At 44.8% G+C, this 44,056-nt stretch carries 38 protein-coding genes, 14 tRNA genes and 1 rRNA gene (1 of these 53 only partly in view); 14 read left to right on the forward strand and 39 right to left on the reverse strand.

Annotation, left to right across the window (positions count from 1 at the left end; all coding sequences use genetic code 11):
- The 11 genes from ilvB to C6Y45_RS08485 all read left to right on the forward strand — a co-directional run.
- A protein-coding gene (gene ilvB, locus C6Y45_RS08435; RefSeq protein ID WP_107584797.1) for a biosynthetic-type acetolactate synthase large subunit crosses the window boundary here: on the forward strand, positions 1-1,691 show its 3' portion. Its footprint begins 40 nt before the window's first position; 1,691 of the gene's 1,731 nt are visible here — the last part of the coding sequence; the start codon falls outside the window, past its left edge; it ends in the stop codon at positions 1,689-1,691.
- A complete protein-coding gene (gene ilvN / locus C6Y45_RS08440; RefSeq protein WP_107584798.1) occupies positions 1,688-2,209 on the forward strand; it encodes an acetolactate synthase small subunit in 522 nt (173 codons plus the stop codon). The genes ilvB and ilvN overlap by 4 nt, the downstream gene beginning before the upstream one ends.
- A gap of 47 nt (positions 2,210-2,256) precedes the next feature.
- A complete protein-coding gene (ilvC, locus tag C6Y45_RS08445; RefSeq protein WP_107584799.1) occupies positions 2,257-3,285 on the forward strand; it encodes a ketol-acid reductoisomerase in 1,029 nt (342 codons plus the stop codon).
- Positions 3,272-4,816: a 2-isopropylmalate synthase gene (locus C6Y45_RS08450; RefSeq protein ID WP_107584800.1), complete on the forward strand. Its 1,545-nt coding sequence runs from the start codon at positions 3,272-3,274 to the stop codon at positions 4,814-4,816. The genes ilvC and C6Y45_RS08450 overlap by 14 nt, the downstream gene beginning before the upstream one ends.
- 53 nt (positions 4,817-4,869) lie before the next feature.
- Positions 4,870-5,976, forward strand: coding sequence for a 3-isopropylmalate dehydrogenase (gene leuB / locus C6Y45_RS08455; RefSeq protein ID WP_107584801.1), 1,107 nt, complete (start codon positions 4,870-4,872; stop codon positions 5,974-5,976).
- Between the two features lie 21 nt (positions 5,977-5,997).
- Positions 5,998-7,419 carry a 3-isopropylmalate dehydratase large subunit gene (leuC, locus tag C6Y45_RS08460; RefSeq protein WP_107584802.1) on the forward strand — a complete coding sequence of 474 codons (1,422 nt, stop codon included), beginning with the start codon at positions 5,998-6,000 and terminating at the stop codon, positions 7,417-7,419.
- Positions 7,420-7,553: 134 nt separating this feature from the next.
- Complete coding sequence (gene leuD / locus C6Y45_RS08465; RefSeq protein ID WP_107584834.1) at positions 7,554-8,138, forward strand: 3-isopropylmalate dehydratase small subunit; 585 nt, start codon at positions 7,554-7,556, stop codon at positions 8,136-8,138.
- A 233-nt stretch (positions 8,139-8,371) separates the two neighbouring features.
- Positions 8,372-9,913: a peptide chain release factor 3 gene (locus tag C6Y45_RS08470; RefSeq protein WP_107584803.1), complete on the forward strand. Its 1,542-nt coding sequence runs from the start codon at positions 8,372-8,374 to the stop codon at positions 9,911-9,913.
- A 754-nt stretch (positions 9,914-10,667) separates the two neighbouring features.
- Positions 10,668-11,360 carry a DUF1538 domain-containing protein gene (locus C6Y45_RS08475; RefSeq protein ID WP_107584804.1) on the forward strand — a complete coding sequence of 231 codons (693 nt, stop codon included), beginning with the start codon at positions 10,668-10,670 and terminating at the stop codon, positions 11,358-11,360.
- Positions 11,357-12,088 (forward strand): DUF1538 domain-containing protein, encoded by a 732-nt coding sequence (locus tag C6Y45_RS08480; protein ID WP_107584805.1) that lies wholly within the window; start codon positions 11,357-11,359, stop codon positions 12,086-12,088. Before C6Y45_RS08475 ends, C6Y45_RS08480 begins: the two co-directional genes overlap by 4 nt.
- Positions 12,085-12,792, forward strand: coding sequence for a P-II family nitrogen regulator (locus C6Y45_RS08485; protein ID WP_107584806.1), 708 nt, complete (start codon positions 12,085-12,087; stop codon positions 12,790-12,792). The genes C6Y45_RS08480 and C6Y45_RS08485 overlap by 4 nt, the downstream gene beginning before the upstream one ends.
- 81 nt (positions 12,793-12,873) lie before the next feature.
- Here C6Y45_RS08485 and C6Y45_RS08490 read toward each other — a convergent pair whose 3' ends face one another.
- The 17 genes from C6Y45_RS08490 to C6Y45_RS08565 form a co-directional block, all read right to left on the reverse strand.
- Positions 12,874-13,050 carry an aspartyl-phosphate phosphatase Spo0E family protein gene (locus C6Y45_RS08490; protein WP_107584807.1) on the reverse strand — a complete coding sequence of 59 codons (177 nt, stop codon included), beginning with the start codon at positions 13,048-13,050 and terminating at the stop codon, positions 12,874-12,876.
- Positions 13,051-14,133: 1,083 nt separating this feature from the next.
- On the reverse strand, positions 14,134-15,867 hold the full coding sequence (locus C6Y45_RS08495) for a phospho-sugar mutase (protein ID WP_107584808.1): 1,734 nt from the start codon (positions 15,865-15,867) through the stop codon (positions 14,134-14,136).
- Positions 15,868-15,942: 75 nt separating this feature from the next.
- Complete coding sequence (locus C6Y45_RS08500; protein ID WP_107584809.1) at positions 15,943-17,610, reverse strand: glycerol-3-phosphate dehydrogenase/oxidase; 1,668 nt, start codon at positions 17,608-17,610, stop codon at positions 15,943-15,945.
- A gap of 193 nt (positions 17,611-17,803) precedes the next feature.
- A complete protein-coding gene (gene glpK / locus C6Y45_RS08505) occupies positions 17,804-19,300 on the reverse strand; it encodes a glycerol kinase GlpK (RefSeq protein ID WP_107584810.1) in 1,497 nt (498 codons plus the stop codon).
- Positions 19,301-19,314: 14 nt separating this feature from the next.
- Entirely contained in the window at positions 19,315-20,160 is an 846-nt protein-coding gene (locus C6Y45_RS08510; protein WP_107584811.1) for an MIP/aquaporin family protein, read from the reverse strand.
- A 166-nt stretch (positions 20,161-20,326) separates the two neighbouring features.
- A complete protein-coding gene (locus C6Y45_RS08515) occupies positions 20,327-20,881 on the reverse strand; it encodes a glycerol-3-phosphate responsive antiterminator (protein WP_107584812.1) in 555 nt (184 codons plus the stop codon).
- 44 nt (positions 20,882-20,925) lie between these two features.
- Positions 20,926-21,918: an aldose epimerase family protein gene (locus tag C6Y45_RS08520; RefSeq protein ID WP_107584813.1), complete on the reverse strand. Its 993-nt coding sequence runs from the start codon at positions 21,916-21,918 to the stop codon at positions 20,926-20,928.
- A gap of 199 nt (positions 21,919-22,117) precedes the next feature.
- On the reverse strand, positions 22,118-23,653 hold the full coding sequence (locus C6Y45_RS08525) for a bifunctional GNAT family N-acetyltransferase/carbon-nitrogen hydrolase family protein (protein ID WP_107584814.1): 1,536 nt from the start codon (positions 23,651-23,653) through the stop codon (positions 22,118-22,120).
- A 187-nt stretch (positions 23,654-23,840) separates the two neighbouring features.
- Positions 23,841-24,803: a sensor domain-containing diguanylate cyclase gene (locus tag C6Y45_RS08530; protein ID WP_107584815.1), complete on the reverse strand. Its 963-nt coding sequence runs from the start codon at positions 24,801-24,803 to the stop codon at positions 23,841-23,843.
- Positions 24,803-25,264, reverse strand: coding sequence for an alpha/beta fold hydrolase (locus tag C6Y45_RS17945; protein WP_245922620.1), 462 nt, complete (start codon positions 25,262-25,264; stop codon positions 24,803-24,805). Before C6Y45_RS17945 ends, C6Y45_RS08530 begins: the two co-directional genes overlap by 1 nt.
- Positions 25,233-25,520 carry an alpha/beta fold hydrolase gene (locus C6Y45_RS17950; RefSeq protein WP_245922621.1) on the reverse strand — a complete coding sequence of 96 codons (288 nt, stop codon included), beginning with the start codon at positions 25,518-25,520 and terminating at the stop codon, positions 25,233-25,235. Before C6Y45_RS17950 ends, C6Y45_RS17945 begins: the two co-directional genes overlap by 32 nt.
- 306 nt (positions 25,521-25,826) lie before the next feature.
- Complete coding sequence (locus C6Y45_RS08540) at positions 25,827-26,792, reverse strand: ABC transporter permease (protein WP_107584816.1); 966 nt, start codon at positions 26,790-26,792, stop codon at positions 25,827-25,829.
- The gene (locus C6Y45_RS08545; RefSeq protein WP_281260604.1) at positions 26,793-27,854 is read right to left on the reverse strand and encodes an ABC transporter permease; all 1,062 of its coding nucleotides are present in this window, start codon (positions 27,852-27,854) and stop codon (positions 26,793-26,795) included.
- Positions 27,851-29,380: an ABC transporter ATP-binding protein gene (locus C6Y45_RS08550; RefSeq protein ID WP_107584817.1), complete on the reverse strand. Its 1,530-nt coding sequence runs from the start codon at positions 29,378-29,380 to the stop codon at positions 27,851-27,853. Before C6Y45_RS08550 ends, C6Y45_RS08545 begins: the two co-directional genes overlap by 4 nt.
- 174 nt (positions 29,381-29,554) lie before the next feature.
- On the reverse strand, positions 29,555-30,724 hold the full coding sequence (locus C6Y45_RS08555; protein ID WP_107584818.1) for a BMP family lipoprotein: 1,170 nt from the start codon (positions 30,722-30,724) through the stop codon (positions 29,555-29,557).
- Between the two features lie 403 nt (positions 30,725-31,127).
- Positions 31,128-32,198 (reverse strand): ethanolamine utilization protein EutH, encoded by a 1,071-nt coding sequence (gene eutH / locus C6Y45_RS08560; protein ID WP_160058253.1) that lies wholly within the window; start codon positions 32,196-32,198, stop codon positions 31,128-31,130.
- 185 nt (positions 32,199-32,383) lie between these two features.
- Positions 32,384-33,253, reverse strand: coding sequence for a DUF1028 domain-containing protein (locus tag C6Y45_RS08565; RefSeq protein WP_107584820.1), 870 nt, complete (start codon positions 33,251-33,253; stop codon positions 32,384-32,386).
- Between the two features lie 121 nt (positions 33,254-33,374).
- On the opposite strand from C6Y45_RS08565, the gene C6Y45_RS08570 reads away from it, so the two are divergent.
- Together C6Y45_RS08570 and C6Y45_RS08575 are read left to right on the forward strand one after the other, a co-directional pair.
- Complete coding sequence (locus C6Y45_RS08570) at positions 33,375-34,025, forward strand: SDR family oxidoreductase (protein WP_107584821.1); 651 nt, start codon at positions 33,375-33,377, stop codon at positions 34,023-34,025.
- Positions 34,026-34,398: 373 nt separating this feature from the next.
- Positions 34,399-34,626 carry a hypothetical protein gene (locus tag C6Y45_RS08575; RefSeq protein WP_107584822.1) on the forward strand — a complete coding sequence of 76 codons (228 nt, stop codon included), beginning with the start codon at positions 34,399-34,401 and terminating at the stop codon, positions 34,624-34,626.
- An 81-nt stretch (positions 34,627-34,707) separates the two neighbouring features.
- Here the strand turns inward: C6Y45_RS08575 and C6Y45_RS08580 are convergent, their stop codons facing one another.
- Positions 34,708-35,394, reverse strand: coding sequence for a peptidoglycan recognition protein family protein (locus C6Y45_RS08580; protein WP_107584823.1), 687 nt, complete (start codon positions 35,392-35,394; stop codon positions 34,708-34,710).
- A 295-nt stretch (positions 35,395-35,689) separates the two neighbouring features.
- Here C6Y45_RS08580 and C6Y45_RS08585 point away from each other — a divergent pair, with 295 nt between their 5' ends.
- Complete coding sequence (locus tag C6Y45_RS08585) at positions 35,690-37,198, forward strand: glycine betaine uptake BCCT transporter (RefSeq protein WP_107584824.1); 1,509 nt, start codon at positions 35,690-35,692, stop codon at positions 37,196-37,198.
- A 290-nt stretch (positions 37,199-37,488) separates the two neighbouring features.
- On the opposite strand, the gene lepB is transcribed toward C6Y45_RS08585, so the two are convergent.
- The 21 genes from lepB to C6Y45_RS08695 all read right to left on the reverse strand — a co-directional run.
- Positions 37,489-38,067 carry a signal peptidase I gene (lepB, locus tag C6Y45_RS08590; protein ID WP_245922622.1) on the reverse strand — a complete coding sequence of 193 codons (579 nt, stop codon included), beginning with the start codon at positions 38,065-38,067 and terminating at the stop codon, positions 37,489-37,491.
- 803 nt (positions 38,068-38,870) lie between these two features.
- Positions 38,871-39,176, reverse strand: a complete 306-nt coding sequence (locus C6Y45_RS08600; RefSeq protein WP_107584826.1) for an antibiotic biosynthesis monooxygenase family protein — start codon at positions 39,174-39,176, stop codon at positions 38,871-38,873.
- Between the two features lie 305 nt (positions 39,177-39,481).
- Positions 39,482-39,973, reverse strand: coding sequence for a tRNA (uridine(34)/cytosine(34)/5-carboxymethylaminomethyluridine(34)-2'-O)-methyltransferase TrmL (gene trmL, locus C6Y45_RS08605; RefSeq protein ID WP_107584827.1), 492 nt, complete (start codon positions 39,971-39,973; stop codon positions 39,482-39,484).
- Positions 39,974-39,999: 26 nt separating this feature from the next.
- Complete coding sequence (locus C6Y45_RS08610) at positions 40,000-40,512, reverse strand: hypothetical protein (protein WP_146159165.1); 513 nt, start codon at positions 40,510-40,512, stop codon at positions 40,000-40,002.
- Positions 40,513-40,569: 57 nt separating this feature from the next.
- Positions 40,570-41,094 carry a methylated-DNA--[protein]-cysteine S-methyltransferase gene (locus C6Y45_RS08615; RefSeq protein ID WP_107584829.1) on the reverse strand — a complete coding sequence of 175 codons (525 nt, stop codon included), beginning with the start codon at positions 41,092-41,094 and terminating at the stop codon, positions 40,570-40,572.
- A 72-nt stretch (positions 41,095-41,166) separates the two neighbouring features.
- Positions 41,167-42,312: a tRNA epoxyqueuosine(34) reductase QueG gene (gene queG, locus C6Y45_RS08620; RefSeq protein WP_245922623.1), complete on the reverse strand. Its 1,146-nt coding sequence runs from the start codon at positions 42,310-42,312 to the stop codon at positions 41,167-41,169.
- A gap of 200 nt (positions 42,313-42,512) precedes the next feature.
- Positions 42,513-42,598, reverse strand: a tRNA-Leu gene (locus C6Y45_RS08625).
- An 18-nt stretch (positions 42,599-42,616) separates the two neighbouring features.
- Positions 42,617-42,706 (reverse strand) — tRNA-Leu (locus C6Y45_RS08630).
- 35 nt (positions 42,707-42,741) lie between these two features.
- Positions 42,742-42,815 (reverse strand) — tRNA-Cys (locus tag C6Y45_RS08635).
- A gap of 11 nt (positions 42,816-42,826) precedes the next feature.
- Positions 42,827-42,901: transfer RNA gene (locus tag C6Y45_RS08640), tRNA-Gly, on the reverse strand.
- 5 nt (positions 42,902-42,906) lie between these two features.
- Positions 42,907-42,981 (reverse strand) — tRNA-Gln (locus C6Y45_RS08645).
- Positions 42,982-42,993: 12 nt separating this feature from the next.
- Positions 42,994-43,069 (reverse strand) — tRNA-His (locus tag C6Y45_RS08650).
- 16 nt (positions 43,070-43,085) lie between these two features.
- Positions 43,086-43,170 (reverse strand) — tRNA-Tyr (locus C6Y45_RS08655).
- A gap of 89 nt (positions 43,171-43,259) precedes the next feature.
- A tRNA-Thr gene (locus tag C6Y45_RS08660) sits at positions 43,260-43,335 on the reverse strand.
- 5 nt (positions 43,336-43,340) lie between these two features.
- Positions 43,341-43,416, reverse strand: a tRNA-Phe gene (locus C6Y45_RS08665).
- Positions 43,417-43,425: 9 nt separating this feature from the next.
- Positions 43,426-43,502, reverse strand: a tRNA-Met gene (locus C6Y45_RS08670).
- 10 nt (positions 43,503-43,512) lie between these two features.
- A tRNA-Val gene (locus C6Y45_RS08675) sits at positions 43,513-43,588 on the reverse strand.
- Between the two features lie 43 nt (positions 43,589-43,631).
- Positions 43,632-43,706, reverse strand: a tRNA-Glu gene (locus C6Y45_RS08680).
- Positions 43,707-43,711: 5 nt separating this feature from the next.
- A tRNA-Ser gene (locus C6Y45_RS08685) sits at positions 43,712-43,804 on the reverse strand.
- Between the two features lie 3 nt (positions 43,805-43,807).
- Positions 43,808-43,882, reverse strand: a tRNA-Asn gene (locus C6Y45_RS08690).
- A 79-nt stretch (positions 43,883-43,961) separates the two neighbouring features.
- A 23S ribosomal RNA gene (locus tag C6Y45_RS08695) occupies positions 43,962-44,056 on the reverse strand; the annotation flags it as partial.

Below are 44,056 nucleotides of genomic sequence, written 5' to 3' on the forward strand. Positions count from 1 at the left end.
CAGCTTCCATGCAGACAGGTGCCGATGTACTTGTAGAAGCACTTATTGAACAGCAGGTAGAAACGATTTTTGGCTATCCAGGTGGAGCTGTTCTTCCTATATATGATGCTTTATACCGTTCTGAAGCGGAATTTGAACACATCCTGACCCGCCACGAGCAGGGAGCTATCCATGCAGCAGAAGGCTATGCCCGTGTTAAGCGCAAGGCCGGCGTAGTACTTGCTACTTCCGGCCCGGGAGCCACCAACCTTGTAACAGGTATTGCAGATGCCATGATGGATTCTCTTCCTCTCGTAGTTATTACCGGACAGGTAGCTACAAACGTAACAGGGACGGATGCTTTCCAGGAAGCAGATTTTATGGGAATTACCACCCCTATTACGAAACACAATTACCAGGTTCAGTCTTCCTACGATATTCCAAGAATTATAAAAGAAGCTTTTCATATCGCATCCACCGGCCGTCCGGGACCAGTAGTTGTCGATATCCCGAAAGATATTTCAGCCAAACCGTGTTTTGAAACCGATCAGTCACCTTTTCACCTGCCGGGCTATCATCCGACATTCAAGCCGAACCCGATTCAAATTAAAAAATTGGGAGAAGCACTGAAAAAAGCAAAAAAGCCTCTTATTCTGACAGGCGCAGGTGTCCTTCACGGAGGCGGATCGGACACTCTCAAAAAACTTGTAGAACGTTTCGACATTCCTGTTACGTCTACCCTGCTCGGACTTGGGGCATTCCCCGGGGACCATCCATTATTCCTCGGAATGGCCGGTATGCATGGCACGTATACGTCCAACATGGCTATCACCGACTGCGATCTCCTTATAAATATCGGAGCCCGCTTTGACGACCGTCTCACTGGAAATCTTGAACATTTTGCTAAAAATGCGGTAGTGGCCCACATTGATGTAGATCCTGCTGAAATCGGCAAGAACGTGCCCACACACATTCCTATTGTATCCGACGCAGGAGCAGCACTTCAGGAAATGGAGCGCCAGCTGGAGAGCGGACCGGAAGATCATCAGGCATGGCTGGAAGAACTTCACTATAACAAAGACGCCTACCCTCTATGGTTTAACAATCCACCGGAAGGAATGACAGCGCAGTGGGCTGTTAAAAAGATATACGAAGCTACTGATGGAGATGCGATTGTTACGACAGACGTTGGACAGCACCAAATGTGGGCAGCCCAGTATTTTCAATTCACCCGCCCCGACCGGTGGGTAACCTCCGGAGGGCTCGGTACAATGGGCTTCGGTTTTCCTGCTGCTATTGGATGCCAGCTTGCCTGTCCGGAAGAGAATGTCATTGCTATCGTTGGTGACGGCGGTTTTCAAATGACGCTTCAGGAACTTTCCGTCCTTCAGGAACGCAACCTTCCGGTAAAAATTGTTATTCTTAACAACCAGGCTCTCGGTATGGTGCGGCAGTGGCAGGAAGAGTTTTACGAAGAGCGGTATTCTGAATCACTTGTCAGCTGTCAGCCTGACTTCGTAAAACTTGCGGATAGTTATAGTATCCGTGGAGTAAAAATAGAATCCCAGAAAGATTTTGAAGAACAGATTGGTGAATTAATGAGCTATAACGGACCAGTCCTTATCGATGCACGGGTCATCCAGCAGGAAAATGTCTTCCCTATGGTGCCGCCTGGACGAGGTATTAACGATATGGTAGGAGTGAAACCATGAAACGGATCATAACTCTTGTTGTTCAAAACAGAAGTGGTGTACTAAACCGGGTAACCGGTCTTATGCACAAAAGACAGTTTAATATCGAGAGTATCTCGGTAGGAAGAACGGAACAGGAAGGGATCTCCAAAATGACATTCGTTGTTGACGTGGAAGATCACCGAAAGCTGGAGCAGCTTACGAAGCAGCTCAATAAGCAGATTGATGTATTAAAAGTTACAGACTTATCAGAAAAAGCTATTGTGGCCCGGGAGCTGGCATTAATTAAAATTGTCAGTAACGCCGGGGTACGCAATGAAGTCCAGGGGATTATCGAGCCGTTCCGGGCCTCTGTCATTGATGTCAGTAAAGACAGCTTATCTGTGCAGGTAACAGGCAAACCAGAAAAAATTGAAGCTTTGATTAATCTGCTCCGTCCATACGGTATTAAAGATACTGCCCGTACCGGCCTGACAGCTTTCTCCCGGGGCAGCCAGCCCCAGTCAGCGGAGCTGACACAATATTCACTGCTTAAATAGCATTAAACATGACACTAATTAATTAAACTGAAGGGATGAATGTAAACATGACAAAAGTACTTTACAACCACAATATCGAGGAAGCAGTATTACAGGATAAAAAAATTGCAGTGATTGGATATGGCTCCCAGGGTCATGCCCACGCATTGAATTTGAAAGAAAGCGGCTTTGATGTAGTTGTCGGCCTCCGAAAGGGTAAATCATGGGATAAAGCTGAAGAAGACGGAGTAGAAGTAAACACAGTGGCGGAAGCTTCCAAACAAGCTGACGTAGTAATGGTGCTGCTTCCGGATGAGTATCAGCCTTCCATTTATAAAGAACACATCGAACCAAACCTGGAATCCGGAAACGCACTCGTGTTTGCTCATGGTTTTAATATACACTTCAGCCAGATCGTCCCTCCGTCCGATGTTGATGTTTTCCTTGTAGCTCCTAAAGGTCCTGGTCATCTCGTACGCCGTACATTTGAAGATGGCGCGGGAGTCCCGGCACTTATTGGTATTTACCAGGATGCCTCCGGTCAGGCAAAGGACCTTGCCCTGGCGTATGCAAAAGGTGTCGGCGGCGGCCGTGCCGGTATTCTTGAAACAACTTTCCAGGAGGAAACAGAAACTGACCTCTTTGGTGAGCAGGCTGTACTGTGCGGCGGTGTAACAAGTCTTGTGAAAGCAGGCTTTGAGACACTTACTGAAGCTGGATATCAGCCGGAAGTTGCCTACTTCGAATGTCTACACGAGTTAAAACTAATTGTTGACCTTCTGTACGAAGGTGGACTGGAAGGTATGCGCTACTCTATTTCAGATACTGCCCAGTGGGGTGACTTTGTATCCGGACCGCGTATTGTTGATGAAGATACAAAAGCCCGCATGAAAGATGTGCTTAAAGACATTCAAAACGGTACGTTCGCTCAAGGATGGATTCTTGAAAACCAGGCTAACCGTCCTCAGTTCAAAGCGATTAACGCCCGTGAAAATCAGCATCAGATTGAAACAGTAGGCCGTGAACTTCGTGAATTGATGCCGTTTGTTAAACAATCGAAGAAGAAAAAGGATGTGATCCAGAATGGCTCACGTTAAAATATTTGATACGACGCTGCGGGACGGTGAACAGTCCCCCGGTGTCAATCTGAACCGGCTGGAAAAGCTTGAAATTGCCAAACAGCTGGAACGATTTGGAGTCGACGTGATGGAGGCAGGATTTCCTGCTTCCTCACAGGGCGACTTTGAAAGTGTACGGGAGATTGCCAACACGATAAAAAACGTTTCTGTAACAGGTCTTGCGAGAGCAGTAAAATCTGATATAGATACAGCCTGGGAAGCACTGAAAGACGGTACCGATCCACGACTGCATGTTTTTCTTGCCACCTCCCCTATTCATATGACCTATAAGCTTAAAAAAACACCGGAGGAAGTCATTGACACAGCAGTAGAAATGGTTCGCTACGCTAAAACAAAGTTTTCAAAAGTGGAATGGTCAGCTGAAGATGCTTCCCGTTCCGATCTGGAGTTTCTTGCACGGATTATTGAAAAAGTAATAGATGCCGGCGCAACCGTCATTAATCTTCCGGATACAGTCGGTTATACCACCCCCTACGAATATGGACAGATGTTCCAGTATATTAAACAGAATGTTCCGAATATTGAAAAAGCAGATCTTTCCTGCCACTGCCATGACGATCTGGGAATGGCTCTGGCCAACTCGATCGCAGCGGTAGAAAATGGTGCAACACAGGTGGAAGGTACGATTAACGGTATTGGGGAAAGAGCCGGCAATGCTGCTCTCGAAGAACTTGCTGTTGCTTTGAAAATCCGCCAGGACTACTACTCCTTCGAAACCGGACTTGTTTTGAATGAAATTAAGCGGACCAGCGACCTTGTGAGTAAGCTCACCGGAATGCACGTGCCCCGTAACAAAGCAGTTGTCGGCCAGAATGCCTTTGCCCATGAATCCGGAATTCATCAGGACGGCGTTTTGAAGCACGCCCAGACTTATGAAATCATTACTCCGGAAATGGTCGGGGTGAAGTCAAATTCCCTCGTTATGGGAAAACATTCTGGTAAACACGCTTTTAAAGACAAGCTGAAGCAGCTCGGTTACGAACTTTCCGACGAAAAAGTTATGGAGGCTTTCACAGAGTTCAAAAAGCTCACTGATAGTAAAAAAGAAGTGACGGATGATGATCTCTTTACTATTCTTACGGAAATACAGACACAAACGGCAGATATTAAAAAATACGTATTAAACGGCTTTCAAGTGGAATACGGAAACGGCCCCCAGCCTGTAGCAACCGTCCAGCTTATGAAGCCGGACGAAACGGAAATTGAAGGTTCTGCCCACGGCCAGGGAGCTGTCGAAGCTTTATTTAATACACTCGACACTCTCATTGAAGAAGATGTTCATTTGACGGATTTTAACTTAACTTCTATTGGAAGAGGACGCGATGCTCTGGCTCAGTCCAATGTGAAAGTAACAGTCAACGGGACAGAATTCAGCGGCCGCGGTTCTTCTCAGGATGTTCTTGAAGCAGCGGTAAAAGCTTTTCTTAATGGTGTGAACCGTGGATTTTATTATCATGCTCCAGTAAAAGCTCAGGGAGCTTCTTATTAACTCACAATAATCCGGCCGGCCGCCGGAGCTCAAATTTCAAGGAGGAATATATTATGAAAAAGCATATTGTTCTACTTCCAGGTGACGGTATTGGTTCTGAAGTTACTTCGGCGGCACAGGAAGTGCTGGAAGCACTGGCTGAAGAATTTGATCATACTTTTACTTTTGAATCGAAAGACATCGGTGGAAGCGCTGTGGACAAGCATGGCACTCCCCTTCCACAGGAAACTACGGATGCCTGCAGGAAAGCTGACGCTGTTCTGCTTGGAGCCGTGGGAGGTCCAAAATGGGATGCGAATCCTCCCCACCTTCGTCCTGAAAAAGGACTTCTTTCAATCCGTAAGGAACTTAACCTTTTTGCCAACCTTCGTCCTGTACAAGGTTTTTCCACCCTGCTCCATGCTTCTCCGCTGAAGCAGGAAGTTATCGAAAACAGTGATCTTCTCATCGTTCGGGAGCTGACAGGAGGACTTTATTTTGGCACACCAAGTGAACGCCGTAATAATGGCACCTCTGTTGTCGATACGCTGGCGTATGAGCGGTCAGAAATGGAAAGAATTGTACGAAGGGCATTTGAAGCTGCAGCTCTCCGCAAAAAACATGTCACCTCCGTGGACAAAGCAAATGTTCTGGAATCCAGCAGAATGTGGCGCGAAGTTGTTGAGGAAGTAAAAGATGAGTACCCGGATGTTACAGTGGAGCATATGCTTGTAGATGCAGCGGCGATGAAGCTTATTACTAATCCCGCACAATTTGATGTAATCGTAACGGAAAATATGTTTGGAGATATTCTTTCCGATGAAGCTTCTGTATTGACCGGTTCTCTCGGTATGCTCCCTTCTGCAAGCATGAATGAAACAGGGTTCGGCCTTTACGAACCCGTGCATGGTTCAGCTCCGGATATTGCCGGGCAGGCGAAAGCCAATCCGCTGGCTGCTATTCTTTCTGCAGCACTGATGCTTCGGCACACTTTTCATATGGAACAGGAAGCCCAGCGCGTAGAGTCGGCTGTACAGGAAGCACTTGAACAGGGATATCACACGGGAGATCTGAATGTACCGGGTGGACAGCAGGTAAACACACAGCAGATGACGGAAGCTGTGATCAGTCTGCTGAAAGCAGACAGTACGACACAGAGCATCATGAGCTGTTACGTCTAACGACCGAAAGGAGATCTTTTTATGGATAACGCACAACCAAAAACGATTGTAGAAAAAATATGGGATGAACATATCGTTCATCAGGAAACAGGTAAACCGGATCTTCTTTATATCGATCTGCATCTTATCCACGAAGTAACCTCCCCTCAGGCTTTCGAAGGGCTGAGAATGAAAAACAGAAAACTGCGGCGGCCGGATCTGACTTTTGCCACGATGGATCATAACGTACCAACAATAGCCCGGCATTTCATCAGTGATCCGGTATCACGTAAGCAGATGGAAACTCTTTACGACAATTGTCAGGAGTTTGGCGTCCCCCTTGCCGATATTAACCACCCGGATCAGGGGATTGTGCACGTAATCGGCCCGGAACTGGGTTTGACCCAACCCGGTAAAACAATTGTATGTGGGGACAGTCATACTTCTACCCACGGCGCTTTTGGTGCCCTCGCTTTTGGAATAGGCACGAGTGAAGTGGAGCACGTACTTGCAACTCAGTCTATCTGGCAGAATACTCCTAAAACGATGAACGTTAAAGTAAATGGACGTCTATCCCCTTCCGTTACCGCAAAGGACCTTATTCTTGCTATTATTGGTAAGTTTGGTGTTCGTTTCGGTACAGGATATGTACTTGAGTACACGGGAGAAGCAATCAGGGACCTGACGATGGACGAACGCATGACAATCTGCAATATGTCGATAGAAGCAGGTGCCCGCGCCGGACTGATCAGCCCTGATGAAACGACGATTGAATTTTTGAAAGGCCGCCGGCACGTGCCGGATGGTGAAGCTTTCGATGAAGCTGCTTCCCGATGGAAATCCCTCGCCACAGATCCCGGTGCCGTATTTGATGCGGAAGTGGAAATCGATGCAGAAGAAGTCGAGCCGCAGGTTACGTGGGGAACGAATCCAGGGATGTGCCTTCCCGTCAGCGGAAGTGTCCCGGATCCTGAAGCTGCGGAGTCTATTTCCGAAAAAGCAGAAATCGAGCGCGCATTGGAATATATGGGACTTGAAGCAAATCAGCCGGTTTCTTCTATTGAGATACAGCATGTCTTTATCGGCTCCTGTACAAATTCACGCCTCAGTGACCTCGAAAGAGCCGTACGGGTCATTGAAGGAAAAAAAGTGAAAGACGGAGTACGGGCACTCGTCGTTCCCGGGTCACAGACAGTTAAGAAAGAAGCGGAAGCAAGAGGCATCGACAAATTATTTATTGAAGCCGGTTTTGAGTGGCGGGATGCCGGGTGCAGTATGTGCCTTGCCATGAATGATGACATTGTCCCTCCTGGGGAACGGTGTGCGTCCACTTCGAACCGGAATTTTGAAGGACGTCAGGGAAACGGTGCACGCACCCACCTTGTAGCTCCTGAAATGGCCGCTGCTGCCGCAGTGGAAGGCCGTTTCGTAGACGTTAGAAATTTTTCTTCAACACCAGTTTAATTAACTATATATTTAATAGAAAGCTCTGGTAACGTTTGTTACTGTCATTCAGAAATCTGTGGATCATAGTATAGGCCATTCTTTGGTCCACAGGTCAAACTTTAAACAGAGCCTAGGAGAACGGAGTGAAGTATATGGAACCGATTCGCAGACATGAAGGCCTGGTTTATCCTTTGAACCGGTCCAATATCGATACTGACCAAATCATCCCGAAACAGTTTTTAAAACGCATTGAGCGCCAGGGCTTCGGACAGTTTTTATTTTATCATTGGCGTTTCGATGATAATGGAGAACCCCGAAAAGATTTTTCTTTGAACGAACCCCGTTTTGAAGGATCCAGCATCCTCGTCGCCGGTGAAAACTTCGGCTGCGGTTCTTCCAGAGAGCATGCTCCCTGGTCTCTTCAGGATTACGGTTTCCGGGTAATTATAGCTTCAAGCTTTGCTGATATTTTTTACAACAACTGTTCTAAAAACGGCATTCTTCCTATACAGCTTACGGAGGCTGAAGTGCAGCAGCTGATGAAAAATGCTGAGCAGACCGGATATCGTCTTACAGCTGATCTGGAAACCCAGAAAGTTTACGACAGCACCGGTTTTGAAGCTGACTTTCAAATCACTTCCTACATGAGGGAAATGCTTCTGAACGGGTGGGACGAAATTTCAGTAACACTCACTCTTGAAGATAAAATACAAAAGTTCGAGGAAACACACAGTTGAAAAACCGTCTGAATCGTCCTGCCCGGACGGCTCAGACGGTTTTTTTAATGTACTTCCAATAATTAAAACAAGCGTGTCATCCTGCCTTAAACGCCAGCTGGTTTCAGACCGGCTGCCCTTCCCCTTCCCCGAACAAAACAAACTGAAGGATGCTAAATTGTTAAAAATGAGTTATAATTACCTGTTGAATCATTTTGTACGGCGTAATTTTACTGAGAGAAAGGAAAATACTTATGCAGGAAAAACCAAGAAAGACATTTGCAATCATTTCCCACCCGGATGCCGGAAAAACTACTTTGACGGAAAAAGTACTTCTGCTCGGAGGCAGTATACGAAGCGCCGGAACTGTGAAAGGGAAAAAATCAGGTAAATTTGCTACTTCCGACTGGATGGAAATTGAAAAACAGCGCGGGATATCCGTCACTTCCAGTGTTATGCAGCTTCATTACGATGATACACAAATCAATATACTCGATACCCCCGGTCACCAGGATTTCAGTGAAGATACCTACCGGACGCTCACAGCAGTTGATACAGCTGTCATGGTTATTGACTGTGTAAAAGGAATTGAGGCACAGACACTTAAATTGTTTAAAGTATGCAGAATGAGAGGCATTCCGATTCTTACATTTATTAATAAGCTGGACCGGGAAGGAAAAGAACCTCTCGACCTTCTGGAAGAAATTGAAGAAACACTCGACATGGAAACTTATCCGATGAACTGGCCGATTGGAATGGGCAAACGGTTAAAAGGGATTTACAGTATTCCTGATAAAACTGTAGAAGTATTTGACGAAGAAGAAGATCGTAAAGTCATTCCGCTCGAAGAAGCTGATATGCTGGAAGATTACGAGCGTGAAACTCTCGAAGAAGAAAAAATGCTGCTTGAAGAAGCCGGCAATACTTTCTCTGCTGAAAAAGTGCAGCAGGGCCGGATGACACCGGTGTTTTTCGGAAGTGCCCTTGCCAACTTCGGAGTGCAGTCTTTTCTTGACCAGTTCGTTAGCCTGGCAGCTGAACCTCAGCCGCGAAAAGCCTCCGGATCTTATGTACCTCCTGAGTCCAGCAATTTCAGCGGCTTCGTGTTTAAGATTCAGGCAAACATGAATCCAAATCACCGTGACCGTATTGCATTTCTCCGGGTGTGTTCCGGCTCATTCGAAAGAGGAATGGAAGTAAAGCTTTCACGTACAGGGAAAAAAATGAAGCTTAATCAATCCCACTCCTTTTTTGCTTCTGAACGAGAAACTGTAGAAGCTGCGATGCCGGGGGATATTGTTGGACTTTACGATTCGGGGAATTTTCAGGTAGGAGATACACTCTGCACAGGATCCGAGCTTATTCAATATGAAGAAATGCCTCAGTTCCCTCCGGAAAAGTTTGCAAAAGTCACTGCCAAAAATGCGCTGAAGCATAAACAGTATCATAAAGGAATGGAGCAGCTTGTACAGGAAGGTACGATACAATTGTACAAAACCCCGTATTTTGAAGATTATATTATCGGGGCGGTTGGTGAACTTCAGTTTCAAGTGTTCGAATACCGCATGAAAAACGAATACAATGTAGATATTGAATTCCAGCATATGACACATGAATTAGCCCGCTGGGTCAGAAAAGGTAAGGTAGATGAGGGAATGACAGACAGCCGGAAAATGCTCGTTCTTGATCAGCAGAAACGTCCGGTTCTACTTTTTGAAAATGATTTTGCACTGCGGTGGTTTCAGGATAAACATCCCGATGTTGAACTTGCTACCGGATGGGAAATACTCGAATAATTTAAATTGCAGCAATCCAGCTGACCCGGCCGCATCTCGGCCGGGTCAGCTTTTTTATTCAGCTCCACGGTGTTGCCATCCCCCCCTGCTCCCTCCTAATGCCTTTAAAGATAGCTGAAACGAAGTTTTTTAGAAAGATAATCTACTTTAAATCATTCTTCAAGTACCCCACGCTCAAACAAAGAACCGCTTTATTTGAGTGAATCGTTCACTCATACAAAGCGGCAGTACGAAATCGTAAATTATTATCAGCCTGTCGTCCACTAATTATTTTAAAACAACTGGAGACCCTACGACGCTTTCATGCTTCCGCCTGCCAGTACCTGAACAGGAGCGGCACACTGAAGAAGTTGTAACAATCCAAAGCTTACGCTGAACCTTCCCTTTTCCTTTACAGTCACGACAAATATAAATAATGGACATGGAAGGCCACTCCTTTACTGTTTATTTTAGCTTTGTCATTGTTATGCCCTGTGATGACGGAAATTCAGCTTGTTAAACCACTGACCACTTTCTATATGTTTATGGAGCGGTTATCCGCAGCTGATTCCATCTTATCCAAAACTTCCGGACTACACAGATCAGCACGGCGGAATAGTTTCTAAACAAAGCGCATAACAATCTTTTTCTTTCAGCAAAGCCTTTATTATAGTATATTCTATTATTCAGAATTTTTCTACAATTAAGTTATTTGTCGCAATCTTTTATTTTTTAAGGTAGGATAAGCGTACATACATAATTTGGAGGGCTGCGGATGAGTGATATTTTTGCACAATTTAAAGAAGTAGTTATGGCGATCCTCCCGCTTGCTGTCGTTATTATTATCCTTCAATACACAGTTATCGGCCTCCCGCCGGATCTTTTTTTCCGATTTCTCGCCGGGGTGGTAATGGTCGGGTTCGGCCTGTTTCTGTTCCTTGTCGGTGTACATATCGGCCTGCTGCCAATTGGGGAATTAATCGGATCGACACTTCCGAAAACGAATAAAATTTGGCTGATTCTCGGCACCGGTTTTATACTCGGAGTGGTCGTTACTATTGCTGAACCGGATGTACGGGTACTTGCTTCCCAGGTAGATGATGTTTCCGGAGGAGAAATTTCCAATCTTGTACTTGTTTATTCTGTAGCGCTGGGAGTTGGGTTTTTAGTTATGACTGCTATGGCCCGTACTGTTTTTAATATTCCGTTAAAATGGCTGCTTGTGGGCGGGTATTCAGCAGTTGGAGTCATGGCCTTATTTACTCCTCCTTCCTTCCTGCCGATTTCTTTTGATGCAGGAGGTGTCACTACCGGACCGATGACAGTTCCATTTATTCTCGCTCTGGGAGTCGGTGTAGCGTCCGTTCTCCGAGGGAAATCTTCTACAAGTGATGGTTTCGGTCTTGTAGCCCTCGCTTCTATCGGCCCAATTCTTGCTGTCATGGTGCTGGGAGTGATTTACGGATGATAATGCAGCTGTTCGAGGGAATAGACCATGTTATTTACGAAGTTGCGCTGGCTGTCGTCCCGCTGATTATCTTTTTCCTTATTTTCCAGATTTTCTTTCTCGACCTGGACAAAAATCGCCTGAAAAATATTTTTGTCGGTCTTCTGTTTACCTTTGCTGGTCTCGTGCTGTTTCTTCAAGGAGTTGAAGTCGGATTCTTCCCGGCTGGGGAAGCGATTGGCCAGCTGCTTGGTGAAAGAGATCATACGATCATCCTTCTCCCCGCTCTTGGATTTATTTTTGGTCTTGTAGCGACATTTGCGGAGCCGGCAATAAGAATACTGAACTACGAAGTGGAGAAAGTAACAGCAGGTTCCATTTCAAAAAATGTAATGCTTATAACACTTTCTCTGGGGGTTGGTGTTTCCATAGCTCTCGCAATGTTTCGGATTGTTCTCGGCTTTCCCCTCTGGTATCTGATCCTTCCGGGATACATTATTGCCCTGCTTCTCGTATTTATATCAAGCGACCGTTTTATTTCCATCGCTTTTGATGCCGGCGGTGTTGCCACAGGCCCGATGACTGTAACCTTTATTATGGCTATTGCTGTTGGAGTTGCCGAAGTGACCGAGGGACGAGATCCTTTATTGGACGGGTTTGGAATGATTGCTCTGGTAGCTCTCACCCCCATACTAGCTGTACTTATTTTAGGTCTGCTGTTCAAATGGAAGGAGCGTTCTAACGAATGAATGTTTTAAGAAGAGATCACAAACTGCTTGTTACTATCGTTAAAAAGGGCCGGGCAAAAAAAGTAATGAAAGCTGCTAAAGATGCCGGATCCGAAGGCGGGACGGTAATGCTCGGCTACGGTGTGGGAATCCATGAAAAGAAAAAAATATTCGGCCTTGATGCCCTGCATGAAAAAGAGCTGATCCTTACGCTGATCCCTGAGGATCTTCTTGCCGGAGTTATCGATAAAATATCTTCCACAGCTAAATTAAGTGAGCCGGGGCACGGGATCGGATTTATTGTGGATATTTTAAAGACGATAGGTATCTCCCACATGACTTACGAGGAAAATGTAAAGGAGGGGCTGGACGAAATGACGGACGACCTTAAACATAAAGGCTTTGACTTAATCATAACTATAGTAAACAAAGGAGAGGCCGGAAAAGTCATCGACGCCTCCAGCCGGGGCGGTGCTGAAGGCGGCACTGTAATGAACGGCCGTGGCAGTGGTATCCACGAAAAAGCAAAACTTTTTTCTATACAAATTGAGCCTGAGAAAGATGTTGTACTTACTCTGATCAAAAAAAGTCAGACGAACGACGTCCTGAAAGCAATCGAAGAAGATGTGAAAATTAATGAACCGGGTAAAGGAATTTCTTTTGTCCTTCCAGTAGAAGAAACTGTTGGCATTCATCATTTGATGGAGAATAATATGGGCGAATAAAATAACAAAACCTTCTCTAAATGATGTATCACTAAAAAAAGCACTATCCTCAGGAGTCGTTTTCCTTGGGACAGTGCTTTTTTACTGCGTCAGGTTCTTTTCGGAGGCCAGTGGAGAAGAAAAATACGTATTCATCATCCTGTCCAGTTCCTGACTGCACTTAATCGTTTCCGGAGAGGACAGACCGTATTCCTGGGCCAGAAAAATCATCCGGTGCCGCTGCTTTTCAATCTCTTCTTTATAATAACTGTTTATCATCTTTTTATTATTCTCCTTGGTTTTAAAAATCTTTCTTTTTTTTGGAAATTGAGTAACACCTATTTTATCATAATATTTTATTCGCAGCTTCTTTTATGCCTGATTTAATATATTCTTAAATAATCAGACGGCTTGATAAACAGTTCGTTTATGAAACGAACCTAATGCTGCGTTTTCAGCTGGGCTTGCCCGAGGACTTCTTCTCGACTAATTATGGAGAGAAAACAATTCGTCAAAATGAATTCCCGAGCAGCGTTAATCCTCCGGGTGTTCTGACCTTCGTTGCACAGCATTAAATCTTTCCATTTTTTACGGGCAGTTTTACCTGCATCCATGCCTTTGTTAAAGCTCCAGGCTCTTGCGTAAACATAGGGAAAGCAAGCTGATTTTTTCCATTAGCTATGTTAAATTCCGCTGACGGCTGGAGCCCTATCCTCCAATCTACTTCTTCCACGGATCGGCTTCCGCTCCGTTTTTTCTTTATAGAAAAAGAAAAGTTCTGTTACTTATGAGCACTGTTCTTTCTTCCGTAAAACCGATGCCCGGGCATAGACGCCTGTAGAAGCGCGCAGTTCCTCCCAGACGAAAGGACAGCCGCATACTTTCTCTGCGGCAGGTGTAAACAGGTAACTTTCAAAAACACATAGCGTTAACAGAGCCACTCATGCAAATTTGTTGCACCATTATGGATGAAAACCACCTTCTCTATCATTCGTTTTACATTTCCTGCTTTTTCCTTTAAAAGAGAGAAAATGTGGTCTTTTTTACCGAAAGCTGTAGTGGACGTGGAGGGATTCCAGAGCGTTGATCGCCGGGCCGCTCGGAAAGCCTCTCCATGGAAACGAAAACGGACGTTCATTTTTTTATTTTCAAAGCAGCCTTTCCATTAAATAAAACCTGATTAATCAATTAAGTCCTGTTTAATAAAACCCATTCTACCGGTATATTTAACAGGTATACCTGCTGGAACAAATCAGCTTAAAAAGTGTCTTTCTTTTTCCTGCGTAAGAGCCGCAAACTTCAATATAGATTAAAAAAAGCAGGATAGCCCATCGCATTGATGAGTTATCCTGCTTCTGTGCCTTAAATTTTTTCGATTTCAGCCAAAGTATTTTCCTTGAGACTTCGGAGGGAAGCCTCTGCCTGTTCATGAGTGCCTGCCTTCACTCCAAAATAGCACTTGATTTTCGGCTCAGTGCCGGATGGTCTGAGACAGTACCAGGAACCGTCCTGAAGAAATACTTTTAAAACATTTGATTCGGGCAGCTCAATCTGTTCTTTGTTTCTTCCGTCCATAAAGGTTCTTTCTCCCCGCAGATAATCCTCAATGTAATCCGTATCCTCGGAAAGACTTCTTTCATCGGCCCTTTTTCGGAAAACTTCCATAATCCGCTGAATTTTTTCAGCTCCTTCTTTTCCCTTGAACGTAAAAGAGGCAAGATCTTCGTAAAAGTATCCGTACGTTTTGTAAAGGTTCTGAAGACCTTCATAAAGCGTCATGCCCTGTGCCTTGTAGTAAGCACCCATTTCCGCGGCAAGCAGTCCCGGCTGGATGGCGTCTTTATCTCTGGCAAAAGGTTCAATCAGGTAGCCGTAGCTTTCTTCATAGCCAAACAGGAATTTGTACTCTCCTGTTGTATCATATTCACGGATTTTTTCTCCGATAAATTTAAAGCCAGTGAGCACATCCAGAGACGTAACGTTATAAGCTTCAGCTACTGCACGGCCGAGTTCCGAAGTAACAATGGTTTTTATCATTACACCATTCGCGGGAAGTTCTCCTTTTTCCGATTTTTTCGATAGAAGATAATCGAGAAGCAGTGCACCGGTCTGGTTCCCGGAAAGTACAATATACTCTCCTTTATCATCTCTTACGACCAGCCCTATTCTGTCGGCATCCGGATCAGTCGCTATGAGCAGATCTGCCTGTTTTTCGTCTCCGAGCTTCATCGCAAGCTCAAATGCTCCAGCTTCCTCCGGGTTCGGTGAACTCACTGTACTGAATTCTGTATCAGGCACTGCCTGTTCTTCCACAGTGAAGACCTTATTAAATCCGGCTTCTTTCAGCGCCCGCTGCATCGGTACTGTTGCCGTGCCGTGCAGAGGTGTGAATACGATCGAAAAATTGTCTGCCTGCTCCCTGATTACTTCCCGGTCAATGAGTACAGTCTGGAGTTCTCGCGCATATGCCTCATCCAGTTCCTCCAGGACCCAGTGAAGCAGTCCCTTTTCTTCCAGATGGACGGCTTCTTTTGTTTCGATATTCAGCTCGTCTGCGACGGCGTCCACTTTCGCAATCAGACGGTCTGCCTCTTCGGGAATAAGCTGGGCCCCATCTTCTCCGTATACTTTAAATCCATTGTATTCCGGGGGGTTGTGACTTGCTGTCACCATTACTCCCGCATGTGTAGCAAGCTTTCTGACAGCATAGGAAAGCTGAGGGGTTGGACGAAGCTCTTTAAAAAGATACGTTTTTATACCGTTGGCTCCTAGTGTACAGGCGGCCTCTAAAGCAAATTCTTTTGACATGCGCCGGTTGTCATGAGCGATGACAACACCTTTCTGCACGGCCTGCTCTCCTGCTTCCTTTATGAAATCGGCGAGACCCTGGGCTCCTTTACGGATCGTATAAATGTTCATGCGGTTCGTTCCGGGTCCTATTTCCCCCCGCATCCCTCCGGTACCAAATTCAAGATTTTTGTAAAAGCTGTCTTCAAGCATTTTCTCGTTGCCTGTTAACTTTTTTAATGCTTTTGAAAGCTCAGGATCAAGATTCAGTTCGGATTTCCATCTTTCGTACTGCTTCTTCCATTCCATACTGTCAGCCCCTTCCGCTAAATTAGGTGTATAGTTTTAGTTATACGCATTTTCGCGGATTTAGTAAAGCAAATGTTAATTATTCTCTTCTGTTTTTACAGGGTTTTTCGCGTAATAAATCTCTTCCTCAAGCATTTCAATGTGTTTATCCAGTTCTTCGTCCGTCCAGTTAAAGCGATGCGCCATGTATCTCAGCACGCCGTTCTTATACTTTTGAACGTAAGGCATGTTGAAGAAAAGGGCACTTGTACGGCGGTTAAGAAAATCAATCGGCGAATAGACCATTTCTTCCTCCACTCCGTACACGAGAGAAGCATAAATTCCTTCGGGAAGCCCATAATTTTTTGCTTCCTCCCCCTGTGTTTCCATAATTTCATACACGCGCAGAATATTCGATCCGTACAATTCGGATAAAACTTCCGCTTCCTCTACACTCAATCCGAGGCTTACACCTTTTTCAACAGCTCCGCTGACAAACGCCTGGAGCTTATCAGAACCACCGACGTCTCCACCCGACAAAACGATTTTATCTGTTATACATTTCTTTTTGATTCCTTCCTGCTTGGCAATACGGTCAATAATCCGCTCCGCCATTTTCCTGTAGCCGGTCAATTTTCCACCTGCAATGGAAATAAGGCCGGATTCTGAAATGAAGGTTTCATCTTTTCTTGATATTTCTGAAGCGCTTTTTCCTTCTTCGTGAATAAGTGGACGAAGGCCGCTCCAGCTGGATTCCACATCTTCTCTCGTAATTTGTTTGGAGGGGAACATATAATTAGCTGCTTTAATTAAATAATCCATGTCTGCTTCTGTCATCCGCGGATTGGCAATCTCCCCTTCGTAGTACGTATCCGTCGTACCAATATATGCTTTGTTTCTGCGGGGGATAGCGAATACCATACGCCCATCGTCCTCCGTATCAAAATAAACGGCCTGGCGCAGTGGGAATTTGGACTGATCCAGAACGATGTGGACTCCCTTCGTTAAATGAAGGTATTTACCCTGTTTTGATCCATCCTTTTCACGCAGTTCATCGACCCACGGCCCGGCCGCATTGACGACATGTTTTGCACGGATGTCGTATGTTTCACCTGTTCTACGGTCCGTAACCCGTGCTCCAACCACTTTTCCATTCTCATAAAGCAGATTTTCGGCTTTCGTGTAATTAACCGCCTGAGCCCCCCTGTAAACTGCTTCTTTAATAACTTCCAGCGTAAGGCGGGCGTCATCCGTTTTGTACTCTACGTAGTATCCTCCGCCTTTCAGTTTTTCATCATCACGGAGAAGCGGCTCTTTTTCCAGCGTTTCTTTTCGATTAAGCATCTTTCTTCGTTCATGTTTCCGGACTCCTGCCAGCGTATCGTACATTTTCAGTCCGACTGATGTTGCAAGCTTCCCGTACGTACCTCCTTTAAGAAGCGGAAGCAGCATCCACTCCGGCTGGGTTACATGCGGCGCATTTTCGAATACGATGGCCCTTTCCTGACCGGATTCTTTTACGATATTAAATTCAAGCTGCTTCAAGTAACGCAGTCCACCGTGTACAAGCTTCGTCGACCGGCTTGAGGTCCCCGCAGCAAAGTCCTGCATTTCCACAAGCCCTGTTTTCATTCCTCTGGATACGGCATCAAGAGCAATTCCTGCTCCGGTGATGCCTCCACCGATCACGAGTACATCAAGCTCCCGCTGCGTCATTTTTTTCAAGTACATCTCCCGCTGCAGTCCTGAAAATGGTTTAGCCACATTCAACATCCTCTCTTTTTTTAAATCTCCCTGTTTCTTCAATATAATTTTTAGAAAAGTCTGTAAAGTAAGAAAAGAGACCACAACATAAGAAGCCCTTTTCAGGCGTGCTTCTATGCTGCGGTCTCTCCATTGTCTCCAGACCATTTATTAATTTAATGCCATTATAGCATAAACCGGCCCGAATAACGAATTATCTTTTAAAAGCCATCGCAGCATTAACTGCTGTTTTCCATCCTTCATAAAGGTCTTCCCTTTCTTCTTTCTTCATTTCAGGGTGGAAGGTTCTCTCTACTGCCCATTGTTTTACTACATCTTCTTTGCTGTTCCAGAATCCTACGGCAATACCTGCCAGGTAGGCGGCTCCCAATGCCGTCGTTTCCTGAACTTTCGGACGCTCCACTTCGGTACCGAGAATATCACTCTGAAACTGCATCAGGAAGTTGTTGGCCACGGCACCGCCATCGACCCGCAGCGTTTTCAGTTCGATGCCGGAGTCAGCTTCCATGGCATCGAGTACGTCTCTTGTCTGATAAGTGAGGGATTCAAGTGTTGCCCGAATAAAATGCTCTTTTTCCGTTCCTCTCGTCAGACCAAATACAGCCCCCCGGACGTCACTGTCCCAATACGGGGTTCCAAGACCTACGAAGGCCGGTACAACGTAAACGCCGTCAGTGGAAGTGACCCGCTCTGCGTATTTTTCTGTGTCCGGAGCAGAGTTAATCATCCGAAGTCCGTCGCGCAGCCACTGAATGGCAGATCCTGCTACAAAGATACTTCCTTCAAGAGCATACTCAACTTTTCCGTCGAGGCCCCAGGCGATCGTTGTCAGAAGTCCGTGGGTTGATTCCACTGGTTTCTCCCCCGTGTTCATCAGCATAAAACAGCCTGTTCCATACGTATTTTTAGCCATCCCTTTTTCAAAGCACGTCTGGCCGAACAAAGCTGCCTGCTGATCCCCGGCTGCTCCTGCAATCGGTACTTCTTCCCCGAAGAAATGATAGTTGACAGTCTTAGCATATTCTTCCGAAGATGGACGTACTTCAGGAAGCATGGATTCAGGAACGCCGAGAATATCCAGCAGTTCCTTATCCCAGGAAAGCTCATGTATATTGTACATAAGTGTACGGGAAGCGTTGGAGTAATCTGTAACATGTGCTTTTCCGCCGGACAGCTTCCAGATAAGCCACGTATCAATCGTCCCAAAAAGAAGATCTCCGTTTTCTGCTTTTTCCCTGGCACCATCCACGTTGTCGAGAATCCATTTTACTTTCGTACCGGAAAAGTAGGCGTCAATCAAAAGACCCGTCTTTTCGCGGAAAAGATCATTGTAACCTTTTTTTCTGAGTTCCTGGCAGATATCGTCTGTCTGACGGGACTGCCAGACGAGTGCATGGTACACCGGTCTTCCGGTATGTTTGTCCCATACAACCGTTGTTTCCCGCTGATTGGTAATGCCGATCCCTGCAATATCTGCAGCAGGTACATTCTGATTATTCAGCACTTCCGCCATAACACCAAGAATGGAAGACCAGATTTCGTTGGCATTATGTTCCACCCAGCCCGGGTTTGGAAAATACTGACGGAATTCTTTCTGGGCTGTGTCGACTATTTCTCCTTCTTTGTTAAATAAAATGGCGCGTGAACTGGTTGTTCCCTGGTCGAGTGCTAGTACATAGTTTTTTGGCATAGTCTAATTCCCCCTTACGCTTTTTTACCCCTTAGGTTCTGATACTCAAACTTTTCATCACTTGTTTTAATATTCTTTCTCTCCAGCATGAAGGCTAGAACCATTACAGCTGTAAACAGCGCAATGAAAACCCACAAAGCCGGGTACACGATTCCCTGAAACATTGCAGCGTAGGAAAGCGCACCGAGCCCTCCTCCAATAATCGGTCCCGCAATTGGAATCCAGGAATAGGCCCAGTCGGATGTACCTTTTCCTTTAATCGGCATAATAGCGTGAATGAGCCGCGGACCGAAATCACGTGCCGGGTTGATAGCATACCCCGTAGTACCTCCGAGAGACAGACCGATAGCGAAAATCAGCAGTCCTATAATCAGCGGATTCAGTCCGTCAGTAAAAGCATTGGCTCCAATAAACAATATTCCGATAACGAGAACGTACGTACCGAGGACCTCACTGAAAAAATTGGAAGGAGTATGCCTGATGGCCGGTCCGGTTGCAAACGTCCCGAGTTTCGCCCCCTCGTCCTCTGTCGCATTGAAATGGGCAGAATAATGGAAATAAACGAGAGAAGCCCCAATCATTGCCCCGATTACCTGGGCGGCAATGTACGACGGTACAGAAGCCCACGGAAACTCCCCGACCAGTGCCAGACCTACAGTCACTGCAGGATTGATGTGGGCGCCGCTGATATCCCCGACAGCATAAACAGCCAGTGCAACTGCAAGACCCCATCCTGCTGTAATCACAATCCATCCGCTCTCTGCCGACTTTGTACCCTTCAGCACTACTCCCGCGACCACACCTGCCCCCAGAACAATCAGGATCATCGTACCGAAAACTTCTCCCCAGAATGGCGACATGATTTTATCCTCCTTTTTTTGTTGTGCGGATACAAAAAAAGACCAACAAAAATTTGACCCGGCGCGTGGATCTGCCGGACAAATATTCATTGGTCTCCTCTGTCTCCATGAATAATTTATTAACTTGATCATATTAAACCAAATTAAGAAAGCGTTGTCAACTTGTTTACATACCGGTATCCTTCCACAGATCCCTGTTGGACGTAGTTACTGCAACAGCTCCCGCTCCAAGAGCAGCCTTCACTTCTTTTTCCGACCGTATGAGTCCCCCGGCTATGATAGGCAGTTTTGTTTCTTCATAGACTTCCTGAATAATATGGGGAATGATTCCGGGTAGAATTTCCACACAGTCCGGCTGAATCGTTTTCAGCATCTGATAACTGGACTCCAGAGCAATAGAATCCAGAAGAAAAAGGCGCTGGACAGTAATTAAGCCTGCTTTTTTAGCTGTTAGCAGCACGCTTTTTCTCGTTGAGATAAGACCATCCGGTTTAATGTCCTGCACGAGAAACTGCGCTGCATATTCATCATTTTTCAATCCCTGTACAAGATCAGCGTGGAGCAGCACTTTTTTGTTTTCGCTTTTGATCATGCGTACAAGACTTTTCAACTGGCCTACATGCGTATTAAGAAGAATAATGTGATCACTGTCCGTTTTGATTGCTTTATCCAGATCTTTTAAATCTCTTATGGCTGGCAAAACTTCTGTATTATTAAACATTCTGCTTTTTCCTCCTTTATTAATACCATCACTGAAACAGCGCGTTAAAAGCTAAACCGGAAAACGGTCCTCTGTCTGTATATTTTTTCCGGGCTGACCAGTATACTTTCCACTCTGTCCGGAACCTCCTGTGTTTCAAAACAGATTCCCCCGTATCCCTTTCCAGGCTTCCCGTTTACAGACACGCTGTCAGCTATGAAATTTCCGGTATAAATAACAGCAGCCGGCTGATCGGTTTCTATTATAACTTTTCTTCCGCTTTCCGGATGAACAATTTCTCCGGCCGGGTTTCCGCTGTCGAGCAGGAAAGGATGATCCAGTCCTCCACCGGCAGCTTCGGTATGTGGATCATTCGAGGTGAATACTTCCTGCAGGTATCTGCCTTTTTTGAAATCAAATAAGTTTCCCTTTACAACGTCAATGAGCCGTTTCGGCAGAGAAGCTTCATCGAGTGAATAAAAAGCACTGCTGTTCAAAAACAACCTATGATTTTCCACGGATTCATCTTCAAGAAGAAAATACGTATGATTCGTTAAATTAAGCGGCGTTATTTTGTCTGTAACAGCTTTATAATTTATCAGCAGCTCATTTTCCGCCGTCAGCGTATAAGTTACTTCCAGTTTCACATTTCCCGGATATCCGTCTTCACCGTCCGGGCTTACGCAGGTGAGAATAAGAGAATTTTCTTTCTGTTCCACTTCAAAGAAAGTATGAGCAAAACCTTTTATTCCACCGTGCAGATGATTTACTCCTTCGTTCTGCAGCACAGAATATGTTTCTGCACCGGCAGTAAAGCTTCCTCCGGAAATCCTGCCGGCGGTCCTGCCGATAATACAACCGAAATAATATGGATTTATTTCGTACTCGTCATAATCGTCGTACTTTAAAACTATATTTTTCGTCCCTCCTCCGGAGAGCGGCACATAAATCCCTGTAATCGTCCCCCCGTAATTAAGAACAGTTATTTTCATTCCGATAGTATTAGTCAGCGTATATTCATATACTTCTCTTCCTGAAAACACTCCGGTTTTGATCATTGGAAGCCTCCCTATATTCTTCAATCGTGCATTTAAAGTTAATTTTGACAGAAATCCCCCGGAAGTCACGCAGAATGAATTCACTCTGTCTTTATCTAAGTTTCGGCACTGCTGTTAAACAGAAAGTCCAGCAGATACGAAAAAGCACTGACAGCAAAAGGTGCACCAGATTTTTTCCGGTGCACCACTGTTTATTTGCCTAGTAGTTGAAGCTCACGTTATATAAATCTTTACGGCGGTCTTTCCACTGAGTGACATTCCCTGATTTACGCGAGCGGCGGAGCAGTTCGAGGTCCACATCTCCGACAACAACCGTTTCAATATTCGGATGACATTCTCCTACGATACCATCTTTAGGAAAAGAAAAATCAGAAGGAGTAAAGATACCTGACTGGGCGTATTGTATATCCATATTTTCCACATGTGTAAGGTTTCCTACCGTTCCTGCGATCATTGTATATACCTGGTTCTCCACTGCACGGGCCTGGGAGCAGTAGCGTACCCGAAGATATCCCTGGCGGTCATCTGTACAAAAAGGACTGAATATAATACCCGCCCCTTGTTCAACAGCATACCGCGAGAGCTCAGGAAATTCGATATCGTAGCATATTTGAATAGAAATTTTTCCGCAGTCCGTGTCGAACACTTCCACTTTGCTTCCCGCCTGAATGCCCCAGAACTTCTTTTCATTCGGTGTAATGTGCAGCTTGTACTGTTTTTCAATGGTGCCATCTCTACGGAACAGGTAGGCGATATTATAAATACCTCCCTCCTCTTCTACAAAGTGGGAACCTCCAATAATGTTAACATTATATTTAATAGCAAGATCAGTAAACAGGTTAATGTAATCTTCCGTGAAATCGGTCAGACGGCGTATGGCCCGGCTCGGACTCTTTTCTTCTATAAAGGAAAGAAGCTGTGTCGTGAAAATCTCCGGGAAAACAACAAAGTCTGAAGAATAGCTTGCTCCGACGTCTGCATAATATTCACATTGCTGGGCAAACTCATCAAACGAATCGATTTTTTTCATCATGTACTGGATCGCGCAGATTCGAACTGGAAAAGCTGTTTTAAAATGCCGTTTTGTTGTCGGCCGGTAATCGACATTATTCCACTCCATCAACGTAGCATATTTCAACGAAGCCCGGTCATCTTCAAGATAATTACGGTTGATTCGTTTCAGCGTGAAGCCATTCATAACCTGAAATGTGAGCACCGGATCAAAGACGTTATGGTTAATAACTTCTTCTACGTACTGACGCGGCGACATTTCAGATGCATATTTCCTGTAGTTAGGAATACGGCCTCCGATTATAATTGATTTCAGATTTTTTTCTCTTGCCAGGTCTTTTCGTGCTTCATAAAGGCGGCGTCCGATTTTCATCCGCCGATAATCCGGATGAACGGCTACTTCGATTCCGTACAAATTAAAACCCTCGGGATCATGGTTCGTAATATACCCTTCGTCTGTGATTTCATCCCACGTGTGCTGATCATCATATTCATCAAAATTGATCATAAGACTGGAACAGGATCCTATAATTTCTCCTTCAATCTCAACACAGAACTGGCCTTCCGGAAAAACTTCTATATGGCTGAGCAGGTGTCTGCGCTCCCAGGGGTCCATGTCCGGAAAGCATATTTTTGATAAACTGATAATATCTTCAATATCTTCGCGGCGGATGTTTCGGACTATAATTTTCTTTTCGTATTTTGACATATCTAATGATGACATGATGATTCACTCCCTGCCTCTGTTTCATGCCGTATATTTTAGCACATTTGCCCCGGTACTCCTACAGATGTCCTTTCATATTTGTCTATATAAGAATTTACTTTGCCGGCTATTAAACTCCAGAAGTAAGGTGCCCGGTTATTTGGGGGAAACACCGTTTCAATAAAGGAAACCTGCAGGCGAATTATTAGAGAACACCCTGGCAGGTGGAACGGTTTCTGCCTTCGGCTTTTGATTTATACAGTGCTTTATCTGCTTTTTCAAGCAGGTCCAGCTTGGAATCTCCCTTTTCGTATACACTTACTCCTACACTGATCGTAACAGCCGGTGACTTCCAGACTTTATCAGCGGCCAGCCGACAGAGCCTTTCTCCAGTTTCCACAGCTTCTTCTTTCCCGGCGGAACCGAGAAGAATTAAAAATTCCTCTCCCCCGAGACGGCCGATAACATCATCACTTCTGACTCCACTTGAAAGAACACCGGCCAGCTCTTTAAGCACTTCATCTCCCGCCTGATGGCCAAAACGATCGTTTACAACTTTGAAATGATCGATATCGATCATAAGGACACCAAAAGGCACCCTATTATTCCTTGCTTCCTCCAGAAAATCTTCCAGACGGCTTTCTATGTACCGTCGATTGTACAGCCCTGTTAACGAATCCGTGATAGAAAGCTGTTCAAGTTCACCATTGAGAAGAGTCAGCTCTTTCCGTTTTTTTTCAAATTCCTGGAGAAGCCCCTGCAGCTGTTTGTACGCTTTATCTGTTTCTTGCATAATTCTTTCAGCATTTTTCTTTTCAACCAGTATCTCCTGCTCATATTCATCCCGTACTTTCATCTGAAGAACCGCACAAACTATCTCTTCTTCCTTTAAATAAGCATTCACTAAAGTCGGCAGCTCCACGTTATCCGGTGTAACAAAAGTTAAATACATTTCCTTTACTTCTTCATGCATCATCAGAAGCGGAGTAAAATACGTTTGAAAATAAATTCTGGAAGCTTTCGAAATAATATCGTGAAGATGTTTTTTATGTAATTGAATCTTTGTTACAGAAAGCATCGTGCACATCGTTTCGTTTACTTCTTTAATGTGGCCGTCTTTTGTAAATACAATATATCCGCACGGAGCAGAATCAAGTTTTTTGTCCATTATATCTTCTCACCACCACGTAAATTTCTGCGTATTTCTTTAATAACTTCTTCCGGATGAGATAAATGGGGATTATGCCCTGTGGCGTCCATAAGGACAAAACGGCTTCCTGTGATACGCTCATGAATATATCTCCCGGCTTCCACCGGCGCTATCATGTCCTCCTGAGTCTGAAGAATCGTTACCGGCACCTTCACATATTTAATATGCTCCCTGCGGTCAAGCTGAAATGTCACCTCGGCAAACTGCCGTGTGATAAGTGCGTCGTTCCTCGTCAGCCTTTGTTCAAAGTCGGCAGTGAGTTCTTGGTCTGCCTCCCGACCCATAGCCGCAGGTGCCAATGTTCTGGCCCACTCCTTATAGTTTCTTTCCATCATGTTCATCAAAGCATCTATTTCACTCTGCTCAAACCCTCCTTTGTAAGCACCGTCATTTAAATAATGAGCGGATGGTCCTATCATGATTATTGATGCGAAGAGATCGGGGCGCTTCACAGCCGCGTCTGCCTCCAATCATGCCGCTTACAGAATGTCCAATAAAGTGAATATTGCTTGTATTCATTTCATCCAGTATTTCAACGATGTCCATGGAATAACCGCTGATTGCTGCATACCTGCTTTCCTCATAAGCAGACGCGTCAGAAAGTCCTGCGCCAGTGTAATCAAAAGTTATTACCTTATACTCTTTTTGAAGCTCAGGAATAATGCGGTGCCACACCTGCTAATCTGTTCCGAATCCGTGTGCCAGCATCAGCACTTTTTCTCCTGAGCCATATACGTGAACATTATTACGAGCTGTAAAAGAATTTACCATCCAAATACCCCCTAATTCTTTCCTGATCATATCATAAATAACCGTCTTCCTACGCAGTTTTTCACTGACTGGAACAATTCGAAGGGGCATACAAAGGATGTAAGACATAGAGATTAATAATCAGGATGTTATAAATGACAAGACTTTTTCGGGATTTATTACTTAATACTACAAAAGCCTCCGGACAAGTAATCCGGAGGCTTTCGTATATTAGCGGCTTCCTTTTGTATACGGCTGATTCAATGCTTTTGGTGGTTCTGCTTTGCCTACAAAACCGGCAAGTGCAAGAATAGTCAATACATAAGGCAGGATAAGGAAGTAAACCTGCGGGATATTCTGCAGACCCGGAAGCTGCTGGGCCGACGTACTTAAGGCCATCGCAAAACCGAAGAAGATTGCAGCTCCCATTGCCCCGAACGGGGTCCATTTACCAAATATGAGAGCCGCCAGAGCCATGAAGCCCTGACCTACGATCGTGCCGGATGCAAAGTTACCAGCGATTGTAACAGCATATACCGATCCACCGGCTCCAGCGAAAGCTCCACTGAGAAGTACGCCGATATAGCGCATGCGCTGCACTTTGATCCCCATCGTGTCGGCCGCCATCGGGTGTTCCCCGACTGCACGCAGTCGAAGCCCGAACGGCGTTTTAAATACGACATACCATACGAGTACTACGATGAGAAGGGCAATATAAGTCGTCACATACACTCTGGAAAACAGCATCGGTCCCAGCACTGGAATATCACTGAGCAGCGGAACGTCCGTCCGGAATAAACGGGAACTGATTGTGTCCGTCTGTCCACGGTCAAATATTTCCCGTACGATAAATACCGTTAGTCCCAATGCTAAAAAGTTCAATGCTACACCACTGACAATCTGGTCAGCCCGGAACGAAATAGAAGCTACGGCGTGAAAAAGAGAAAAAATCGCCCCGAGGAGTATACCGAATAAAATACCAAACCATGGCGATGCTGCTCCAAAACCGAACCCTTCGAACATAAGCGTACCGATTATGCCTCCGAAAGCCCCCATAATCATAAGACCTTCAAGACCAATATTTACAACACCGGAACGTTCACTGAAAAGCCCGCCCATAGCAGTAAGCATTAGAGGAGTTCCCGCAATTAAAGCTGCCGGTACAATAATATAGAGTATTTGTAATACTACATCCATTTATTTCTCCTCCTTCCTGCTCTGCATGCGGGTAAACGCCCAGCGGATAATGTAGCTTGATGCTACAAAGAAAATAATCAGAGCAATAATAATTTCGACAAGCTCAGGCGCAACACCGGCCTGGGCCTGCATCATATTGGCTCCCTGCTGAAGTCCCCCGAAAAGGAAAGCAGCAAGAAAAATCCCTACAGAAGTGCTGGCACCAAGAAGGGCAACCGCTATACCGTCAAATCCGATGTTTGTAAAGGAAGGAAGGATATTGGCGTACTGATATGTACCAAGTCCCACCATAGCTCCCCCAGCACCTGCGAATGCTCCGGATACGACCATCGAAAGTACAATATTTGCATTAACATTCATGCCGGAATACAACGAGGCATTTTTGTTGTATCCTACAGAACGCAGTTCAAACCCTTTTCTCGTTTTCCAGAGAATAAACCACATAATCACACACGCTGCAGCTGCTATAAAGAAACCCCAGTGCAGTCTGGAAAACTGCGTAATTTCCGATAAAAACGGTGATTCCAGCGAGGCGCTCGGGTTAACGAATCCTGTACGCTGCCCCGAATCGAGCAGATACATACGGATCAGTGAGTTAGTAACGTGAATCGCTATATAGTTCATCATAATCGTAACAATAACTTCATGGACCTGGAAACGGGCTTTTAAGTATCCGGGAACAAATCCCCAAAGAGCTCCTGCAAGCGCTCCAGCCCCAATAGCAAGGGGGAGGTGGATAACCATAGGTGCTTCGATAGCCAGACCTACGTATACCGATGTAAACCACCCAACGATAAGCTGGCCTTCCACTCCGATATTAAGCAGCCCTGTACGGAACGCAAAGGCTACTGCCAGACCCGAGAAGATAAGAGGAGTCATCCGCTGCAGGGTTTCACCGAAATCATACGGTTCTCCAATAATTCCCGAAATCAGGGCCCCGTATCCTGTTATAGGATTATTTCCACTTAGAAGCATGATTACAGCACCCGCAAGGAACCCGAACAAAATAGCGATTAAAGGAATCGCTATATTAAACGCTCTTCCTTTCAGCATATTCATCATGTCGTCGGCTCACCTTCTTCCTTTTTCCCTCCGGCCATAAGAAGCCCGAGTTCCTGCTCGTTCGTATCTGCCGCATCAACGATTTCGACGATCTCACCTTCGTAAATCACTGCTATACGATCACTCACGTTGATCACTTCTTCCAGTTCAAGCGACACAAGAAGAACTCCCCGTCCTTTATCCCGTTCTTCTATGAGTTTACTGTGAATAAATTCAATCGCTCCAACATCAAGCCCCCTCGTCGGCTGGGCAGCAATCAAAACTTTTGGAGAACGATCCATTTCACGTGCGATAATCGCCTTCTGCTGGTTACCGCCTGAAAGCGCTCCAGCTCTTGTTTCTGCAGAAGGAGTGCGGACATCATACTCTTCAATAAGTTCACGCGCTTTCTCATACATGCGGTTATAATTCAGGATGCCGGTGTTCGTATAGGGTTTTTGATAGTAAGTCTGCAGCAGGATATTTTCCCCGATAGTAAAGTCCAGCACTAATCCATGTTTATGACGATCCTGAGGAATGTGGCCGATTCCGACTTCCGTTACTTTTCTCGGCTTATACTTAGTCGTGTCCTGTCCCGCAATGGTTATAGAACCACTTTTCGCCGGGCGCAGGCCGGTAATTGCTTCGACAAGTTCTGTCTGACCATTGCCATCGACTCCTGCCACACCCATAATTTCGCCTTCCCTGACTTCTAAATTCAGCTTATTAACAACATCCACTTTCCTGCTGTCTTCCACTACCAGATCTTTTACAGTCAGCACTACTTCTTTAGGAGAAGCAGGAGTTTTATCGACTTTGAAGCTGACTTCCCTGCCGACCATCATTTCTGCCAGACTGTTTTCTGTTGCCTCAGCTACGTCTACCGTGCCTATGCCTACACCGCGACGGATTACAGTACAGCGGTCACAGACTTCCATGATTTCTTTCAATTTATGAGTGATAAGTATAATCGATTTTCCTTCTTGAATAAGATTATTCATAATCTGTATTAATTCCTTAATTTCCTGAGGGGTAAGGGAAGCTGTCGGCTCGTCAAAAATCAGAATTTCGGCTCCTCTGTACAGCGTCTTTAAGATTTCAGCCCGCTGCTGCATCCCTACAGATATATCTTCAATTTTTGCTTTAGGATCCACTCTCAGTCCGTAACGATCGGAAATCTCCTGCACATCTTTTTCTGCTTTTCGAAGATCAATCGAACCTTTGGCTGTTGGTTCACTGCCAAGAATTATATTTTCGGTAACAGTAAAATTCTGCACGAGCATAAAGTGCTGGTGAACCATGCCGATTCCGAGATCGTTCGCTTTATTTGGGTCGGTTATATCGACTTTTTCCCCACGGACTTTAATTTCTCCCCGCTCCGGCTGATACAATCCAAACAAAACGTTCATCAGCGTGGATTTGCCTGCTCCGTTTTCACCAAGCAGTGCGTGGATTTCGCCTTTTTGCAGCTGCAGTGTGATATTATCGTTAGCTACAATGCCGGGAAACTCTTTACGAATATTGTTCATTTCAATAACATATTCCACAATTAACAACTCCTATCAAATTCATAAGAGATTCAACGGTTCTTATTTACCGGCTGATATTTGACGCTGAAAATGTCGATTTATAAATTAAAACGTCGAAAATATCGGTTTGAAGGTATAAACAAAGGCTAGTACAAGACTAGCCTTTGTTTGAGCTTTAAGAGTTGCTGAGGCTTACTCCAGGTTATTTAGAAATTCTTCGTATTCGTCATCTGTTTCCGGCACATCAATTTCTCCGTCAGTAATCATCTGCTCGTATTCCTCTACTGCTTCCAGTGCCTCGTCAGATACGTCATCCTGTGTTTCGGCAATACCTACGCCGTCATCTTCCAGACCGAACTCGACAGTTTCTCCACCAGGGAAGTTTCCGTTCATCGTATCTTCCGCTACGTTATATACAGACTGGTCAACTCGTTTAACCATAGAAGAAAGAATTACGTTTCCTTCAGACCAGTCTCCTTCTGTCAGTGCCTGGTCCTGGTCTACACCAATTGCCCATACTTCTTCTCCGCTTTCGTTGCGGTCGATAGCTTCTGTAAACAGCCCATTACCAGTTCCTCCGGCCGCATGATAAATAATATCAGCGCCATTGGAATACATCGTATCAGCAATATTCTGCCCTGTTGAAGCGTCGTTAAAGTCCTGAGCATACTGGACTGCAATATCTATATCGGAGTCTACATACTTTACTCCGGCTTTAAATCCGTTTTCAAACTTCTTAATAAGGGGACTTTCTACGCCGCCAAGGAAGCCTACTTCATCATTTTCTGTATGCATCGCAGCAATCGCACCTACGAGGAATGATCCTTCGTGTTCGGCAAACGTAATACTGGCAAGATTATCGATTGGATTGCCGTCGCCGTCTGTGACAACTTCATCGACGATCGCAAAATTCTGGTCCGGATTCTGATCTGCTACTGTCTGAACATCATCCGCCATCAAAAAGCCGATAGCAAAAGAGATATCTGTACCTTCACGTGCCAGCTGCTGAAGGTTTGGAAGATAGTCGGCTGCATCGCCTGACTGGATGTAATCTACTTCCGCCTCCGGGTAGTCCTCTCCGAATTCGGACAGCCCGGCCCAGGCTGATTCGTTAAATGAACGGTCGTCGACCCCTCCGACATCCGTTACCATTTTCGCAGAAAAGTCCTCGCCGTCACCTCCGGCAGCTTCGCCGTCGTTATTATTGCCATTATCCTCCTCATTGTTCCCGGCATTATCTGCAGCATTACCGCCGTTTTCTTCCGAAGCGTTATTGCCCTCCGTGTCGTTATCTCCACACGCTGCAAGCATAACTCCGGCTGCCAGTACAGATGAAAGAAGTACTTTTTGACTCTTTTTCATGATATAAATCCCCCTCGTAAGAAGTATAAAATATGTTATTTATCCCTTTTATTAAAGAAGATAAACAACTCTTTACCCATTATGCCACATAAATAATAAAAAAAAATCTTAAAAACGCCTTCATTTAATAAAAATGCACATGTTCGATGTCAGACCTCTTAAAATAATAAACATAATGCAAATGACAGCGTTTTCTTATGTGAAACTAATATACCATTTCTTTTCTTAATAATAAATAGCTATTGGACAATTTTTCATTTTGTTTTGAAAATAATTAAATATTGGAAATTTATAATAAGAAACAACAGTAAAGCGCTTTATATTCTTTAAATATAAAAATATATTTAACTGCACACTGATACGGTATCAGCCTAAATGAATCAACGAACGGAGCAGGTACCTGTCAGGAACGGTACCGCCAGTAGACCAGCATTACAGCCATAATTCCTGCGCTTGCTTTTCCACTCATCATAGCTGCTGTCATTTCCGGTTCCACCGCTGCCGTAAAACCAAGATGTCCACCCACAAGAAATGCCCCGCTGACCGAAAAGGCTATATTGATCAGCCTGCTTCTCTCATCAAGGGTATGAAGCTGTTTATACATTGGAATGCTGTGTGCAAGCTGCGTAAATAAGCCCACCCACGCATCCGCAGGAAGAGGGCTTTTATCGATAAGCTTTCGGCATGAGGGAATGACGGTTTCCCGCAGGAAATGGACGAACGGAAAGGCCCCGGCAAGTGCCAGAACGATAAGACCGATAATTTCCATTGATTCAGAAAACGGAGTCAGCCCCTCGACAATTACAGTATCTGTTAATTCCTGAACAGCTACAATAGAAATAATAATGGCAATAAACGCCATAATTCCCTTTCCAGCAATTAAAAAAAGCTGCACCATAACAGTCGATGCCCATTTCAACCCTATTAGTATTATAATCACGAATAAAACGACCGGAACGAGCTGCTGTAATAAAAACAGCGGCGGCATCCCTGCTGCCAGCCCCGCTATAAAGGCTCCCGCTGGAACAGGAATCAAACCATACATTATGCCCTGTGCAAAAATACTGTACTGCTCCTTATGTATAAGACCAAGGGCGACGGGAACTGTAAAAACAAATGTCGGACCGAGCATCGTTGCCAGAATAATACCGGAAAACAAAGCCGCTTCCTCACTGGAGGCGAGCTCCAATGCGAGAGGATACCCTCCCATATCTACCGCGAGCAGCATACCTGGAAATATACCCGGGTCGGCCCCGAGGAAAGTAAAGACCGGCACAAGTACAGGCCGGAGGAATTCTGCCAGCAGTGGTGCTATGGATATCATACCCGTCATAACAAACGCCAGGGGGCCCATCGTACGGAAGCCTTCATCAAATGCTTCTCCATACCCTTTTTTATTCCCGGCAATTTTATCTGCGGCCCCAAGAATTAAAAACGCAAGAAGAAGCCATATTATTAAGTTATTAATCCACATACTCTGCTCCTTTGAACAAGTCATTCATAAAATTTTTTCCGTTGCGGACATTAGTATAATGTTGGTTTCTATTTAACTATATATGTTGAACTTAATAATTAGGTTTCGCTTCTTTAACCAACCGCTTTCGTTTCCAGATTATGGAATGTATTGAACTTCCATATACCCAGCCTTTTAAACAAGTATTACTGTTTTCTCATAAAAGTAAGAACTGCCGGGTCTAGATAAGGACCTTCCTGCCATCGTTCCTCGAAATTTTCTCTCATAAAATATCTACGGAGTGCTTCTTTCATGCTTTCGTTGTACTCTCCCTGCTTTTCATCCAGCAGGTGGTTTTCCATTAAAAATTCTTCTACTTCATTCTGAACTTCACCGCTCAAATGAAGCAGCTCTTTTTCCTCTGATTTGGAAAAATACAAACGGTGAAGTTCAAACAATCTTTTCAGTTCTTTTACCGGTTCTTTATGGTCATCTACACGAAGATCATACTTTCGGTCGTTGTAACCTCCGTAGCCGCCTTTGTCCTGAACGACGAAAAGAGAGGCCGATTGTTTACCGCGGGCATCTCCACCGGCTTCCTGGCCGGCTTCCAGTGCTGAAAGCAGTTTTTCGGCGAGCGTTCCTGATTCCTGTTCAAAAGTATCCACCATAGCATCCACGGTGTGGCTGCTTACGAGAATATTTCCCTGGGCAGAGCAGAATGATCCCTGTCTGTCTCCTGCCCACTCGTAACATTCGCTGCCTGTGTAAGCTGCACATCTGCCTGAAGCATCCATAATTGCAAACTGCCGGAGTTCTCTGTCTTCATCGTTTTCGATCAATTTAGCTGCAATTTCTTCCGGACTAAACCCTTCTTTTAATAAGGCAAGCCCCTCCGGACCAAAAGCTGTATTGGCGAAAGACTGTGTTGCTACTGCGCCTGTCCCCGCTTCCGCCCAAGGTACTACTGCTCCTGATCCGAGAAATTTTGACTGCACTGCAATACCGAGCTCCCCGGAATCCGGGTCACAACCAACAATGGAAAAAGTAGCAACTTTTGCTTGTAATTTTTTCATTATTTTTCCTCCTGTTTTTATCTATCTTAATCTTCCGAATCCTCTGTGGTCAAATAGAAAAGGTTTATGTGCTGCTCGACTTGGGAATTTTAAGTTTAGAACCAAAGGAGGTTTTCACATTATGAAAGTACTCGTAATAGGTGCAAACGGTCAGATAGGCCGCCACCTTGTAAAAATGCTCTCACTCAGCACGGAACATGAAGTTCGGGCAATGATAAGAAAAGAAAGTCAAAAAGCATCTTTGGAAGAACTGGGTGCTGAAGATATTGTCCTGGGCGACCTGGAAAAAGATTTTTCCCACGCTCTGAAAGACGTTGAGGCTGTAATATTCGCAGCAGGTTCAGGGGGGCACACCGGAAAGGAACAGACGGAGATTATCGACCGTAATGGTGCGATTCAGACTGTAAAAGAAGCTGAAAAGGCCGGCGTGAGCCGTTTCATTATGATAAGCAGCATTATGGCTGATCAGGCTGAAGAAGCTCCGGAAAGTGCAAGGCACTATTTCCGGGCAAAAGGTGCCGCAGATGAATCTCTGCAGAACAGCTCGCTTAATTATACTATTCTTCGTCCCGGGCCTTTATCAAATAACCCTGCGGAAGGAAAAATAACAGCAGCTGCGCGGCTCGAAAGCTATGAAGGAGAAATCCCCCGCGAAGATGTAGCTGCCGTGGCCGTTAATGCACTCGTGCTGGAGAACACGTACTATCAAACATTCGAAATTATCGGTGGCAGTACTCCGCTCGGTGAAGCACTGAAAAAGGTTCAGGGTTAAATCCTTTAAGCAGAAAAAGCTGCTCTCTGCCTTTTAACTCATTTCCCGTATCGTTTTTATTTTTAAAAAAAGGAGGTGCCCTGCCACCTCCTTATTTAAAAATGTTGATTAAGTTTTGTTTTCAGAAAAATTATCAGGTCGTACATAGAGGTCTCTCCCGCACCGGATGCGTCCCGCGGAGGCACCAGCAAAGAACCGTTTATACATATATAAGTACTTTTAACAGCCTGAAAACCGAAGCATAAACCGGATCGTAAGAAAAGTTTCCTTCTGTAACCACCAGCGAACACAGCTTAATATTAAGAATTGCGCAGGTTGAACTTTAACTATATACTATATATTACACATATCCAATTGAGTTGGGAGGATTAATATGACTGCACTTAAGGACCTTACCCAGGAACAGAAAACTGAGTATATCATTGCCCTTTCCCTCCTGGCAGTTTCTGTCGCTGTCGGCGTTGTTGTCGGTATGAACGAAGAATGGTTTGCCCGCCGCAATTTTACTGCCGGCTACATGGCAGGCTCTCTACTATCGGTGTTACTGTTGTTTGCTGTTTACCGCAGTATAAGCTTCCTGCTTAACTTGTTCCGAAAATAAATAAAAGGAAGCTCTCCGCTCTTACATAAAAAGAATGCGGAGAGCTTTTATTTTCTTCTAAGGAGAAGGCGGCTGGTTGTTTTATCCTTTACCGGTATCTTTCAACAGAGTTCTCCACGTTTCGGGACCGGTAATGCCATCAACCATAAGGCCGCGTTTCCTCTGATAATTCATTACGGCCTGCCTGGTTTCTTTCCCATAAACACCGTCAGCACCGAACCTTTTCAGCTGCATTCCCGTTGATTCCAGCTTCTTTTGCAGTTTTCGTACAGCCGGTCCTTTCATCCCAGCTTTCAGGAGTGGTTCTGTTTCCAAAAATCGAAGCTTTTCTCTAAACCATTCTGAATCCATCCCCGGACATTCCGTCCGCTGTCCGCTCCATTCACGATGACCCTTTATCCGGGACACTGGAATGTGGTACTTCTTTTTCAAATGAGTAGTAAGCTCCACCAGGCTCTTCAGCTGACTTCTGGAAAAACTGCCGTTACCAGTAAGACAAATCCCTATATTTCCTGAGTTGAATCCAGCTGTATGATAAGTAATAACATTTTCGTCCCAGCATTTTTCAATTGTCCCATTTTTGCCGATTACGTAGTGATAGCCGATTCCGGGCCACCCGAGTGTATGAACGTGGTAGTCTGCAAACCTTTCTGCTGACCCGGCAGCAGTCGCACTGTGATGAATCGTTATTTTTTCCGGGGTCCCACCTCTCCGGTACTGTTTCCCACTGTGCACTGGTAATTTCCTTCGTCTGTCTATAACTTTCATACTATTTCCCTCCTTTTGTATTTTAAGTACACGTAAAACCTGATTAAGGAGGTATAATCCTTTGTTGCACAGATGAAACTTTATATTTTCCGGAATGTCCCACAACTTTATTTTTACTTGCAGTTCTTCCGCTGAAAAGAATAAAGAAACAGCACAAATTGCCTTGCATCCACTATCGGAATTATAGTAAAATCAATAGTTGGTTGTTCAGCGGGATTCCTATTTAAATAGAACAAGGTGTTTTATTAAAGCAATAGGGTATAAAAAAATATGACAAATTGAAGAGGTGAACGCATTGAAAAAACTTACGCTTGTTTTTTGGGTTGCTTTAGGCATATTACTTTTCTTTGTAGTAGTAGGTGTCTTTACTCCTCAAACATTTGAAAACGTCACCGCTGAACTTCGCGGGATGATCTCTACTTCACTCGGCTGGTATTATCTCCTGGTTGTCACCGGGTTCGTTGGGATCTGTGCATTTATAGTTGTTAGCCCTTACGGTAAAATAAAGCTCGGCAAACCTGACAGCAAACCGGATTATAATTATCTCACCTGGTTTGCTATGCTGTTCAGCGCCGGTATGGGTATCGGTCTCGTATTCTGGGGAGCTGCTGAACCTATCTCCCACTATATGGTCGATGCGCCAATTGCCGATTCCGGTTCCAGCGACGCAATTCTTGAAGCGATGCGCTACTCCTTTTTCCACTGGGGAATACATGCATGGGGAATTTACGCTGTCGTTGCTATGTCCCTCGCTTATTTTAAATTCCGCCATGATGCTCCGGGACTTATAAGCGGGACACTGACCCCTGTCCTCGGTAAATACGCTAAAGGCCCTGCCGGCCACACAGTGGACATTATTGCCGTTATTGCTACAGTAGTTGGTGTATCAAGTACTCTCGGATTTGGAGCTGTGCAGATTAACGGAGGAATTGATTTTCTTTTCGGCGTTGGGAATAACTTCACAATTCAATTCATTATTATTGCTATCGTAACTGTTCTGTTTATGATTTCTGCCTATACAGGACTGAACCGTGGAATTAAAATTCTTTCCAATGTCAATCTGGTACTTGCTGCCACACTTTTTGCTTTTCTATTTATTTTCGGTCCGACGCTTTTCAACCTGAACTTGTTTACCGAAACGTTCGGCATGTATGTACAGCAGCTGCCGAGCATGAGTTTCCGTATCGCTCCGTTTGATGAAGATGAGCGGGCATGGATTGATGGATGGACGATTTTCTACTGGGCATGGTGGATCTCCTGGTCCCCATTTGTAGGTTCCTTTATTGCCCGTGTATCCAAAGGGCGTACACTGCGTGAATTTGTCCTTGGTGTACTGCTGGTACCTTCAATTGTCGGTTTCTTTTGGTTTGCAGTATTCGGCGGTTCAGGTATCTTCCTTGAACAGAATGGAACAGCTGCTATTTCCGAACTGGCTGCAGAAGCCGCACTCTTCGGGGTGCTCGACAACTTCCCTATGGGTACAGTGATGTCGTTTATTGCGATAACGTTAATTGTTACTTTCTTTATTACATCTGCTGACTCCGGAACATTTATTCTTGGAATGCAGACAACAAATGGATCACTGACTCCTCCTAAAACAGTGAAGCTTATCTGGGGGCTTATGCTTTCCACTACTGCTTCTATTCTTCTGTACACTGGAGGGCTTCAAGGGCTGGAAAATGCGATGATTATCGCCGCTCTTCCTTTCTCAGTTATTATGATTTTAATGACCTATTCGCTTATTAAATCTCTGCAGATAGAGAAGACTGCTCTAAGAGCCCAAGATTCAAAGAAAAGATCCTAAACATTAAGAAGGTGTTCCAGAGACCGTCTGGAACACCTTCTTTTTTGTTTATCTGCTCTATTAACATTTCAGGCTGTATAAGGCTTCTGCTCTTTACTTCTGCCGTGAAACCTCTCTGTTGTATTCCAGCAGCCTGCTGTAATCACCTCTGAATCTTTTCAAGTTTATTTTCCAGTGTACTCCAACCGGTTTATTTCTTCCTGATAAGATATGCGGGATTAGAAAATGTATGCAGAAATAAGAAAGCAAATCTGAAACCGTCTATAATTCTTGGCTTCTGTATAAAGATATTAGTAGAAAAACCTTATGCTTTGGGGAGGCCAGAATGCCATATTAGCTTTTCCTACGATTTCTTCTTCCGGAACAAATCCGATCTGCCGGCTGTCTATACTGTTTTTACGGTTATCCCCCATGACAAAAAAGTGGTCCTCCGGAACGACGAGCTCATCAGTTAAATCCTGCAGAGTGAAATCATCTGTAAAAATTTCAGGCCCGTTTTCATTTCTAGTTTCTTCCAAAAAATCCTCCTCCACTTCTTCTCCGTTTACATATAGTGCATCATTTTCGTAATAAATATCATCTCCAGGAAGACCTATAATTCGTTTAATGTAGTCAGATTCTTCATCAGCATGAAAAATTATCAGATCAAACCTTTCAGGTTCCCTCCACTCGTAATCTATTTTATTAACAATGATTCTTTCGCCGTCCTTTATCGTGGGCATCATTGACTGCCCGTAGACAATATAGTTGGCAAACACAAATTCCCGGACGATTAACGCAACAACAGCTGTAACAGCCGCTATTTTCATTAAAAACCATCCAATACTGCGCTGCTTTAATTTTTTATTAAACCCGTCCGGCTCTTTCATCTTCTTTCCTCCCTCACTTTATTATCCAAGGAATACTATTTACTGTATTTAATTGCCCGGTCATCCAATTAATAAACCAGCAGGACGATTAAATACTTCTGCAAATGGACACTTTTTAATTCCCTTTTAACAAAAGCCCTGGTAAAGCGACGTGGGCTCCGGTTTCCCTTTAACCTGCCGCAGCCGGCTTGAAAAAACGATCTGCCTCCGTTTTTATTTAAAGCTATGTTCGCTGACGGCTGGAGAAATACTTCGCTTCCAACCGGCCTGCCGTGGGGAAGATTTTTGGGCAGGATTTGCCCTATCCTCCAATCTCCTTCTTCCACGGGCCGGTTTCCGCTTCGTTCTTTCATAGGAAAAGAAAAGTTCTGCTTTTCATAAACGCTGCTCTTTATTCCATAATACCGATGCCTGGGCTGAGACACTTATGCAAAATTGGTCCATCATGATGGATGAAAACAGCCTTCTCTATCGTTCGTTTTACATCTTATGCTTTTTCCTTCAAAAGATGACAGAACGTGCTCGTTTTACCGGAAACTGAAGTGGACATGGAGGGACTCCTGAGCTATTAAGACCGGCCCCCCTCCGTCCAATCAGCTGAGGCCGGACCACTCGGCAAGCCTTTCCATGGAAACGAAAGCGGACGTCCATTTTTTTATTTTCAAGGCAGCCCTATTACAAGAAAAAGGAGGAACTCTAATAAACAGAAATACTTTTTTTCTTCGAGTCATAAAGAGCGAACATAGCAAAATCAAAAAAAGCTGCCCCGCTGAATAAGTAAATTCAGGGGGCAGCTTTCATTTTTATAAATGATGTACTGCTTCATATTCAAATATTTTGTTGCTTTGTGTGGGACTGCTGTCCAGATTTTCCCGGCGGCGCTTATGGGCTTCTTTGAAAGCATCACTGTTTATCCAATTTTCATAGTCACTTTTGGACTCCCACTTTGTAAGTACTACGGGATAATTTTCATCTTCTGATGGATCCAGATACATAAAATCAAGACATCCCGGTACTTTCCGCATATTTTCAGCGCTGGAACCAAAACGGGATGCTACATTTTCTCTGCCTTCTACGGGAACGTGCAGCTGATTCATAACTACGTACATCTTATCCCTCCTGTATACTGATAAAATCCTACATCCAGTATTATACGCTCTCCTTTCTTATTATGAAAAGGATAACAGATTGAACCTTTTTTTATTTCTTTAAACATGATATATTTTAAAGTAGAGTCCAAACAAGGAGGCGGAGTTATGGATCTACTTCTCATAATTGGAGTTTGTATTGTATTCCTTGTATCTATCTGGACAGGCGGATACAATGCGAAATCTACTAAAAGCTGATGTACTTAAACTGAAAAAAGGAGACGGAAGTTATATTCCGTCTCCTTTTTTTAATTTCACTGGAGCTTTTAAGTGGATGAAGAAACTTCTTTCAAAGCCGCAAAATCCTGCTGCCGCATTGCTTCATAAACCAGTATAGCCGCCGCATTAGACAGGTTTAAAGATCTGACAAGATTAGTCTGTGGGATGACCAGACAATTTTCAGCATATTTATCAGTAAGTTCTTCTGGCAGCCCTTTCGTTTCTTTACCGAAAACAAAAAAATAATCCTGATCAGTTCTGCTGTAATCCATTTCTGAATAATATTTATTACCGGAGGTTTCAACAAAATAAAACTCTCCTGCCGGGTAAGCCTGAATAAGCTCTTCTATACTGTCATGGTGGTTTACCCGGACGTTCGGCCAGTAATCACAGCCCGCTCTTTTCAGCATCCGGTCATCCGTGGAAAAACCAAGTGGATGAATCAGATGAAGGATAGTGTTGGTACCGGCACACGTTCTCGCAATATTTCCGGTATTAGCCGGTATTTCCGGTTCATGAAGCACAACATGAATACTCACTCTGCGTCTCTCCTCTGTTTCAATTATTATCCGTTGATCATTTCAAGAGATTCTACAAAATTTATTATATCACTGCTTGAAACGTCTCTGCCGATAACCTGATAATAAGGCATTCCCTGCTGAGGTTCTGCATACAAATCAAACTGGCGCACAAACGTGTACTGGAGATGCTGGTCAGCTTCTGGGAAGGCAGACCACTCCCCGACGTAGTCATCAATCATCAGAGTCTGGCTGTTCCCATCAATTTTTGCAGACACAGGCCAAGCTCCTTCGTTCATGTACAACCGGAGCTCTTCTTTATTCAAGCCTTGAATCTGTTGATCCTGAATCAGTTCAATCGTTCCTTTTTCTTTATGCTCATAAGTCAGTATAACTAAATTTTCATCATATATCGTTTCTTTAGCTGCCCACTCTTCCGACAGGCTTTCCGGCTGCAAAACATGAAAAGGAAGTTCATAGTCTGCACTGCTGAGAGTAGCATCTGTACCTCCACATCCGCCTGCCGTTAAAAATAAGATTAAAAATAACAGTTTTTTCATCTTATCCACCATATCCTCTGCTGCGATTTAAAGCACACAAATTTTATTCTCTAATTATCAGCTGCTCAGCGACTGGAGCACTCCTTCCTGTTCCAGAAGAAGAGTTTTCATATCCAGACCTCCTGCATAGCCTACAAGAGAACCATTCGCACCTACAACCCGGTGACATGGAATTACAATCGGCAGGGGATTTTGGTTATTGGCACCACCAACTGCACGTACCGCTTTTGGAACCCCCATCACTGCAGCAATCTCTTTATAAGACCTTGTTTCTCCGTAAGGAATCAACTGCAGCTGACTCCACACAAGCTTTTGAAAAGTTGTGCCCCGAAGGTCAATATCCAACTGGAATTCTTTACGCTCTCCTTGAAAATACTCTTCCAGCTGCTCTGCAGCCTGATCAAGCATATTCTCATCTTCTATCCATAAGGAACCCGGATCATGTTTCATCCATTTTCTTTTCATAACAGGCAGTTTTGTTTCTGCCGGACCGAATTGCACCATACATAATCCATGAGCAGTACCTGCCAGTGTTAAAACTCCGGCGGAAGTAATCAGTTCTCGGTAATATACCGGACTCATAAAGGTCCCTCCTTTAATTGCTTGCATTTCTATTCCAACTCTTCTGCATTACATCTGCTTTTTAAACAGCATTCAGCTTCTTAAAGTTGTCTGCGTATTGTTCAGGACACTGTAAATTTCGGATAAAACTTCTTCATCTTTTTCAGTTTCCGCTGACGCTTCCAGCATTTGATAAGTTTCACTGCTTTTTTCAATTTCTCCAATGGCCCAGGCAGCTGTACCACGTATTACAGGTCTTGGATCTTCTTTAAGCAGTTTTATCAAAGTAGGAAGAGCACTTTTTTCCTTAAACACACCAAGAGCTATAACAGCATTTCGCTGAATAGGTTTCTTCCCTCTCCACGACCCGGAAATGTGTCCGAACTTCTTTTTGAATTCTTTGTTGGACATTGAAAGGACTTCTTCCAGACGGGGCTTTACAACCTCCGGATCTGGTTCCATTTCAGGATGGTGATGAAAATCTTTCCCTTTATTTTCGGGGCATACAACCTGACAAGTATCGCACCCATACAGTCGGTTACCAATCTTTTTTCTATATTTTTCAGGCAGCATTGTTTTCGTTTGTGTTAAAAAGGCGACGCATTTAGTAGCGTCGAGCTGTCCTCCTTGTATGAGAGCTCCTGTTGGACAGGCATCTATACATTTTGTACAGGAGCCGCACTGATCCTCCAGAGGCTGGTCTTCTTCAAGCGGCACAGTCGTAATCAAATCGCCAAGATAAACGTACGAACCGAATTCAGGGGTAATTACAGCACAGTTTTTTCCGCTCCAACCGATCCCTGCACGTTCTGCGACTGCTCTATCGGAAAGTTCACCAGTATCAACCATTGATTTAGATCGCGCACCAGTCACCTTTTTTTGTATAAACTCTTCTAACAGATTAAGCTTTCTTCTTAGAATATGATGATAATCTTCTCCCCAGCTTGCCCGGCAGAATATCCCCCTCCGGTCCCCTTTAACGGAACGCGGGGCATCCTTCATTTTTGATGGATAAGCGAGGGCAATGGAAATAACCGTTTTCGCTTCAGGAAGCAGAAGCTCAGGTGTTGTTCTTTCTCCAAGTGTCCCTTTTTCGAAGCCGGAAACATAGCCTTTCTCCTGCTGTACACGGAGACGTTCCTTCAGAGTAACAAAAGGATCCGCTGCAGCAAAGCCGATTTTATCCACACCTATTTCTTTGCTGTAATCGATTATTTCCTGTTTCAGACCGCGGTTCATACGCATTTCCTCCGTTTCTTTTCAAACAATGAAAAAGCAGCGAGTTTTTCTTCTAAGGAAAACTCACTACTCGAATGGTGGGCGGCCGATATCAGGATTGCTTCTGTAAAAATTCTACTACTTCCCTCTAAAGCTGTCAATAATGTAAAAAAGGCAACAAAAAAAGCAGCTTTCCGCTGCCTGAATAATGAATAGCTATATGGTACCGGAGGCGGGACTTGAACCCGCACGCCTGTGAGGGCATTGGATTTTGAGTCCAACGTGTCTGCCATTCCACCACTCCGGCTTACAATGTAAGCAGTTTTGGTGCCGAGGGCCGGACTCGAACCGGCACGGTAATATACTTACCGCAGGATTTTAAGTCCTGTGTGTCTGCCAATTCCACCACCCCGGCAGAAAATCTGTCACAGCAGAGTTAAGTATTAAAATTGGAGGCGACAACCGGATTCGAACCGGTGATGGAGGTTTTGCAGACCTCTGCCTTACCACTTGGCTATGCCGCCTCAAAAAAGTATGGAGCGGGAAACGGGATTCGAACCCGCGACCCCCACCTTGGCAAGGTGGTGCTCTACCACTGAGCTATTCCCGCAGAAATGGCAGGGCTAGCAGGATTCGAACCTGCGAGTCACGGAATCAAAATCCGATGCCTTACCGCTTGGCTATAGCCCTAAAATATAAAAATGGGGCGGCTGATGGGAATCGAACCCACGAATGCCGGAATCACAATCCGGTGCGTTAACCACTTCGCCACAACCGCCGTAAAGAAAAATAAATGGTGGAGGGGGAGAGATTCGAACTCCCGAACCCGAAGGAGCGGATTTACAGTCCGCCGCGTTTGGCCAGCTTCGCTACCCCTCCATATAAAATCTTTACTCAGAGCGTTCCTACTGCCTTTTTAAAGATACGCTTAATATTATCAAACGCTCCACAAGTGGTCAAGTAAGAAATGGTGCTGGCCAGAGGACTTGAACCCCCAACCTACTGATTACAAGTCAGTTGCTCTACCAATTGAGCTAGGCCAGCAAAAGTGGTGGCTCGGGACGGAATCGAACCGCCGACACACGGATTTTCAGTCCGTTGCTCTACCGACTGAGCTACCGAGCCTTATGTAATTGGTTGCGGGGGATGGATTTGAACCATCGACCTTTGGGTTATGAGCCCAACGAGCTACCAGACTGCTCCACCCCGCGGCAATAAGAATGGTGGAGGATGACAGGCTCGAACTGCCGACCCCCTGCTTGTAAGGCAGGTGCTCTCCCAACTGAGCTAATCCTCCAGCTTATTTGCTGCTTATGTAAAATATATTTGTGTAAGTATAATGGTGACCCGTACGGGATTCGAACCCGTGTTACCGCCGTGAAAGGGCGGTGTCTTAACCACTTGACCAACGGGCCATATCTGGCGGAGAGCGAGGGATTCGAACCCTCGGTACGGGTTAAAACCGCACACACGATTTCCAATCGTGCTCCTTCGGCCACTCGGACAGCTCTCCAGATGGCTCCACAGGTAGGATTCGAACCTACGACCAATCGGTTAACAGCCGATTGCTCTACCACTGAGCTACTGTGGAATATTATTAATCTGTCCTCTCAAAACTGGATAACGCGTGTAAGAATTGATTCACGGTCTGTTGATACGCCGGTTGTTTGTTGGTTAAGCCCTCGATCGATTAGTATCTCTCAGCTTCACGTGTCGCCACGCTTCCACACGAGACCTATCTACCTCATCGTCTCTGAGGGATCTT

Origin of the sequence: Alkalicoccus saliphilus, assembly GCF_003044065.1 — a bacterium.
GTDB lineage: Bacteria > Bacillota > Bacilli > Bacillales > Salisediminibacteriaceae > Alkalicoccus > Alkalicoccus saliphilus.

Excerpts from the sequence above, each read along its gene's own strand:
- ilvN (WP_107584798.1), top strand. The coding sequence starts at position 1,688 with ATGAAACGGATCATAACTCTTGTTGTTCAAAACAGAAGTGGTGTACTA.
- ilvC (WP_107584799.1), top strand. The coding sequence starts at position 2,257 with ATGACAAAAGTACTTTACAACCACAATATCGAGGAAGCAGTATTACAG.
- C6Y45_RS08450 (WP_107584800.1), top strand. The coding sequence starts at position 3,272 with ATGGCTCACGTTAAAATATTTGATACGACGCTGCGGGACGGTGAACAG.
- leuB (WP_107584801.1), top strand. The coding sequence starts at position 4,870 with ATGAAAAAGCATATTGTTCTACTTCCAGGTGACGGTATTGGTTCTGAA.
- leuC (WP_107584802.1), top strand. The coding sequence starts at position 5,998 with ATGGATAACGCACAACCAAAAACGATTGTAGAAAAAATATGGGATGAA.
- leuD (WP_107584834.1), top strand. The coding sequence starts at position 7,554 with ATGGAACCGATTCGCAGACATGAAGGCCTGGTTTATCCTTTGAACCGG.
- C6Y45_RS08470 (WP_107584803.1), top strand. The coding sequence starts at position 8,372 with ATGCAGGAAAAACCAAGAAAGACATTTGCAATCATTTCCCACCCGGAT.
- C6Y45_RS08475 (WP_107584804.1), top strand. The coding sequence starts at position 10,668 with ATGAGTGATATTTTTGCACAATTTAAAGAAGTAGTTATGGCGATCCTC.
- C6Y45_RS08480 (WP_107584805.1), top strand. The coding sequence starts at position 11,357 with ATGATAATGCAGCTGTTCGAGGGAATAGACCATGTTATTTACGAAGTT.
- C6Y45_RS08485 (WP_107584806.1), top strand. The coding sequence starts at position 12,085 with ATGAATGTTTTAAGAAGAGATCACAAACTGCTTGTTACTATCGTTAAA.
- C6Y45_RS08490 (WP_107584807.1), bottom strand. The coding sequence starts at position 13,050 with ATGATAAACAGTTATTATAAAGAAGAGATTGAAAAGCAGCGGCACCGG.
- C6Y45_RS08495 (WP_107584808.1), bottom strand. The coding sequence starts at position 15,867 with ATGGAATGGAAGAAGCAGTACGAAAGATGGAAATCCGAACTGAATCTT.
- glpK (WP_107584810.1), bottom strand. The coding sequence starts at position 19,300 with ATGCCAAAAAACTATGTACTAGCACTCGACCAGGGAACAACCAGTTCA.
- C6Y45_RS08510 (WP_107584811.1), bottom strand. The coding sequence starts at position 20,160 with ATGTCGCCATTCTGGGGAGAAGTTTTCGGTACGATGATCCTGATTGTT.
- C6Y45_RS08515 (WP_107584812.1), bottom strand. The coding sequence starts at position 20,881 with ATGTTTAATAATACAGAAGTTTTGCCAGCCATAAGAGATTTAAAAGAT.
- C6Y45_RS08520 (WP_107584813.1), bottom strand. The coding sequence starts at position 21,918 with ATGATCAAAACCGGAGTGTTTTCAGGAAGAGAAGTATATGAATATACG.
- C6Y45_RS08525 (WP_107584814.1), bottom strand. The coding sequence starts at position 23,653 with ATGTCATCATTAGATATGTCAAAATACGAAAAGAAAATTATAGTCCGA.
- C6Y45_RS08530 (WP_107584815.1), bottom strand. The coding sequence starts at position 24,803 with ATGGACAAAAAACTTGATTCTGCTCCGTGCGGATATATTGTATTTACA.
- C6Y45_RS17945 (WP_245922620.1), bottom strand. The coding sequence starts at position 25,264 with ATGATAGGACCATCCGCTCATTATTTAAATGACGGTGCTTACAAAGGA.
- C6Y45_RS08540 (WP_107584816.1), bottom strand. The coding sequence starts at position 26,792 with ATGGATGTAGTATTACAAATACTCTATATTATTGTACCGGCAGCTTTA.
- C6Y45_RS08545 (WP_281260604.1), bottom strand. The coding sequence starts at position 27,854 with ATGATGAATATGCTGAAAGGAAGAGCGTTTAATATAGCGATTCCTTTA.
- C6Y45_RS08555 (WP_107584818.1), bottom strand. The coding sequence starts at position 30,724 with ATGAAAAAGAGTCAAAAAGTACTTCTTTCATCTGTACTGGCAGCCGGA.
- eutH (WP_160058253.1), bottom strand. The coding sequence starts at position 32,198 with ATGTGGATTAATAACTTAATAATATGGCTTCTTCTTGCGTTTTTAATT.
- C6Y45_RS08565 (WP_107584820.1), bottom strand. The coding sequence starts at position 33,253 with ATGAAAAAATTACAAGCAAAAGTTGCTACTTTTTCCATTGTTGGTTGT.
- C6Y45_RS08570 (WP_107584821.1), top strand. The coding sequence starts at position 33,375 with ATGAAAGTACTCGTAATAGGTGCAAACGGTCAGATAGGCCGCCACCTT.
- C6Y45_RS08575 (WP_107584822.1), top strand. The coding sequence starts at position 34,399 with ATGACTGCACTTAAGGACCTTACCCAGGAACAGAAAACTGAGTATATC.
- C6Y45_RS08580 (WP_107584823.1), bottom strand. The coding sequence starts at position 35,394 with ATGAAAGTTATAGACAGACGAAGGAAATTACCAGTGCACAGTGGGAAA.
- lepB (WP_245922622.1), bottom strand. The coding sequence starts at position 38,067 with ATGAAAGAGCCGGACGGGTTTAATAAAAAATTAAAGCAGCGCAGTATT.
- C6Y45_RS08600 (WP_107584826.1), bottom strand. The coding sequence starts at position 39,176 with ATGTACGTAGTTATGAATCAGCTGCACGTTCCCGTAGAAGGCAGAGAA.
- C6Y45_RS08610 (WP_146159165.1), bottom strand. The coding sequence starts at position 40,512 with ATGAAAAAACTGTTATTTTTAATCTTATTTTTAACGGCAGGCGGATGT.
- C6Y45_RS08615 (WP_107584829.1), bottom strand. The coding sequence starts at position 41,094 with ATGAGTCCGGTATATTACCGAGAACTGATTACTTCCGCCGGAGTTTTA.
- queG (WP_245922623.1), bottom strand. The coding sequence starts at position 42,312 with ATGAACCGCGGTCTGAAACAGGAAATAATCGATTACAGCAAAGAAATA.